Annotated in this window: 54 protein-coding genes and 4 tRNA genes (1 of these 58 only partly in view); 21 read left to right on the forward strand and 37 right to left on the reverse strand. The window is 66.6% G+C overall.

Annotation, left to right across the window (positions count from 1 at the left end; all coding sequences use genetic code 11):
• The 14 genes from AAGA11_00005 to AAGA11_00070 all read right to left on the reverse strand — a co-directional run.
• Positions 1 to 104, reverse strand: a 104-nt coding sequence (locus AAGA11_00005) for a GTP-binding protein (protein MEM9601218.1), incomplete at its 3' end; no start/stop codon positions are given.
• A gap of 64 nt (positions 105 to 168) precedes the next feature.
• Positions 169 to 245 (reverse strand) — tRNA-Thr (locus AAGA11_00010).
• Between the two features lie 49 nt (positions 246 to 294).
• A tRNA-Gly gene (locus AAGA11_00015) sits at positions 295 to 368 on the reverse strand.
• A gap of 38 nt (positions 369 to 406) precedes the next feature.
• Positions 407 to 490 (reverse strand) — tRNA-Tyr (locus tag AAGA11_00020).
• Positions 491 to 572: 82 nt separating this feature from the next.
• On the reverse strand, positions 573 to 2,276 hold the full coding sequence (locus tag AAGA11_00025) for an MraY family glycosyltransferase (protein MEM9601219.1): 1,704 nt from the start codon (positions 2,274 to 2,276) through the stop codon (positions 573 to 575).
• Positions 2,277 to 2,315: 39 nt separating this feature from the next.
• The gene (locus AAGA11_00030; protein ID MEM9601220.1) at positions 2,316 to 3,596 is read right to left on the reverse strand and encodes an NAD(P)-dependent oxidoreductase; all 1,281 of its coding nucleotides are present in this window, start codon (positions 3,594 to 3,596) and stop codon (positions 2,316 to 2,318) included.
• 16 nt (positions 3,597 to 3,612) lie between these two features.
• A complete protein-coding gene (rfbC, locus tag AAGA11_00035; protein ID MEM9601221.1) occupies positions 3,613 to 4,146 on the reverse strand; it encodes a dTDP-4-dehydrorhamnose 3,5-epimerase in 534 nt (177 codons plus the stop codon).
• 4 nt (positions 4,147 to 4,150) lie between these two features.
• A complete protein-coding gene (locus AAGA11_00040; protein MEM9601222.1) occupies positions 4,151 to 5,488 on the reverse strand; it encodes a UDP-glucose/GDP-mannose dehydrogenase family protein in 1,338 nt (445 codons plus the stop codon).
• A complete protein-coding gene (locus AAGA11_00045) occupies positions 5,488 to 6,612 on the reverse strand; it encodes an NAD-dependent epimerase/dehydratase family protein (GenBank protein ID MEM9601223.1) in 1,125 nt (374 codons plus the stop codon). The genes AAGA11_00040 and AAGA11_00045 overlap by 1 nt, the downstream gene beginning before the upstream one ends.
• Before the next feature lie 3 nt (positions 6,613 to 6,615).
• Positions 6,616 to 7,392: a glucose-1-phosphate cytidylyltransferase gene (gene rfbF / locus AAGA11_00050; GenBank protein ID MEM9601224.1), complete on the reverse strand. Its 777-nt coding sequence runs from the start codon at positions 7,390 to 7,392 to the stop codon at positions 6,616 to 6,618.
• Positions 7,393 to 7,532: 140 nt separating this feature from the next.
• Positions 7,533 to 8,786 (reverse strand): hypothetical protein, encoded by a 1,254-nt coding sequence (locus AAGA11_00055; GenBank protein ID MEM9601225.1) that lies wholly within the window; start codon positions 8,784 to 8,786, stop codon positions 7,533 to 7,535.
• A gap of 103 nt (positions 8,787 to 8,889) precedes the next feature.
• Complete coding sequence (locus AAGA11_00060; protein MEM9601226.1) at positions 8,890 to 9,459, reverse strand: polysaccharide biosynthesis/export family protein; 570 nt, start codon at positions 9,457 to 9,459, stop codon at positions 8,890 to 8,892.
• 214 nt (positions 9,460 to 9,673) lie between these two features.
• The gene (locus tag AAGA11_00065) at positions 9,674 to 9,934 is read right to left on the reverse strand and encodes a hypothetical protein (GenBank protein MEM9601227.1); all 261 of its coding nucleotides are present in this window, start codon (positions 9,932 to 9,934) and stop codon (positions 9,674 to 9,676) included.
• Positions 9,935 to 10,062: 128 nt separating this feature from the next.
• Positions 10,063 to 12,177, reverse strand: coding sequence for an Ig-like domain-containing protein (locus tag AAGA11_00070; protein MEM9601228.1), 2,115 nt, complete (start codon positions 12,175 to 12,177; stop codon positions 10,063 to 10,065).
• 434 nt (positions 12,178 to 12,611) lie between these two features.
• Between AAGA11_00070 and AAGA11_00075 the strand changes: the two genes are divergently transcribed.
• The 4 genes from AAGA11_00075 (at position 12,612) to AAGA11_00090 (ending at position 17,209) form a co-directional block, all read left to right on the forward strand.
• Entirely contained in the window at positions 12,612 to 13,568 is a 957-nt protein-coding gene (locus AAGA11_00075) for a glycine betaine ABC transporter substrate-binding protein (protein MEM9601229.1), read from the forward strand.
• 93 nt (positions 13,569 to 13,661) lie between these two features.
• Positions 13,662 to 14,711: a betaine/proline/choline family ABC transporter ATP-binding protein gene (locus AAGA11_00080; protein ID MEM9601230.1), complete on the forward strand. Its 1,050-nt coding sequence runs from the start codon at positions 13,662 to 13,664 to the stop codon at positions 14,709 to 14,711.
• The gene (locus tag AAGA11_00085) at positions 14,708 to 16,285 is read left to right on the forward strand and encodes an ABC transporter permease subunit (GenBank protein ID MEM9601231.1); all 1,578 of its coding nucleotides are present in this window, start codon (positions 14,708 to 14,710) and stop codon (positions 16,283 to 16,285) included. Before AAGA11_00080 ends, AAGA11_00085 begins: the two co-directional genes overlap by 4 nt.
• A 48-nt stretch (positions 16,286 to 16,333) precedes the next feature.
• Entirely contained in the window at positions 16,334 to 17,209 is an 876-nt protein-coding gene (locus tag AAGA11_00090) for an arginine deiminase family protein (protein ID MEM9601232.1), read from the forward strand.
• 18 nt (positions 17,210 to 17,227) lie between these two features.
• Here AAGA11_00090 and AAGA11_00095 read toward each other — a convergent pair whose 3' ends face one another.
• The 6 genes from AAGA11_00095 to AAGA11_00120 form a co-directional block, all read right to left on the reverse strand.
• Positions 17,228 to 17,668, reverse strand: coding sequence for a DMT family transporter (locus tag AAGA11_00095; protein MEM9601233.1), 441 nt, complete (start codon positions 17,666 to 17,668; stop codon positions 17,228 to 17,230).
• 167 nt (positions 17,669 to 17,835) lie between these two features.
• Positions 17,836 to 18,225, reverse strand: coding sequence for a DUF3391 domain-containing protein (locus AAGA11_00100; protein MEM9601234.1), 390 nt, complete (start codon positions 18,223 to 18,225; stop codon positions 17,836 to 17,838).
• 293 nt (positions 18,226 to 18,518) lie between these two features.
• A tRNA-Thr gene (locus tag AAGA11_00105) sits at positions 18,519 to 18,594 on the reverse strand.
• A 59-nt stretch (positions 18,595 to 18,653) separates the two neighbouring features.
• Entirely contained in the window at positions 18,654 to 19,412 is a 759-nt protein-coding gene (locus AAGA11_00110) for a type III pantothenate kinase (protein ID MEM9601235.1), read from the reverse strand.
• Entirely contained in the window at positions 19,409 to 20,188 is a 780-nt protein-coding gene (locus AAGA11_00115; GenBank protein MEM9601236.1) for a biotin--[acetyl-CoA-carboxylase] ligase, read from the reverse strand. Before AAGA11_00115 ends, AAGA11_00110 begins: the two co-directional genes overlap by 4 nt.
• Positions 20,181 to 21,914, reverse strand: coding sequence for a PDZ domain-containing protein (locus AAGA11_00120; GenBank protein MEM9601237.1), 1,734 nt, complete (start codon positions 21,912 to 21,914; stop codon positions 20,181 to 20,183). The genes AAGA11_00115 and AAGA11_00120 overlap by 8 nt, the downstream gene beginning before the upstream one ends.
• Positions 21,915 to 22,078: 164 nt before the next feature.
• Between AAGA11_00120 and AAGA11_00125 the strand changes: the two genes are divergently transcribed.
• Positions 22,079 to 22,750, forward strand: coding sequence for a lytic transglycosylase domain-containing protein (locus AAGA11_00125; GenBank protein ID MEM9601238.1), 672 nt, complete (start codon positions 22,079 to 22,081; stop codon positions 22,748 to 22,750).
• 163 nt (positions 22,751 to 22,913) lie between these two features.
• Positions 22,914 to 24,572 carry a glutamine--tRNA ligase/YqeY domain fusion protein gene (locus tag AAGA11_00130; protein ID MEM9601239.1) on the forward strand — a complete coding sequence of 553 codons (1,659 nt, stop codon included), beginning with the start codon at positions 22,914 to 22,916 and terminating at the stop codon, positions 24,570 to 24,572.
• 238 nt (positions 24,573 to 24,810) lie between these two features.
• Here the strand turns inward: AAGA11_00130 and AAGA11_00135 are convergent, their stop codons facing one another.
• Complete coding sequence (locus AAGA11_00135) at positions 24,811 to 25,836, reverse strand: OmpA family protein (GenBank protein ID MEM9601240.1); 1,026 nt, start codon at positions 25,834 to 25,836, stop codon at positions 24,811 to 24,813.
• A 172-nt stretch (positions 25,837 to 26,008) separates the two neighbouring features.
• Here AAGA11_00135 and AAGA11_00140 point away from each other — a divergent pair, with 172 nt between their 5' ends.
• Together AAGA11_00140 and AAGA11_00145 are read left to right on the forward strand one after the other, a co-directional pair.
• Positions 26,009 to 26,356, forward strand: a complete 348-nt coding sequence (locus AAGA11_00140) for a hypothetical protein (protein ID MEM9601241.1) — start codon at positions 26,009 to 26,011, stop codon at positions 26,354 to 26,356.
• A 38-nt stretch (positions 26,357 to 26,394) separates the two neighbouring features.
• On the forward strand, positions 26,395 to 26,631 hold the full coding sequence (locus AAGA11_00145) for a BolA/IbaG family iron-sulfur metabolism protein (GenBank protein MEM9601242.1): 237 nt from the start codon (positions 26,395 to 26,397) through the stop codon (positions 26,629 to 26,631).
• A gap of 20 nt (positions 26,632 to 26,651) precedes the next feature.
• On the opposite strand, the gene AAGA11_00150 is transcribed toward AAGA11_00145, so the two are convergent.
• From AAGA11_00150 to AAGA11_00165, 4 genes are all read right to left on the reverse strand, one after another.
• On the reverse strand, positions 26,652 to 27,749 hold the full coding sequence (locus AAGA11_00150) for a VWA domain-containing protein (protein ID MEM9601243.1): 1,098 nt from the start codon (positions 27,747 to 27,749) through the stop codon (positions 26,652 to 26,654).
• 3 nt (positions 27,750 to 27,752) lie between these two features.
• Complete coding sequence (locus AAGA11_00155; GenBank protein ID MEM9601244.1) at positions 27,753 to 28,634, reverse strand: MoxR family ATPase; 882 nt, start codon at positions 28,632 to 28,634, stop codon at positions 27,753 to 27,755.
• Positions 28,631 to 29,920 (reverse strand): tyrosine--tRNA ligase, encoded by a 1,290-nt coding sequence (gene tyrS, locus AAGA11_00160; protein MEM9601245.1) that lies wholly within the window; start codon positions 29,918 to 29,920, stop codon positions 28,631 to 28,633. Before tyrS ends, AAGA11_00155 begins: the two co-directional genes overlap by 4 nt.
• A 76-nt stretch (positions 29,921 to 29,996) precedes the next feature.
• Positions 29,997 to 31,787, reverse strand: coding sequence for a GspE/PulE family protein (locus AAGA11_00165; GenBank protein ID MEM9601246.1), 1,791 nt, complete (start codon positions 31,785 to 31,787; stop codon positions 29,997 to 29,999).
• A gap of 136 nt (positions 31,788 to 31,923) precedes the next feature.
• Between AAGA11_00165 and wrbA the strand changes: the two genes are divergently transcribed.
• A complete protein-coding gene (gene wrbA / locus AAGA11_00170; protein ID MEM9601247.1) occupies positions 31,924 to 32,520 on the forward strand; it encodes an NAD(P)H:quinone oxidoreductase in 597 nt (198 codons plus the stop codon).
• The gene (locus tag AAGA11_00175) at positions 32,517 to 32,891 is read left to right on the forward strand and encodes a DUF2069 domain-containing protein (GenBank protein MEM9601248.1); all 375 of its coding nucleotides are present in this window, start codon (positions 32,517 to 32,519) and stop codon (positions 32,889 to 32,891) included. The genes wrbA and AAGA11_00175 overlap by 4 nt, the downstream gene beginning before the upstream one ends.
• Before the next feature lie 12 nt (positions 32,892 to 32,903).
• Here AAGA11_00175 and AAGA11_00180 read toward each other — a convergent pair whose 3' ends face one another.
• Positions 32,904 to 33,608, reverse strand: a complete 705-nt coding sequence (locus tag AAGA11_00180; protein ID MEM9601249.1) for a DnaA/Hda family protein — start codon at positions 33,606 to 33,608, stop codon at positions 32,904 to 32,906.
• 7 nt (positions 33,609 to 33,615) lie between these two features.
• Positions 33,616 to 34,674 carry a DUF2066 domain-containing protein gene (locus AAGA11_00185; GenBank protein MEM9601250.1) on the reverse strand — a complete coding sequence of 353 codons (1,059 nt, stop codon included), beginning with the start codon at positions 34,672 to 34,674 and terminating at the stop codon, positions 33,616 to 33,618.
• A gap of 88 nt (positions 34,675 to 34,762) precedes the next feature.
• Here AAGA11_00185 and purM point away from each other — a divergent pair, with 88 nt between their 5' ends.
• The 3 genes from purM (at position 34,763) to AAGA11_00200 (ending at position 37,208) form a co-directional block, all read left to right on the forward strand.
• On the forward strand, positions 34,763 to 35,803 hold the full coding sequence (gene purM / locus AAGA11_00190) for a phosphoribosylformylglycinamidine cyclo-ligase (protein ID MEM9601251.1): 1,041 nt from the start codon (positions 34,763 to 34,765) through the stop codon (positions 35,801 to 35,803).
• Entirely contained in the window at positions 35,796 to 36,440 is a 645-nt protein-coding gene (gene purN, locus AAGA11_00195; GenBank protein ID MEM9601252.1) for a phosphoribosylglycinamide formyltransferase, read from the forward strand. The genes purM and purN overlap by 8 nt, the downstream gene beginning before the upstream one ends.
• A 96-nt stretch (positions 36,441 to 36,536) precedes the next feature.
• Complete coding sequence (locus AAGA11_00200) at positions 36,537 to 37,208, forward strand: DUF3108 domain-containing protein (protein ID MEM9601253.1); 672 nt, start codon at positions 36,537 to 36,539, stop codon at positions 37,206 to 37,208.
• A 19-nt stretch (positions 37,209 to 37,227) separates the two neighbouring features.
• Here AAGA11_00200 and pmbA read toward each other — a convergent pair whose 3' ends face one another.
• Positions 37,228 to 38,577: a metalloprotease PmbA gene (pmbA, locus tag AAGA11_00205; GenBank protein ID MEM9601254.1), complete on the reverse strand. Its 1,350-nt coding sequence runs from the start codon at positions 38,575 to 38,577 to the stop codon at positions 37,228 to 37,230.
• Between the two features lie 47 nt (positions 38,578 to 38,624).
• On the opposite strand from pmbA, the gene AAGA11_00210 reads away from it, so the two are divergent.
• Complete coding sequence (locus AAGA11_00210) at positions 38,625 to 39,524, forward strand: hypothetical protein (protein ID MEM9601255.1); 900 nt, start codon at positions 38,625 to 38,627, stop codon at positions 39,522 to 39,524.
• A 10-nt stretch (positions 39,525 to 39,534) separates the two neighbouring features.
• Here AAGA11_00210 and tldD read toward each other — a convergent pair whose 3' ends face one another.
• From tldD to AAGA11_00250, 8 genes are read right to left on the reverse strand one after another with little or no spacing between them, the layout of a single operon-like run.
• Complete coding sequence (tldD, locus tag AAGA11_00215; protein ID MEM9601256.1) at positions 39,535 to 40,980, reverse strand: metalloprotease TldD; 1,446 nt, start codon at positions 40,978 to 40,980, stop codon at positions 39,535 to 39,537.
• Between the two features lie 37 nt (positions 40,981 to 41,017).
• Positions 41,018 to 44,959 (reverse strand): AsmA-like C-terminal region-containing protein, encoded by a 3,942-nt coding sequence (locus AAGA11_00220; protein MEM9601257.1) that lies wholly within the window; start codon positions 44,957 to 44,959, stop codon positions 41,018 to 41,020.
• Positions 44,931 to 46,412, reverse strand: coding sequence for a ribonuclease G (rng, locus tag AAGA11_00225; protein ID MEM9601258.1), 1,482 nt, complete (start codon positions 46,410 to 46,412; stop codon positions 44,931 to 44,933). The genes AAGA11_00220 and rng overlap by 29 nt, the downstream gene beginning before the upstream one ends.
• Positions 46,409 to 47,011, reverse strand: coding sequence for a nucleoside triphosphate pyrophosphatase (locus AAGA11_00230; GenBank protein MEM9601259.1), 603 nt, complete (start codon positions 47,009 to 47,011; stop codon positions 46,409 to 46,411). Before AAGA11_00230 ends, rng begins: the two co-directional genes overlap by 4 nt.
• 3 nt (positions 47,012 to 47,014) lie before the next feature.
• Positions 47,015 to 47,488 carry a 23S rRNA (pseudouridine(1915)-N(3))-methyltransferase RlmH gene (rlmH, locus tag AAGA11_00235; GenBank protein ID MEM9601260.1) on the reverse strand — a complete coding sequence of 158 codons (474 nt, stop codon included), beginning with the start codon at positions 47,486 to 47,488 and terminating at the stop codon, positions 47,015 to 47,017.
• Between the two features lie 6 nt (positions 47,489 to 47,494).
• Positions 47,495 to 47,866 (reverse strand): ribosome silencing factor, encoded by a 372-nt coding sequence (gene rsfS / locus AAGA11_00240; protein MEM9601261.1) that lies wholly within the window; start codon positions 47,864 to 47,866, stop codon positions 47,495 to 47,497.
• A 13-nt stretch (positions 47,867 to 47,879) separates the two neighbouring features.
• Complete coding sequence (gene nadD / locus AAGA11_00245) at positions 47,880 to 48,536, reverse strand: nicotinate-nucleotide adenylyltransferase (protein ID MEM9601262.1); 657 nt, start codon at positions 48,534 to 48,536, stop codon at positions 47,880 to 47,882.
• 15 nt (positions 48,537 to 48,551) lie between these two features.
• The gene (locus tag AAGA11_00250) at positions 48,552 to 49,838 is read right to left on the reverse strand and encodes a glutamate-5-semialdehyde dehydrogenase (GenBank protein ID MEM9601263.1); all 1,287 of its coding nucleotides are present in this window, start codon (positions 49,836 to 49,838) and stop codon (positions 48,552 to 48,554) included.
• 117 nt (positions 49,839 to 49,955) lie between these two features.
• Here AAGA11_00250 and AAGA11_00255 point away from each other — a divergent pair, with 117 nt between their 5' ends.
• Complete coding sequence (locus AAGA11_00255) at positions 49,956 to 50,957, forward strand: Ldh family oxidoreductase (protein ID MEM9601264.1); 1,002 nt, start codon at positions 49,956 to 49,958, stop codon at positions 50,955 to 50,957.
• Positions 50,958 to 50,969: 12 nt separating this feature from the next.
• On the opposite strand, the gene holA is transcribed toward AAGA11_00255, so the two are convergent.
• Positions 50,970 to 52,043 (reverse strand): DNA polymerase III subunit delta, encoded by a 1,074-nt coding sequence (holA, locus tag AAGA11_00260; GenBank protein MEM9601265.1) that lies wholly within the window; start codon positions 52,041 to 52,043, stop codon positions 50,970 to 50,972.
• Positions 52,044 to 52,062: 19 nt separating this feature from the next.
• Here holA and AAGA11_00265 point away from each other — a divergent pair, with 19 nt between their 5' ends.
• From AAGA11_00265 to AAGA11_00290, 6 genes are all read left to right on the forward strand, one after another.
• Positions 52,063 to 52,578 carry a hypothetical protein gene (locus tag AAGA11_00265; protein MEM9601266.1) on the forward strand — a complete coding sequence of 172 codons (516 nt, stop codon included), beginning with the start codon at positions 52,063 to 52,065 and terminating at the stop codon, positions 52,576 to 52,578.
• A 37-nt stretch (positions 52,579 to 52,615) separates the two neighbouring features.
• Complete coding sequence (locus AAGA11_00270) at positions 52,616 to 53,662, forward strand: quinone-dependent dihydroorotate dehydrogenase (protein MEM9601267.1); 1,047 nt, start codon at positions 52,616 to 52,618, stop codon at positions 53,660 to 53,662.
• Positions 53,652 to 54,602, forward strand: coding sequence for an acetyltransferase (locus AAGA11_00275; protein MEM9601268.1), 951 nt, complete (start codon positions 53,652 to 53,654; stop codon positions 54,600 to 54,602). Before AAGA11_00270 ends, AAGA11_00275 begins: the two co-directional genes overlap by 11 nt.
• Positions 54,603 to 54,612: 10 nt before the next feature.
• Positions 54,613 to 55,149: an adenine phosphoribosyltransferase gene (locus AAGA11_00280; GenBank protein ID MEM9601269.1), complete on the forward strand. Its 537-nt coding sequence runs from the start codon at positions 54,613 to 54,615 to the stop codon at positions 55,147 to 55,149.
• 62 nt (positions 55,150 to 55,211) lie between these two features.
• Complete coding sequence (locus AAGA11_00285) at positions 55,212 to 56,153, forward strand: ABC transporter ATP-binding protein (protein ID MEM9601270.1); 942 nt, start codon at positions 55,212 to 55,214, stop codon at positions 56,151 to 56,153.
• Positions 56,150 to 56,811, forward strand: the 5' portion of a protein-coding gene (locus tag AAGA11_00290; GenBank protein MEM9601271.1) for an ABC transporter permease. The gene runs 73 nt beyond the window's last position; the window shows 662 of its 735 coding nt (coding positions 1-662); it begins with the start codon at positions 56,150 to 56,152; the stop codon falls past the right edge of the window. The genes AAGA11_00285 and AAGA11_00290 overlap by 4 nt, the downstream gene beginning before the upstream one ends.

Below are 56,811 nucleotides of genomic sequence, written 5' to 3' on the forward strand. Positions count from 1 at the left end.
ACCACCGTCAACGCCGCCGTCAGCGTCGTCTTGCCGTGGTCAACGTGGCCTATCGTGCCCACGTTTACGTGCGGCTTCGTGCGTTCGAATTTTTCCTTTGACATCAGGAGAAACTCCCAGAGTTCTGTTTCAAGTTGAAGACGACCGCCAAGCTGGCGGAACAAAATTTGGAGCCCATAACCGGAATTGAACCGGTGACCTCGTCCTTACCAAGGACGCGCTCTACCGAACTGAGCTATATGGGCACGCGTTCGCTTGCTGCTGCCCTCGCTGCCGACGCCGAGAACCGAAAACTGGAGCGGGTGATGGGAATCGAACCCACATCATCAGCTTGGAAGGCTGAGGTTCTACCGTTGAACTACACCCGCCCTGCCTCGCGTCCCAGCCATCAGCCGGTGAGGAGCAATGGTGGAGGGGGGAGGATTCGAACCTCCGAAGCTTTCGCAGCAGATTTACAGTCTGCCCCCTTTGGCCGCTCGGGAACCCCTCCGAATGCAAGCCGACGATTTTGGATCAGGGCTGACGCTTTGTCAATCGAATCGCCACACCCACAGTCGTAGGCGTGCGATCAATCAGCTCAGCAGGCGGTCGAGCATCGGCATGAGGTACACGTCCAGGCGCACGAGGTCCAGCCCGCGCCAGGCGATGATCAGGAGCGCGAGGCCCGATGCCTTGCCCAACCAGTCCGATCGCTGCTTGCGTTCGACCATCAGCAGCTCGATGCCGTAGAGCATGACCACCAGCGCGACGATGAAAATCGGCACACTGAACTGGCCGATCGGCAGGAAGTCGGCGAAGAAGATGCTGCAGAGCACGACGAACAACAGCAGGTAGTCCAGGCTGGTGACCCGGAATTCCTCCTTGCGGCGCCGCGGGGAGAAGCGGATGGCGATGGCGACGGCCAGCGCGACAGCGACGTAGTAGCCCATCTCGAACACCGGCGCCCAGTCCCGCTGCCAACCGCTGCGGTCCCAGGCACACAGGTAGACCACGAAAACGGTGACCGTGTACACGGCGAGTCGGCGCGGGGTTGCCCCGAGGCTGCGGCGCATGAACGACTGCAAGGTCACAGGCACCAACAGAAACAGCGCGACCAACCCGTAGTCGCGGTCGACATCATCGATCAGGAGCGAGACGGCGACCAGGTAAATCGGAATCAGGAACTCCAGCACCCGCCGCGGGAACACCACGAGCAGCGTCTTTCTGAGGGTCCTGTCGATGTCTCCGGACATGTCGATGAGTTGTCCGAACTGCCAGCCGGTGTCGCGCGCGTGCCAGTTCTTGCGCTCGGCCGAGGTCAGCAGCATCAGAAACACGCCGCAGATGCCGGCGTAGGCGGCGAGGATGACGAGGTCGTGCGCGTTGCGCAGCAGCAGGCCGGAGAGCACCATCGCCGCGTGCAGCACGTAGATGATCGTGACCGTCTCCTTGTGCACGAAGCCACGGTCGAGCAGGCGGTGGTGGATGTGGTGCTTGGACGCCTTGAAGATCGGCTGCTTGTTGCGCAGCCGCACGTACAGGACAAGAAAGAAGTCGAACACCGGCAGGCCAAGCAACGGCAGCATGGCGGCCGGGCTGAGGTCGGTGTCGGCGTACTGGGTCAGCCAGATCGCCAGAAAGCCGACGACAAACCCGAGGAACTGTGCCCCGCTGTCGCCCATGAAGACACGCGCCGGGTGCGTGTTGTACCGCAGGAAGCCCAACACCCCGCCGATCGCCGCCATCGCGACAATCAAGAGGACCGCCGCGTCTGCGAGGTACGCGAGCAGCGCGATGCCCGCCAGTGTCAGCAGCGATTCCCCGCCGGCCAGGCCATCGAGCCCGTCGGATTGGTTGGTTGCGTTGATCATCGCGACAAGGCAAACGATCGTGATGCCCATCGATATCGCCGCTGGCGGCATCCAATCAGAAAAAATGGGGTATTGCGTAATGAAGAAGTCGCCGAACACCACCAGCGGTATGGCGGCGAGGAACTGGCCGATGAACTTCGCTTTCGGCCCCATCTCGTAGCGGTCGTCGAGCGCCCCGAACAACAAGAGCACCAGACTGCCGTAGATGAAGATGCCGAGCAGCGGCGTCATCGTCGTCATTGCAAACAGCGGGATGAGTGTGCCGAACACGATGCCCCAGCCGCCGACCCGCGGAATCGGTTCTTCGTGGACCCGACGGCCACTCGGGTGATCGACCATGCCGAGCCGCTCGGCGTGGCTCATCATGAAGGGCACGAGCACCAGAGAGATGATCGTCGCAGCGGCGATGACGTAGAGATACTGCATTGATCAGTGGGCGGTTGTGTCAGTTGTCAACATGGTCACTCAGTCGAACGCGCCGATCTGCTCCTGTCGCAGGCGATCCACCGCGCGCCCCTCGGGCACGGTCACGTCGGCATAGGTGATGACCGTGTCCTTGGCGATGTCGCGCGTCAGCACACAGCCCTCGCTCAAACTCATGGGTAACGCGTTCAGCTCCACGCTGGTGGCGTAGTTGTCGATGCTGCCGAAGCAGTGGAACCCGCCGATGCCGTCGAGGGTGTCGCCAGCGCGCAGGTCCGTTTTGGCCACGGTCAGCACGTCGGCGACCGGCCCGGCCAAGGGTGTTGCCGCGGCATCTTCGAACAACACGGCACGCGCAACAGTTAAGGGCGTCTCAAGATGGGGCAAGTGGTACGGCACATAGAACGTATAAAGTGGACCGTCTCCCATTTTGAGGTAGCTCGCGTACTGTTGCAGGATCGGGTTCTCGTTGTAACCCAGCACGAAAACGCCCGGTCCCGGCTCCGCGCCCAGGATGTAGTCCACCAACCCACCCTGTCGCAGCTCGTCGAGATCGAACAGGCCCGGCGCCTCGGTGACGTGGCTGCACGTCGGCCCGTACATGCCGCGCGTGCCCACGCGGAAACCCGTCGCATTGGCGACGACCGCCATCTCCATGGAGATTTTCGTGCCGTCGGCAAAGGACGTGATCATCTTCGGCTTCTGCTTGACGCGGTCGGCGAAGGCCTTCTGCGTGGCCGGTGTGCGGTAGTTGTCCTGCAGCCCCTTGATGTTGCCGCACATCAGCGGGTCGTAGCCGATGCTCTTGACCCAGCGGTGAAGGTTCATCACCACACCCGGCTGGTCACCATCGCAGTTGGTGATGGTCACGCCCTGGCGATCGGCGTACTGCTTGAGCACCGGCCCGACCACAGCGTCCAGCTCGGCGTTGAGCAACACCACGTGCTTGCCGTACTCGATCGCCCTGAGCGTGACCTGTGCGCCGAATTCGACTTCCCCGGTCGACTCGACGATGCAATCGATGTTGCCGGCCTCACAGATCAGCATCGGGTCGTCGGTGATCACCGGTCGACCGGCGTCGATGCACGCCTCGACCTCCGCCACCGACGTGGCCTGTTCGGGTGCATCGATTCCGGCCTGCTCGTAGGCTGTCGCCGCGGTCGCCAGGGTCCGGTTGTACACGGCACTGGCCACCATGCCGGTGATGGACTGCACGATCGTGATCACCAGGCCGCGGCCCATGTAACCGGCGCCGATGACGCCCACACGGATTGGCCTCCCCTCGGCTTCGCGTTTGGCCAGTGCGGTATCAACGATAATCATGCAAGCGTGTTCCTGTTCAGGACGTGTAGTCGGCCCACTGTCGATCCTTGTCCGATAACACAAGGCCCTCGGTGACCGGCCAGTCGATCGCGAACGCCGGGTCGTCCCAACGGAATCCGCGCTCGGCAGCCGGCGCGTAGGCGGCACTGACCATGTAATGCATCTCGGTGAGGTCCTCGAGCGTGAGGTAGCCGTGCGCGAAGCCCTTGGGCACGTAGAGCATGTTGCCCGCCTCGGCACTCAGGGTGACCCCGACCCACTCACCCCGGGTGGTTGACTCGGGCCGCAGATCGACCGCCACATCAAAGGCGCTCCCGCGCGTGCAGCGCACCAGCTTGTCCTCGGCATCGTTGCCCACCTGCAGGTGCAGACCGCGCAAGGTGCCTCGGTCGCGTGACGCAGCCGCGTTCGCCTGCACGAAATCCGTGCTGAGCCCGTGGGCGGCAAATTCGTCAACACAAAAGACGCGCGCGAAGAAGCCGCGGTCGTCGCCGCGGCGCTCCTGCTCGATCTCGAAACAGCCCGCCAGCCGCGTCTCGGTGAACTTCATGGTGTCAGAGCCCTATGCCTTCGTACCGTGGCACGTCATCCTTGTCGAGCATCCGCCGACCGTCGATCACGACCGGACTCGGTTCCAGCGTGTGCACGATCTCCGGCAAGGCCTCGAACTCGTCCCATCGCGTCATCAGCAACACCGCCTCGGCGTCCGCCACGGCGGCCGCCATGCTGTCTGCGTAGTTGATGTCGATATCGGCGAAGGTATGGCGCGCCTCGTCGGCCGCGATCGGATCGTAGGCGTGGATTACCGCGCCCTCGGCCGCCAGGGCCCGAATCACGGGAATCGACGGCGATTCACGCATGTCGTCGGTGCCGGGCTTGAAAGCCAAGCCCAATACAGCAATGTGAACACCCTTGCGGTTGGCAATGTGCCCGTCGAGCATCTCGAGCATCTTCTGCGGCTGAGCCGCGTTGACCGCGATCACGGCGTCGAGCAGTGACATGGTCTGACCGTGCCGCTGGCCATGCGCAATCAGTGCCTTGACGTCCTTCGGAAAGCAGCTGCCACCAAACCCGCAGCCCGCCTCGAGGTAGGTGTTCGAGCTCGGAAAGATCCGCGACCCGTCCGCCAGGATCGGCGAGAAGCGTTTGTCGAGATGCACACCGCGCATCACATCCATCGCGTCGATGTCGCCGATGCCGGCACACAGGTTGCCGATTTCGTTCGAGAAGGAAATCAGGGTTGCCAAAAGCGAATTCGCTGCGTACTTGATCATCTCGGCGGTCTTGGGGTTCGTTCGCACGATCTCCACGCCTTCGAAAGGCGCGTAAACAGACGCAAGCATGTCCCTCGCTTTGTCGTCATTGCCGCCGACAACGATGCGGTCAGGGTTCATGAAGTCCGAAATCGCATCGCCTTCGCGCAGGAACTCCGGATTCATGCCGACGCCGAAATGCACGCCGGCTTTCTTGTTCGACTCCCGCTCGAGAATCGGCAGGACCACGTCGTCCGTCGTGCCAGGCACCACCGTGCTCTTGACCACGACCATGTGGTAGTCGCTGCGCTCGCGCAGCGCCACGCCGATCTCTCGCGCCACCTGGCGGATGAAGCTGACGTCGATTGCGCTGCCGTCAAAGGGCGTGCCGACCGCAATCAGCGAGAGGTCGCTCTCGATCACGGCCGCCTTGAGATCGGTCGAGGCTCGCAACCGGGTGCCCAGTGTTTGCTCGAGCAGTTCGGCCAGACCGACTTCGTAAATGGGCGGCTCGCCGCGGTTGATCTTGTCGACTTTGGTTTCGTCGACGTCGACACAGACGACGTCGTGTCCCTTGGCCGCCAGGCACACACCGGACACCAGTCCGACGTAGCCGGTTCCGGCAACGGCAATCTTCATCAGGCGTCCTCCGCCTCGCGGTTTTCGCTGTACCACACCAGCGCGCGACGCAGGCCATCGTCGATGCCGATACCGGGTTCGTAGCGAAGGTGCTCGCGCGCCTTGTCGATGATCGGGCAGCGACGGTTGGGGTTGTCGGTCAGGTAGTCGGCGTCGTCACTCTGCCCGAGCTTCAGCGCACCCTGATACCCCCAGAGCGCCTGCGCCTGGTCGATCACGCGCTCGGCGAGCTCGCGCATCGAGATTTCGGGGGTGTCGATGCCGATGTTGTACGACTCGCCGTTCTGGCCGACGAGCAGGATCTTGTAGTAGCCCACAATCGCATCGGCGATGTAGCAGAAGGTTCGCGTGGGCGCGCCATCGGACAGCATCACGATGTCCTCGCCGTTCAGCACGTTGCGCGCAAAGTCGGGCAACACGCGGCGGTCGGAAATCTTCAGGCCCGGCCCGTAGTTGTTGAACGGGCGCGCGATTCGCACCGGCACGCCGTGCTGTTCAGCAAAGTTTACGCAGAGTGTTTCGCCGTAGCGCTTCGATTCGTCGTAGCAGGCGCGCGGCCCGGTACACGAGACATTGCCCCGGTAGATCTCGGGCGTCGGAATGTTGTCCGCGGTCGGGTCACCGTAGATTTCGCTGGTCGAGTAGTAGAGGAAGCCCTGCAAGGCCCTGCCCGCATCTGCCCGCTCGCGGGCGTAGTCGAGGAGGTGGCGCAAGCCATTCACGTTGGCGTCCATCGTCTCGATGGGGTACTTGCGGTAGTAGATCGGTGAGGCAATGCTCGCCGCGTGGATGATCCAGTCCACGTCGCCGAGGTTCGCTGGCAGCGGCTCGACCACGTCGTATTTCTGCACCGTGAGGTGTGGATCCGATTCCAGCGCCGTCAGCCAGGCCGGCACGCCGCGGATGAAGTTGTCGTACACCAGTACGTCGACCGGCGCGGCGGCGCGGGTGGCATTCCAGTGCAACGCCGCCTGGACCAGGTAGTAGCCGAGGAACCCGGCCCCGCCGGTGATCAGCAGCCGCGTGCCGTCGAGTTTCGGGAACTCGGCCGCCAGTTGCTCGCAGATGTAGTTCAGGTCGGCGTCGATCACGTCCTGCGCGGTGTTCAGCGTCTCGTCAGTCATCGTTCAGCTCCACACTTTCCAGGGTGCCGAGCCGCTGGCCCAGAGGTCTTCGAGTTGCATCTTGTCACGCAGCGTGTCCATGGGTTGCCAGAAACCGTCGTGTCGAAAGGCCGAGAGCTGACCCTCCTGCGCAAGGCGCTCCATGGGCTCGCGCTCCCAGGTGGTGTGATCCCCTTCGATGTAGTCGATGACACCGGGCTCGAGCACGAAGTACCCGCCGTTGATGTAGGCACTGCCACCGCTCGGTTTCTCGCGAAAGCTGCCGACCACCGTCTCGCCGTCACCCAGGCTGAACGCGCCGAACCGACCGGGTGGTTGCACAGCGGTCATCGACGCCTGGGTGCCCTGTTCCCGGTGGAACGCCAACAGGGCGGTGATGTCGATGTCGCCCACGCCGTCACCGTAGGTGAAACAGAAGGTCTCGTCGCCGATGTAGTCCTTCACGCGGCGCAGCCGTCCACCGGTCAGTGACCCCTCACCCGTGTCGACACAGCTCACCTGCCACGGCTCGGCGTTGCTGTGGTGCACCGACATGGTGTTCTCCTTGAGGTTGAAGGTCATGTCCGAGTGGTAGAGGAAGTAGTTGGAGAAGTACTCCTTGATCACATTCCCCTTGTAGCCGCAGCAGATGATGAACTCGTGAACGCCGTGCGCCGAGTAGGTCTTCATGATGTGCCAGAGAATCGGCATGCCACCCACTTCCACCATGGGCTTGGGCCGAATCGCGGTCTCCTCTGACAGCCTGGTCCCCAACCCACCGGCCAGTATCACGGCCTTCATGCATCACTCCTTTTTCGGAACGCCGCGCCACCAACTGGCACACCAGCTGGCAGCGGATTCTCATCGCGTTTGTCCAATCCCCGTTGAAGCAAGGCATACGCCAAGCCCCCTGACGGGTGGTCTACCGCGGTTTGCGACCGCTATTCGCCGCCTTGCAGCGGCTGCCGGTAGGTCACGCCGAGGAAGATCGCCTGGCTGATGCCGGGGTTGGCGATGTTGTCACGCTTCTCCCGACGGTACTGCAGCCCCGCGTCGAGTACCCACCAGCGCTTGAAACGCCAATTGACTGACGGCTCGAGCTTGAGGAAGCGCCGGTCGGCGTTGTCGTTGTCACGCAGCGCGCGGTTCTGAAACAGCTTGTTTCGCCATGTCAGGGTCACGAGCTCGGAGTACTGGTGCACCACGTTGAAGATCAATTCGTCCGCCAACACCACGTCGCCGGAGCCACTGGGGAAGAGGTTCCGCCCCAGACGCCCGGTGTAGCGGGTGCGCCCCGTGGTGCGGCTGGTGCTCACCTGCGCCAGGAACCCGTCTTCCGAGCCGTCTTCGGCCGTCGATTTGAAATCGGTGTTCTGGTACGCCCCGCGAAAGCTGATGTCGGCGGTCTCGGAAAACCGGTGCTTGAAGCCGGCACCGAGGATCTGCGATTGGAAGCCGAACTCGGCGTCGTCCGAGTCGTAGTCCTGGACCTCGATGTCGGTCGACCAGCTGTTGATCGGGTCGAGGTCGCGCTCGTACTCGCCGCGCAAACGCGTGCTGACGAAGTCCACGAGACTGGTCGAGACGGTGAAGCTGCCCTGCTGGAAGGTGACGTTGTCGTGCTCCACAGCGCTGATGTCACCTGCGAGGCGCATGCGCGAGACCGGGCTCAGGCGGTAGAGGAACTGCGGGCTCACAGCGACGCGCTGGCGTCGCACGTCCTGGCGGCTCAGCCCGTTCTCGACGTCTTCGGGCAACACCAGGCTGCCCGCGTCCAGACTCGGCTCCTGAAGCAGCGAATCGGTCAGAAACGACACGCCGAAACGGAACTCCGACCGCGGCTGGATCCGCTGGGTGTCGTAGCGCAACGTGGCGTCGACGCGGTTTTCGAGCTCGTCGAGGTTGTCGTCGAAGGCGTAGGCGTTCAGCCGAATCGAAGCCGCCGAACGTGCTGCCGGTGAGCGGTTGATGGCCGAGAGACCGAGCAACGCGCGCACCGTGGTGACCTCGAGCTGGTCCTGCTCCTCGTTGTTCAGTCGGAAGTTGTCGTCAAACGACAGCTCCGCGCCGTACGTCGCCTCCATACGCCAGACCTCAGCCGACGCTGTCGGGGCGATCAGACCCGAGACCAGACACACCGCTGCGGCGGCAAGCGACCCGTTGAACGCGCGCGAGCGCGCCGTGAAAATTGCCATACCAAGGCTCCGTGAAATCCACCCTCTGACCCGAATTCTAGAGCGCGGACAAAAAAAAACCGCCCTGCTCGGCCGAGAGGGCGGCTGCGCAGGCCAGGGCGTATCAGGGTACGACGACCACGTCGCCACTGTGTAACACAATGTTCTGATCGAGCCCGCGCCCGCGCTTCACATCGCTGAAGTCGAATCGGTAGACCGTCTGCTCCTGGGTCAGCGGGTTGCGCCGCTGGATCTGGATGCGGCTTTCAACTGCGTAGGGGGTCATTCCGCCGGCGAGGGTCAGCGCCTGCATGACATCCACGTAACGTCCGAGCGTGAACTGACCGGGGTTCTGCACCTGGCCGATCACGAACACGGTGTAGCCGGATACCGTCGTGACCGACACCGTCACCACCGCCTCCGGGATGTAGCGTTCGACGCGGCGACGGATTTCCTCCTGGACCTGCTTGGGCGTCTTCCCCGCGACCGTCAGGTCGCCGGCGAGCGGGAAGGAAATGCCGCCGTCCGGGCGCACCAGCACTTCTTTGTCGAGGTCTTCCTCCTTCCAAACCGAGATCTGCAGGACGTCCTCGGGACCGATGCGGTACGCCGGGTTGTTGTCTGTCGCGCCCTCTGCACGGAGCGACACCGGCGCCAGCCAGACGGCGATGCCGATCAGGAGGGGAAGGAACACGCGAAAAGATTTGTAAACCATTGACTCTCTTAGCCTTTATCCATTGTCCGGCCCGTTGGTGGTCCACGTCGGAGGGTGGACAACCCCGCCCTGGCACCCGCGGGCTTCGCCGCCGTTTGCCGAGCTGCCTAGATCATAGACCCTCGGGGCACACTCGACGCCGATCAGCGCTTACGTGCTGCTGCGTAGTCAGACCGCCGACCCCGGCTGAAATTCACTTTGCCCGGTCGGACTCGGCCGGGCGCACGGGCCGCCGCATGATCGCCACAGCCGCGAGCGCCGCCACAATGACCACGATCAGCATGCTGAACCCGAGGCCGGGTGACGACGCGTCCGCCGCTACCGCGCCGTGCGCGCCATCGACCTGCACCAGCGCCTCGGTGGCGGGCACCTCGACATCGCGCAGCTCGGCCACCCGAGCGACCTGAGCGGGCGAGTCAGGCGTCTCGGAACGGTGTAGTCGTTCTGTTTCCACATCCATACTCCAGCCGACGACCCACGAACTGTCTTTTCACGGGCTGTGTGAACCGTTATCGGCGATCAGCGCGTCGCGCTGAACCGTCGCCGAAGCCGACCCGGTCTGATCCGGCGCCTCGCGGCCGGTCAGTCGCCGGCGTCGTCACCGCCGCCACCATCACCACCATCACCATCACCACCGTCGCCGTCGCCGCCGTCACCGTCATTGACTGGCGCCGTGACCGTGACCGTGACCAGCCCCGTCGCGGTGGCCTGCCCGTCGGAGACCACGAAGCTCAACTCGCGCACGCCGGGCGCACCCGGCGTGTAGACAATGTCACTGCCGTCGCTCGAGAGGCTACCGGCCGGGTCCTCCGACCCGACCGCGAAGGCGACGCTGTCGAGCGTCAGGGTGTCGCCCACGTCGGCATCGCTCGCCGATCCCTCGAGCACCACATCAAAACGCAACTCGGTGCCGACCACCGCAGACGCCACCCCGAGGTCATTGGCCACCGGCGGCGTGTTGGGCAGGGTGACCTCCACGGTCACCGTGCTGGACGCGGCGGCGTCCCCGTCGCTGACGGTGTAGTCGATCACGTGCATCCCCGCCACACCGGGGGTGTAGACGAGCTGCGTACCACCGGGCAAGTCGACGGTACCCGTGGTGTCCAGGCTGCTCGGTACCAGCGCAGCACTTGTGAGCGTCACCGCGTCACCGTCCGGATCGGAGACCGCACCGGCTGATGCAAGATCGATGTCCAGGGCCGAACCGAGCACGACGGTCGCGGTCAGCGGCGCGGCCGCAGGCGGCGCGTTGGGCGCGGCAACACTGACATCCAGCGTGGCCCGGCCGGTGAGGTCGCCGTCGCCGGCGAGAATCCGCACGTCGGTCTGACCGGGCCCATCAGCCGTGATGTCGACCTGCACGTTGCCGGGCAGGCCCGCTGCCGTCGTCAGGGTGACCGTCGCGGATGCCACCCCGGCGGTGGTTGAGCGCGTGTCGAGCACCAAATCCGCCAACGGCGTTTCGACGTCGGACACGTTGACGTACACCGTTGTGTTGTCACCCGGCGCGGCGAAATCGACCTCACTGCTGCCCACCAGATCGACACTGGGCCGGTCGTTGACCGAATCGACCGTCACCACGACGGTACCCGCCACGGTGGCACCTGCGATATCGCGCACCACATAGCTGAACCGGTCTTCTCCGAAAAAGTGCGTGTCGGGGGTGTAGCGTACGAAGCCGGTCTCGAAAAACAGCGTGCCATTGCTCGGGGCTTCGGCCTGCCCGACCGTGTGCATCTCGAGCGCGTCTCCGTCGGCGTCGCTCGCAAGATCCGATACCGGCAACTGCAGTGCCGTGTCTTCCGGTGTATTCGGCTCGGGGTTGAGCGCAACCGGTGCCTGGTTGCTGCCCTGCTGAACAATGTTCAACGAGACTGTGGTGACCCCACTCGTGTTGATGCCGTCGTTCAGTCGGTAACTGAAAGTGTCCTGCATGCCGGCCACAGCTACAGCCACCGGGTCATAGCGAAAGCCGCCGTCGTCAGCGAGGACGAAGTTGCCGTTGTGCAACACCGGCGCCGAAACGAGCTCGGCGACAAGGCAGCCGTTGGCGGCGAGCCCTGCCTCGAGAATGTCGAAGTCGTCCTGGTCGTTCTGCATGACACCGTCACGCACGGCCGCGGTGCAGTCGTCGTTGAACACGGTGCCTGACACCACACGCTCGGTACGATACTCGACATTGAAGGTATCGGCCTGCGCTACCGGTGCGTCACTGATCGAGCGCAGGCACAGGGTGAAGTCCTCGGTCGCCGATGCCGCGTCGGTGTCGGACAGGGTAAGGCGGTACCGGTACGCGGTCGGTTTTTGCAATGCCGGCACCGTCACGCTGTAGTTCATGCTACCGGCCGCCGACTCGGTGAAGCCGACGGCGCAGTCCGTGACGCCCGCGGCACAGGCACCCTCGATGTCTTCGGCGTAGTCTGTCGGCCCAAACGCCGCCATCTCGGAAAACGCGCTCGCGCAGCTCTCGGCGAGCGCGGCTCCGGTTTCCAGCACGGCGAAATCGACAAACACCAGATTGCCGTCACTGTCAGCGCTCGACAAATCGATTGAGAACGTGGCCCGCTCGTCGATGACACGCGACTCGAGCAACACCCGTGGCGCCGAATTGGTCTGTCGCCCGGTGGAATCCACCCAGCCGCAGCCCGCAACCAGCGCAGCCAGCACACCCACCACAACCCTTTGCACACCGCCCATCGAGCTGACCTCTGATACAGACACACTCCGCAGCACGGGTGTGCCAAAACACCCCGTCAACCACGGTTTCTCATGCGGTTATCGGTCGTTCGGTGAAAAAGTGTTGCCTGCAGTAGCGATTCGGTCGATTCCCCTTCGCTCGGCACGCCGACCCTGAACGCGGCCAACGGTCTCGGGCCAGTGTTGCAGCGCACCCAACGCCACATTGCAAGGTGGTCAGGCGCGCCACGCATCGGCGCTGCAGTGCACAAAAAACGGGCAGCGCACAACGGCACTGCACCGCAGATGGGCAGGCCTTGCGCCGTTGCGCGCTGCGGTCTCCCGCCCGCTGGTATTTCACGCACTGAATCAGTAGGGTGGTGTGAGGCGCGGGCGTCCAGACAGGGCCTCCTCTCTCACCCACGCGCCAGTAAAACCACCTAGGAGATATTGGAATGCGATCGAAGACCCTTCTTGCGATCAGTTGCGCGACAGCCATGTCGGGTTTCACCACGGTAGCGAATGCGGCAGACGTCGTCATTGGCGTGCCCAACTGGCCGTCGGTGCTCGCCACCGCCCACGTGCTCAAGGTTGCCATGGAAAACAACCTCGGACTCGAAGTCGAGTTGCAGAACGGCACCAACCCGGTCGTGTTCGAAGCCATGGATTCAGGCTCCATGCACGTGCACCCGGAAGTGTGGTTGCCGAACCAGACCAACCTGAACAACACCTACGTTCAGGAAAAGAAAACCGTGCTGATGAACCCGAACGGGGTTGCAGGCGATCAGGCCATGTGCGTAACCAAGGGCACCGCCGAGCGCACCGGCATCGAAAACCTCAGCGACCTCAGCGACCCGGAGATGGCGAAGAACTTCGACACCGACGGCGACGGCATGGGAGAGATCTGGATCGGCGCTGCCGGCTGGGCCTCGACCAACGTCGAGAAGATCCGCGCAAAGTCCTACGGCTACGACGCGACCATGACGCTGAAGGAAATGGACGAGACCCTCGCGCTGGCCGAAGTGGATGCCGCCGTTGCACAGGACGAAAACATCGTCTTCTTCTGCTACACACCGCACCACATGTTCGCGCTCCACGAGTTGCAAATCTTGAAGGAGCCGGCCTACGAGGATTCGAAATGGACGGTCGTTCAGCCGACCGATGACCCCGAGTGGCTTGAGAAATCGGACGCGGCCGTCGCCTGGAACACCGCGTACCTGCACATCCACTACGCTGCTTCGCTCGAGAGTGATCAGCCGGAAGCCGCGGCCATGCTGGCCAACGTCTCGTTGGACACCGACGTGGTGTCGAGCATGACCTACGCGCTGGTGGTCGAAAAGCAGGACCCGGCCGAGTTCGCAGCCAAGTGGGTTGAGGACAACGCTGAGCTCGTCGACAGCTGGCTGCAGTAACGCCCTCGACGCATTGACGTCACTCGGACACCGGCCGCCGTCTCGCGGTCGGTGTCCCCTCCCCCCTTCCCGCAAGCCAACGGTGGTTTCGTTATGAGCGATGACGTCATCGTTCTCGAGAACGTCTGGAAGATTTTCGGCGAACGCGCCGACGAGGCGCTCAAGGCAATCGAATCGCGCGGCCTCGGCAAGCCCGAGGTGCTCGAGGAATTCGCGTGTGTGGTCGGCATTGCCGATTGCTCCTTTTCTGTCAAACGTGGCGAGATCTTCTGCGTCATGGGCTTGTCCGGGTCCGGCAAGTCCACCATGGTGCGGCACCTCAACCGCTTGATCGAACCGACGGCGGGCAAGATCACCATGCTCGGCAAGGACGTGCTTGCAATGGGCTCGAGCGAGTTGCGCGAGTTGCGCGCGAAGCACATCGGGATGGTGTTTCAACACATGGCACTGCTCCCGCACCGCACCGTCCGCGACAACGTCGCCTTTCCGCTGCAAGTGCGCGGCGAGCCAAAGTCTCGCCGTTGGCAAGTGTCGCAAGACTGCTTGAACCGCGTGAACCTCGACGGCTATGAGGACCGTTTCCCGAGCGAACTGTCGGGTGGCATGCAGCAGCGTGTGGGCCTGGCGAGGGCACTCGCCTCCGACCCCGAAGTGCTGCTGATGGACGAGCCTTTTTCGGCACTCGATCCACTCATCCGACGGCAATTGCAGGACCAGTTCATGGCGTTGTCTGCGGAGATGAACAAGACCACCGTGTTCATCACGCACGACCTCGACGAGGCGATCCGCATCGGCAACCGCATTGCGATCATGAAAGACGGCCGCATCGTGCAGATCGGCACGCCGGAGGAAATCGTCACCCAGCCCGCTGACCAGTACGTCAAGGACTTCGTCGAGGGTATCTCCAGGCTCAAGCTGGTGTTCGCGCACACGATCATGGAGCCGATCGCGGACTTCACACCCGGTCCGACCGACAACCTGTCGGAGAGCCCGAGGGCGCACCACGGTACCGACCTCGATCACCTCATCGACATTTCCATCACCACCGAGCAACCGATCATCATCGTCGACGACGACGACGCGGATGTCGGCGTGATTACGCGCGCGACACTGCTCAGGGGCATTCAGGGAGGCAAGGCATGAGCACCGACACGGGTCTGGAAGCCGGACCACGCTCGCTTGACGCGTCGGTCGACGAATTCGTCCAGGAGAACGTGCCCTACTACACCGCGGCTTTCGCCAAAATACAAGGCGCAACCGGGCTGGTGTTCTCCTGGAATCTCCACGCGGCCTTGCTCGGCCCGATCTGGGCCGCATTTCGCGGTATCTGGGGCTTTTTCTGGACCTTTCTCGTGCTCGAGCTGTTTGCCCTGGTGCAGATGGGCCGCGGCCTCTGGGGCGAGCTCGGGTCGGATCAACTGGCGCGGGTCGAAAAACTCACCGCCAACATTGCCAAGCGCGAACAACAGGCCGCCGAGTTGCTTGCGGCGGGCGACGCGGCCGGAGCAGCCGCCAAACAGAAAATCGCCGACAACCTGAAGCGCGTGGCCGAGGGCGCCATCGAGAAAGCCGAACTTGCCAGCGCCGAAGCCACCTCGATCTTTCTGACCGGCCTCGCGCTGATCGTCGTCGTCAAGTTGCTAGAGGGCTTCTACGCCAACATCGCCTACGAGAAGCAATACCTGACCTGGCGCGCCAAACCCGACAGCGTGCAGAAGGGCACCAGCCGCAACAGCCTCTGGTTCGGCGGCCTGATGCTGCTGGCAATCTGGCCGCTGACCCTCTTTCGCTTCACGGTCTCGGACGCCGACGGCAAACTAGCCGCGCTCACCGGCGGCTTTCTCGGTGAGAAAATTCCCCTGACCGAATTCCCGGTTGGCCGCGAGTACCTCGCCGCCCTCGCCAAAAAGGGCGACGCCGGCTTCGACTGGCTGGCCTTGCATTTCAGCGACGTGTTCGATGGCATCACCGCGGGCATCCGCGCGGTGCTCGACGGGCTGGAGATCATCCTCATCGAAACCCCCTGGCCGGTCGTGATGATCGTGATCGTGGTGATGGCCTTTCGCCTCGCCGGGCCACGCGTTGCGATTTTCACAGCCGCCTCGCTCGCCTACCTTGCGTTCATGGGGCTCTGGGAGATCTCGATGATCACGGTTGCCCTCATTGGTGCCGGTGCTGCGTTGTGTATCGTGATCGGTATTCCGCTCGGAATCTGGTTCGGCAAATCGCGCCGCGCCTATGCCCTCGCCGAGCCGGTGCTGGATTTCATGCAGACCATGCCGGCCTTTGTCTACCTGATCCCGATCATCGCGTTCTTCGGCACCGGCAAACCACCCGGGGTGCTCGCCACCCTGATCTTCGCGATGCCGCCGGTCATCCGCTTGACCGCGCTCGGCATGCGTGGGGTACCCGAGACCACCAAGGAAGCCGCCGTCGCGTTCGGGTGCTCGAAGTGGCAACTGCTGCGCAACGTCGAACTGCCGCTGGCGCTGCCCTCGATCATGACCGGCGTGAACCAGACCATCCTCATGTCGTTGAGCATGGTCGTGATTGCCTCCCTGATTGGTGCCGAGGGCCTCGGCGCGTTGATCCTCGAGGCGCTACAGTACGCAGCCAAGGGCCAGGGCCTGCTTGGCGGCCTTGCCATCCTGTTGTGCGCCATGGTCATCGACCGCATCGCACAGGGCATGTACCGCCGCAAGGTCGGTGGCCACTGAGCACGCCGACCACCGTGACACGATCGCATCGGATCTGATAGCGCAGCCATGACGCAGAAATGGGGAATCAACAACGACTACGCGCCGCTGCGCGACGTGTTGCTGGGCGTGCCGGAGTACTACCAGTGGGTCGAGGCCGGCCCGTTGATCGCACGCACCCTGCAGAACGCGCACAAGACCGGCGTGCGCTTCGACCTGCAACGGGCGATGGCGCAACACGCCGAGATGGTGCGCATCTACGAAGACAACGGCGTGCGCTGCCACTTTCTCGACAGTGACCCGGTGCTGCACCGCAACTTCTTTGCGCGGGACAGTTCGGCGATGACGCCCTGGGGCGCCCTGATCTGCCACATGCAGCTGAAGGTGCGCCGCGCCGACTACGTCACCGCGATTCGGTTCTACCAGCAGAACAACATTCCGATCTGGCAGTACGCCACCGCAGGCCACTTCGAGGGCGGCGACTTCGTCATCCTCGAACCCGGCAAGGTCCTGATCGGCTACTGCGGCGAGCGCTCCGAGCAAGCGGGCTCCGAACAGGTCGCCGACTTCGTCCGCCAAGAGGGTTGGGAGGCCGTGACGGCTCCGATCAGCCGCGAGTTCGTGCACATGGACGGTATGGTGGTGCCGCTCGCGGAAAAGCTGCTGGTCGCCTGCGTCGACGCGATGGAGCCCTGGCTGGTCCAGCAGCTGCGCGACTGGGGCTTCGATTTTGTCGAGGTGCCCTACGTCGAGGCGAAGAACCTTGGCGTGAACCTCGTCGCGCTCGGCAACCACACGGTGCTGTCGATGGCGGGCGCCACGCAACTCAACGCCAAGATGCGCGCACTGGGCTTCACGGTGCACGAACCCGACATGTCGATGTTCACGCTGGGCGGCGGCGGCGTGCACTGCCTGGCGCAGGCCCTCTGCCGCGACGACGCCTGAGCCGACCGACTCAGACGGCTAACCCAATCGCACCATCCAGGCGCCGAGGAGTGCCAGGCCCGCCCCGAGCACCTTGACCGGGCTGATCGACCGCACAGCGAGCCCGAACGCGCCGAGGTGGTCGAGTGCCAACGAGCCGATCAGTTGACCGGCGATCAGGCAGACGAAAAACACCGACACGCCCGTGACCGGCGCAATCGCCGCGCCGCCCGCGACGATCAGCACGCCGATCAGGCCGCCGAGCACGACCCACCAGGGCAGGGCCGTCACAGCCGCAAAGGGCGCGCGCCCGCCGAGCACCGGCAACAACACCAGCGCCGACAGCAACGTGATCGCGATCGAGAGGCACGCAGCCGCCACGGGCGACCCCAGAATCTTGGCAGCGGCACCGTTGATCGCGGGTTGTGCAGAGAAGGCGGCGCCGATGGCGATCGCCGCAATCATGTAGAGGAGGCTCATGCGTGAGGGGTTCGCGCGTTTCGGGGAGCGCCATCCTACCGTGTCGCACCGCGCCAACCGAGCACAGTGCGCGTCAAAGAGTCGGAATCCAATGGGGGTGCTGGCGAACCGACCCGAGAAATTAGACCCCGCGGTTGGCCGCCGTGATGCTGCGCGACCCGACCCGGCTACGCGGCGGACCGGCGTGCGGCGCGCGGTGCCGTCACCGCAGGCGGATCGACCTGCACGGGCTCCCATTCGATGAGTGGCACATCGTCCGAGCAACTCCAGTCATAGGTCGATTTCTCGGTCGACCACATCCGGGTGACATGCCGTTTGAACTGGTGCTGGCCATCCGACGGCTGCTCGCGCTCGACGTAGACAAACCGACACCGCGCACGCAGGGCGTCGATGTCCCCGGCGTGCCGAATTCGAAAGGGCCGGCGCGGCAAGCCCCCCTCGCCCCAGCGCCGGTCGAGCGCCACCACCCGCATGCCCGCCGTGAGGCCGATGATCGGCATCCAGTCGGCCTCGGACCCGTCAGCGTTCAGCGTTGCGGCGCACAGTCGACCTTGCATGTGGCTTTGCCCCCGTGTGTGTGGCACACAGCATTGCGTTTCAGCGCCGACGCGTGTGTGACACACACACCATCTCGGGCGCTGGCCGGCAGCACGGCACGCAAGACACGCCGAAAATGCGACGGCCGTCGCGTCTCAAATGCCGAGATGCGCTGCCAAACGTCAGGGCAGCCCGCCAAACCGGGCCCGCTGCGCCCGCCAGAGGAGGCCGTTGCCGGCGGGGCGCCTGCGGTCATCTACAGGGTGGGCTAACAAAAAAGGCCCGGCCACAGCAGGCCAAGCCTTGTTTTGAATGGTGCCGGCACGAGGAGTCGAACCCCGGACCTACTGATTACAAGTCAGTTGCTCTACCAGCTGAGCTATACCGGCACACCAACGGCCTTGACCGTATCCGTTCTAGTGTACGACACCGCCCGGTCTGCCGCAATTCACGCGCCGGCCGCCGACCAGGTGGCCAGCATGCCGTCCATGACGAGTGTCGGCACGTGTGTCGCGTCGCGTTGCATGAGGGCAGCGACGCCCTCGGCGCTGCCGCCGGTGAGGTAACGCGCGACGGGGCGGCCGAGGGTGGCCTCCGCCTCGGCAATCATGCGGTCGACGGCGCCGGCCACGGCGAACCGCGCACCGGCGGCGATCGCGTCCAGGGTGTTGTCGGCAAAGGCGCGGTCCGCCTGGTGGTCAGACGCGGGCAACGCTGCGGTGCCCGCGGCGAGTGCGCGGCGCTGGGTCTCGACACCGGCGAAAATGCAGCCGCCGCGGTGCAGGCCGTCGGCGTCCACGAGATCGGCCGTGCCCGCGGTACCGAGGTCGACCACAACCGCCGCGCCCCGCTCCCGGCACCAGGCACCGAGCAGCGCAAACCACCGGTCGAGGCCAAGCTGGCTGCGCTCGCGGTACCCGCAGCGCAGGCCGTGCAGGTCGCGCGGGTTCCCGAGCGTCACCGGCGCCGCACGCCCGAGCTCGGCCAACGCATCGCACAACAGTCCGAGCGGCGTACTCCCACCCACGTTCGAAACCAACACCGGCGCGTTCGGCAGCGCCTCGAGGGCGGACAGGAGCGCCGCGCGCGGCCCGAGCTCACCGGTTGCCGCAGCGCGCCAGGCGACCGCGTCGACCAGGTGGGTGACCCCGTCGGCGTGGTGACCAAGCTTGATGCGCGTGTTGCCGATGTCGACCAGCACACTCACCGCGCGCGCACCGACACTTCGCCCGCACTCACGGCCCGTTCGCCGTCGCCGCTGTCGACGCGCAGCGTGCCATCCGCGTTGACTCCCCTTGCCGTGCCGTGCCACCGAGCTTCGCCTTGTAGCACGGTCACCGGCAACCCGGCCAGCACATCGCGCGCGCGCCAGTCGTCCCGGAAGCCCGGAAAGCCGCGCCGCTCGAAGCGGTCGCGGCAGGCGCGCAGCGCGGTCCAGATCCGGTAGGCGATTTCGTCGATCGGCGGCACCACAGTCGGCACCGTCTCACGCACCGAGGTGGTCGGTTGGCCGGTGTCGCTCTCGACCGGCTCGACGTTGAGGCCGATGCCGACCACGACGCGCTGCGATCCGGTTGCGGGGTTCGCGTGCGCGCTCAGCTCCAGCAGGATACCGGCGATTTTCCGCCCGTCGACCTGCACGTCGTTGGGCCACTTGAGCCCGATCGGTGACACGCCAAGGTCTTCGAGGACCCCGGCGAGTGCGGTTGCCGCCGCGAGGCTGAAGGGCCCGATCGCGGCGGGTTCGCCGCGCACCGTCAGCGAGGCGGAACCGTGGAAATTGCCAACAGGCGACAGCCAGTCCTTACCGCGCCGGCCACGGCCCGCGGTTTGCCGCAGCGCGAGGCAGAACGCGTCGCCGACCGCGGACTCGGCGCGATCGAGCAACCACTGGTTGGTCGACCCGACCTCGGCCAGCACCGTCACCGCGCAGTCCGGCAGCCCGGCGCGGAGCGTCGCCTGCAGGGCCGCGGCGTCAGACACGGCCGTACAACCACTGGTCACGGCAAGCCTCGAAGCCCGGCTTGCTCTCGAGCACGCAGACCGAGCGCGCCGGCGCTGCCGGCTGGACGCTGAGCCGGATCAGCTCGTCGCCGCGAAAGACATCGAGGTCAACGGCCTCCCCCACCGTCGCTGTGCACCTGAGCGCGGTCTCGTCTTCGGCGCGGAACCGCACCCCCTGCCAGGCGACCAGCTCGTCACCCGGCGTCAGGCCGCCGCGTTGCGCCGGACTGTCTTCGTGCACCACGGCCACGTCCGTTGTCCCCGGCCTGAAGGTGCAGCCCAACCACGCCGGCGCGCGCTCGGCCGGTTGCCATTTCATCGAGACGCCCTGCGCGGCGAGGTAGATGTCGAGCGGCACGTCGTCACAACCGCGCACGGCCTGATCGAAGAACGCACCCATGTCCTCGTTGACCAGCTCGCTGACCAGCGTCTCGAACCCGTCTTCGGCGACGGTCTCGCCGAGTTGGTGCCGTTGCCAGAAGGCCCGCATCACGGCGTCGAGGCTCAGGGCACCGTCGCTGCGCTGCCGCAGGCTGAGGTCGAGCGCCAGTGCGACCAGGGCGCCTTTGGCGTAGTAACTGACAATCGCGTTGGCCGCGTTTTCGTCCTGCTTGTAGAAGCGGGTCCAGGCGTCGAAACTCGCGTCCGAGAGACTCTGCCGCAACCGTCCGACACCCCGCTGCACGCGCGAGACCGTGGTCGCAAGGCGCGACAGGTACTCCGCCGGCCCGATCAGGCCGGCGCGCAACAGCGCCAGCTCGTCGTAGTAGGAGGTGATGCCCTCGAACACCCACAAGGTACGGGTGTACGCCTCGCGGTCGAGAGGCGCGCCGGCCAACGCCGCGGGTCGGATGCGTTTGACCAACCAGGCGTGGAAATACTCGTGGCTGGCGAGGCTCAGAAAATCGGCGTAGTCGCTGCGCGCCGCGCCACGTACGAGGTGGCGGCGCGGCACCGCGAGCACGGTGCAGTCGCGGTGCTCGAGTCCACCCAGGCGGTCACCGCCGAGGCGCACGAGAAACCGGTAGTGCGGCATCGGTGGAGGCTCGCCGAAACAGCGCACGTGTGTCTCGCAGATGGCCGCCAGATCCGCGGCCAGACGCGCGGGATCGCAGTCACACCGGCCCGCGATCACCAGGCTGTGTGGCACACCAAACACGTCGAAGTCGACCTGTCGCACCTCGCCCGCCATCAGTGGGTGGTCGATCAGGCTGGCGTAGGCATCAGCCCGGAAGGCCCGATCCGGCGCGCCGTCCGCGGATGCAACGGGCAGGCTGGTCTCGAGCGACCAACCGGGCCGAAGCGCCTCCGCCGCCACGCTCACCCGGTGCTCGGCGGCCGCTGCCTCGTGACAGCGCAGGAACACGCACACGCCCTGGCAGAACCAGCCGCGCGTGTCGAGGTAGGCCCCGCGCACAGAGGGGTCGAGCGCATACACCGCGTAGTGCACTGACACTGCCCCCTTTGCCGGGGAGAGCTGCCAGCGGCTCTTGCTGCATTTGCGCAGCGTGGCCGGGTGACCGTCGACCGTGGCCTCGATGTGCACGATGTGGCGCGCGTAGTCGCGGATCATGTAGCTGCCCGGCACCCAGTCCGGCAGGCTGAAGGTCAACGTGTCGTGCGTGCTGTCGAGCGACAGGCAGACATCGAACAGGTGGCGTTCCGGGTGCGGGGTCGAGAGGCGGTAGTGGACGGGGGCGGACATGGGTCTGGTTCGATCGGGGCAGTGCGGTGCGCCGCGACACATCACCCGGCACACACCGCTTTAGTTGTAGCACGCCGACCCGACACGCGACGGCCCAACCCGAACACCGCGGGTTAGCACAAAGCTTGCTTCGGGCTACCCAGGTTCTCTCGGTCTCTCCGTCCATGGTGCGCGCTGTCAGTCAGCTGTTCCTCTCCTTTGCCCTGCTGGGCCTCGCGACCACGGTGGTTGCGTCACCCACCTACCTCTACCGGCAGGCCGACGGCACCGTGCTGCACACGGACCGGCCGCCGCACCGCACGCAGCAGGCCGATCTCACCTTGCTCAAGGTGATCCGGCCGGCCAGCCCGGTGCGCGCGCAACGCACGCAGGTCGCACAACCGCGGGTCAACTACGCCCAGTGCACCGGTGTGCGCAGCAAGACCATGCGAGAGCGCGCCAGCGCCTACGAGGCGACCATCGAAGCCCTGGCCGAGCGCTTCAAAGTGAGCAAACACCTGGTCATGGCTGTGGTGGCGGCGGAATCCTGTTTCGACCAGTACGCTGTCTCGCGTGCCGGCGCCGCCGGTCTCATGCAGTTGATGCCCGCCACCGCGCGCTCACTCGGTGTGATCGACCCGTTCAACACCGAGCAGAACCTCCGCGCCGGCATCCAGTACCTGAGCCAGCTCGCCGAGGAGTTCGATTACAACCACAAGCTGGTGCTCGCGGCCTACAACGCCGGACCCGGCAACGTGCGGAAATACAAGGGCATCCCGCCCTTCGCCGAGACGCGAACCTACGTGACACGGGTGATGGCGAACTACCTCAGCTACCTGCAAATGCCGGCCGAGTAGGCTCGACAGTCCACGGCGTCCAACGCTCGAGCCTCCCGGCAACCGACCACCTGGCCGACGACACTGAGGCGCGTTGCCACAGCCCTCCGCGCAAGCGCGCACCGAAGCACTGCTCGCCGTATACTTCCTCGCTTGACCGCCACACGACCCACCGCAGGCCACCATGAGCGACCCAGACGTCACGCCGACCAACCACTTCATTCGGCAGAAAGTGCGCGATGACCTCTCGGCAGGGCGCGTGCCCAACGTGGTGCGCACACGTTTCCCGCCCGAACCGAACGGCTATCTGCACATCGGGCACGCGAAATCGATCTGCCTGAACTTCGGCATTGCCGGCGAGTTCGGGGGTGAGTGCAACCTGCGCTACGACGACACCAACCCGGAGAAGGAAAACACCGAATTCGTCGAGGCGATTGCCGCCGATGTCGCCTGGCTCGGCTTCGAGTGGGCCAGGACCTGCTTCGCATCGGACTACTTCGAAGAGCTCTACGGCTTTGCCCTCACCCTGATCGACAAGGGTCTGGCCTACGTCGACGACCAGGACGGCGAGACCATTCGCGCGACGCGCGGCACCTTGACCGAACCCGGACAGAACAGTCCCTGGCGCGACCGCACACCGGCGGAAAACCGCAGTCTGTTCGAAGCCATGCGCGCCGGCGCCTTCGCCGACGGTGAGAAAGTGCTGCGCGCGAAGATCGACATGGCGGCGCCCAACATCAACCTGCGCGACCCGCTGCTCTACCGGATCCGGCGGGTGCACCACCACCGCACCGGTGACGGCTGGTGCCTGTACCCGCTCTACGACTTCACACACGGCCTCTCGGACGCGCTCGAGGGCGTGACACACTCCCTGTGCACGCTGGAGTTTGCCGACCACCGCCCGCTCTACGACTGGCTGATCGAGCACGCCGACGCGCCGAGCACCCCCGAGCAGACCGAGTTCGCCCGCCTGCAGCTCGAACACACCGTGGTCAGCAAACGCAAGCTGGCGGCGTTGGTGGACCAGGGCAGGGTCAGTGGCTGGGACGACCCGCGCATGCCGACCTTGCGCGGCCTGCGGCGACGGGGCTACCCGCCGGAGGCCATTCGCACCTTTTGCGAACGGATCGGTGTCACCCGCAACGACGCGTGGATCGATTTCGAGCAGTTCGAAGTGTGTGCACGCGACCACCTGAACGTGCACGCAGAGCGGCGCATGGCAGTGCTCGAGCCGCTGAAAGTCAGCCTGACAAACCTGCCGCCCGAGGGGCCTGACCGCATCGAATTGCCCAACCACCCGCAGGACCCGTCGCGCGGTGTACGCCACGCGGCGATCGGCCACACCCTGTGGATCGAACAGGACGATTTCAGCGACGACCCACCGCCCAAGTGGAAGCGTCTGATGCCCGGCGGCGAAGTGCGGCTGCGCGGTGCGTGGGTGATCCGCTGCGACGAGGTCATCCGCAACGACTCCGGTGCGGTCATCGAGCTGAAATGCAGCCTCGACCCCGACACACTCGGCAAGAAACCCGAGGGGCGCAAAGTGAAGGGTGTCATCCACTGGGTCGACGCCGCGACCGCCCTGGACGCCGAGGTGCGGGTGTACGACCGGCTCTTCACGGTGCCGAACCCCGCGGCCGAAGACGACATGATGGCGGTGTTGAACCCGACGTCGCTGACGGTACACGCGGGTGCGAAGCTTGAAGCCGACCTCGCGGACGCGGCCCACGAGTCGGTCTACCAGTTCGAACGGCTCGGGTATTTCAGTGTCGACCCCGACAGCGACGGCGGGCGCCGCGTGTTCAACCGCACGGTGGCCTTGCGCGACACCTGGTCTTCCTAGGAATCCACGCCATGGCTGCGCCTTGAACGCAGCCACACGGTGGCAGGTGGCGCCTTGATGCTGTCGTCACGAGTCGAAGAATCAAGCGAAAACGGCGCCGGCGTGGAACGATTTGCGAGACCCGCAGCGCAGTGTACGTTTTGGTACACGAGCAGCGGAAGCGCAGCAATGCGTGCGACGCCCGACGTACGACGCCCACGTTGTTTGCAGCCGATTATCCGGCTTGTGACGACAGCTTCTAGCGCAGTGACACGATCCGGAACTGCACACGCCGGTTGAGCGCGGTGCCGCCGTTGCTCGCCACCGGTCGGCTGTCCGCGTAGCCCGCGAGTTGCAGGCGGGCGCGGTCTACACCGCGTTGCGCGAGCCCGGTGGCCACCCGCCGTGCGCGCTCGGCCGACAGGCCCAGTGCCGAACCGCCCCACTCCGCGCCGTCGCTGTGGCCCTGCAACTCGACAACCATCGTCGGGTAGGCCGCGAGCAGTCGCGCCAGCCGGTCGATCTGGGCCACTGCCGCGTCGGTCAGGAAGGTCGAATCGGGGTTGAAGAGGATGTCGGGCAGTTGCCCCGTGCCCGCGCTGGCGGCGCGTGTCGGCTCAGCTGGTGTGGGCGCGGTCGCGTCCTCGGTCACCGCCGGGTTTGTTGGCGTCGCCGTCACCGGCGCGAGCACCGGTTGCACCGACGGCGCGGTCCGTTCGCAGTGCGTGATGTCGCCCAGGTGCATGACCAGCGATACCGTGGTCAGTTGCGTGTCGCTGTCGAAGTAGTCGTAGTCGGCGCGCAGCGCCACCTCGTCGCCCAGTTGCATGCTCGCACTCAGTCCGCCGATCAGTGCGGCCGAGGCGTCTTGTCGGGCGGCCACACCCTCGTAGCGCGACCGCACGTGGCCCACACCGAGGGACGCCGAGAGGTCGTAGGCCCGTGTCGCGTCGCACACGCTGCCGAGGAGTTGTTTGCGACCGACTACGCCTGTCACACGTCGCTCCAGTACACCGTCGGGGTCCAGATACAAATCGCCGAAGTGCGCCAGCAACACCTCGACTGACAGTGGCTCGGCCGTGTGGCCAACCACCAGTTTCCACGGCAGATCGTCATTGGACCGGATGAAGCCATCGCTGCCACGCACGACCGTGGGTGGCGTGGTGTCCGAATCCACGTTGGCGTCGCCCGTCCCCACGCCGAGATACCACTGGGCCTGGGCCGTCGGTGGTGCAATCAGCCCCACGAGGGCTGCCGCAATCACAGATCGGGAAAGGTGGTTCATGTCACTGTCCTGTGAAACGAATTGAACATGCGACGACCCAGGGTTGTTGACCGCGCACGGCGCGGTCCGGTCACACACGGATTTGCCGGACCGCGAATGGTCAACCGTTTACCGACTCTGACGCAAGCGGCTACACTGACGCCCCCATTGTATTCCCCATGGAGCTCCGTGCATGCGTAACAGCATGGGTACACTTTTCCTCTCGCTGTCGATTGTGGTGCTGTCCGCGTGCACGCAGGAGACGCAGAACAAGCTCGGGCGGGCCATGCAGAACTGGACCGGCACCAACGGCGTCCTGGAAATCTACAGCGGCGGCGTACTGGTGAGGCGCTTCATGCGCATCGACAAGATGACCACCGGCACCGGCACTGACACCGGCGTGCCGCGCGCCTACCGCTTCGGCTACGGCCACCTCGACGCCAACCTCAACGGCGTGATCGACGGTGACGAAAACACCAAGGTGTACTTCGAGGTCTCGGATTACTCGACCCAGTACGTCTTCTACGAAAACCCCAACTGATCACACGGCGCCGCGCCGCGTGATGCCAGGGACACTGCATGCAATTTGAAGCGATGAATCAGGCGCTCACTGACGCCTTCCCGAACGACACCGCACGCCTGGAGGGCGACGGCTACAAGTTCGAAGCCACGGTCATCAGTGCGCAGTTCGTCGGCAAACGCACCCTGGCCCGCCACAAGCTGGTCTACGCGGCGCTGGAAGCCTTTATCAAATCCGGCGAGCTGCACGCCTTGACCATTGTCGCAAAGACCCCCGAGGAAGCTGGCGACGCCTGACCCGCATAGCGCCCCCCACGTCACCCGAGCTCGGCCGCAATCGCCTCGAGGGCAGCGAGCGACTGCGCCGGCAGGAGTTTGTCGATGTGTGGCCGGGCTTGCACGATGCAGGGATCGAGCGCCGGGCCGTTTTCGCGCTCGAGCAGGGGGTGCAACCACAACACCCGTTTGACCTGGCGCCTCAGTGCGGCCATCTGCTCAGCAAGGTGCGACGGCGGTGCCGTGTCAAAGCCATCGCTGAGAATCAGCACTGTCGAGCGCCGCTTGAGTGCGGTGCGTGCGTGGCAGCGCAGGAAGGTGTCAATCGCATGGGCGATGCGGGTGCCTCCCCGCCAGACCGGCGCGTCCTGCAACGCCCGATCGAGTCGACCGTGCGAGCGCGCAACGTCCCCGAGCGGCATGAGTTCGGTGTCGAAGCCGTACACTTCGCACTGCTCGAACGCCCCCGCCAGCCCCTTTGCAAAGCGCAGGAAGAAATGGGCGTAGGCCGACATCGACTGCGAGACGTCGACGAACACGACCAGGTGTGGCAACTGCCGACGACGACCCGTGGTCGCGAGCCGTACCGGTTCACCGCCCGTAGCGTGCGCGCGCCGCAGGGTGCGTGGAAAGTGCAGTCGGCCGTGCGCGCTCGGCCGGCGTCGCCGTGCCAGCCGCCGCCGGATCCGACGCGTGAGTTGGTCGATCCAGCGCTCGATATCCGCCATCTCCCGGGGGTCGAAGACCGCAGCGAAGTCGAGGTGTTGTGGCACGCCATCCGACTCCGACGCGCCAGCCTGCGCCGCGGCGTCGTCGAGTGGGCGTGCGGTCGACTGCGTGGGGGCGACATCCGGCGCAGCCACACCTTGCAACTCCGGATCTGCGCCGTCGAGATGCACGCGCTCGCGCTCGAACCAGCGGTCAAAGAAGGCGTCGAAGCGGCGCCATTCCTCCCGTGTGCCACAGACCACGCTGCGCATCTGCGCCCGAAACCGGGCGCGGTGCACAGCCGCCCCCCGATGGGCGACCGAGACGGCGGTCACCGCATCGCCGACCCCGCCGCTGAAACCCGCCGTGCGGGCCGCTGCCAGGAAAGCCAGGACGCGAGCTTCGATGCGCCAGGCGTCGATGTCAGCCACGGGTCACGTCGAGGCGGACGCGTCGAGCAACTCGGCGAGGCGCTGGTCGGTCAACACCGATTGATCGGCCCGCGTCTTGAGCAAGCAGACGAAGCTCTGCCGCACCCGGTCACGATCGCCTTCAAGTGACACCACACCGAGCCCGAGCAACGCCGCACACCAGTCCACTGTCTCGGCGACACCCGGCACCTTGACGAGGTCGTCGCCGCGCAGGGACTGGACCAGCGCAACAGCCTGTTTGGCAAGGTTGTCACCGATGGATGGCAGCCGAGCCTTGACGATGTCGAGCTCGAGTGCCGCGTCGGGGTAGTCGATGAAGTAGTACAGGCACCGACGGCGCAGCGCGTCGGACAGCTCACGCGTGCCGTTCGAGGTCAGGATGACCCGCGGATGGGAGTGCGCGCGCAGCGTGCCGAGCTCGGGCACGGTGACCTGGAAGTCTGACAGCAACTCGAGCAGAAAGGCCTCGAATTCCTCGTCCGCGCGGTCGATCTCGTCGATCAACAACACGCAAGGCTCACGCTGGCGAATGGCACGCAACAGCGGTCGCTCGAGCAGGTAGGCTTCACTGAACAGCCCGCTCTCGTTAGCCTCGAGCGCTGCCGCTTCGCTCTGCTGGCGCGCCGCGAGCAACTGGCGCGGGTAGTTCCAGTCGTAGAGTGCGGCGCTCGCATCGAGCCCCTCGAAGCACTGCAAGCGTACCAATTCGGTGTCCATCGACTGCGCCAGCGCCTGCGCAAGGCCGGTCTTGCCAACCCCGGCCTCGCCTTCGAGCAACACCGGCTTGTTCAGCGCCTGGGCGAGCTCGATGCACGCAGAGAGCTCTGCATCCGCGATGTAGCCGACGTGCGCGAGCGCCGCCTGCGTCTTGTCGAAACCGGTCATGACCAACGCAGCGCGTGCCAGTTCTTCTTGCCGCGGCGGATCAGAACCGTCCGGCCGTGCAAGAGATGCTCTGCCGACAGAATGCACTCGGCGTCGACCTTGTCGCCGTTCACGGCAACCGCGCCATTGTGCAGGAACTCACGCGCCTGCCGCCGCGAGCTGGCCAGCGAGGTCTGCGGCAGCAGCTCGACCAGCGCCGCCGCCTCGCCGCCGAGGTCGCTCAGCGCATGGTCGCTGTGCGGCACGTCTGCGAACACGTCGTCCAGCATGGCACTGTCCAGTGCGCGAAGGTCCCCCCCGAACAGCGCCTGGTTGGCGTTCTCCACCGCAGCCAGCTGCGCCTCGCCGTGCAGCATGCGGGTCATCTCGCTGGCGAGCCGACGCTGCGCGGTGCGCAGGTGCGGCGCAACAGCGTGCTCCGCTTCGACCGCGTCAACCGTGTCACGGTCCAGGAAGGTGAACCAGCGCAGAAACTTGATCACGTCGGCGTCGACGACGTTGAACCAGTACTGGTAGAAGGCGTAAGGCGACGTGCGGTCGGCCGACAACCACACCGCGTTGCCGGCGGACTTGCCGACCTTGGTTCCGTCACTGAGGGTGAGCAGCTTGTTGGTCACACCAAAGGCTGCGCCGTCGTCGCCCTCGCCGCGATGGCGACGGATGAGGTCCATACCGCCGACAATGTTGCCGTACTGATCCGACCCTGCGAGTTGCACTGTGCAGCCGTGGGTGCGGTTGAGGTGCAGGAAGTCGTAGGCCTGCAACAACATGTAGCTGAACTCGGTGTAGCTGATGCCTTGTTCCCGGTTGTTCAGGCGTTCGGCGACCGAGTCTTTCTTGATCATCGCGTTGACCGAGAAGTGCTTGCCGACGTCGCGCAGCATCTCGATGTAGCCGAGCTGTCCCAACCAATCGTGGTTGTTGACGATGACCGCGGCATGGGGGTTGGCCGGGTCGAAGTCCAGCAAGCGCTCCAGCACGAGGCGCTGCCGGGCGATGTTGCTCTCGATGGTGGCCTCGTCGAGCAGCTGTCGCTCGCTGTCGCGCCCGGAGGGGTCACCGATGCGGCCGGTACCGCCACCCATGACGACAATCGGCCTGTGCCCGGCGCGCTGCCAGGTCATCAGCAGCTTGATCGCGATGAAGTTGCCCACCGTCAGGCTGTCGGCCGTCGGGTCAAAACCGCAGTAGGCCACACGGCCCGGAGTCTCGAGGTGGGTTTCCACCCCCGGGCCGGCAGTCTGGTGCATCATGTCGCGCCAGGTCAGTTCGTCTAGAAAGTTCATGGGTCCGGTGCCTTGGGCAAACTCCCCGCATGCTACTGAGCCGTTCTGGCTCGGGCAACCGTCTGCGCGATCGGATTCAGAAGGCGGACGGCGCCACCTTCAACACTTCCTCGACCGTCGTCAGGCCCTCGGCCACCTTGGCCGCACCGCCAACCCGCATCGGTCGCATGCCGTTGGCGTAGGCGCGCTTGCGCAGTGTGTCGACATCCGCGCCGTCGCGCACCAGGGCACGCAGCGCGTCATCGAGCACGAGCATCTCATGGATACCGACGCGCCCGGTGAACCCGGTGTTTCGGCACTCGAGGCAACCGGCGGGCCGGTGCGCCCGGGTTGGCAGCTTGGCTTTCCAGGGGTCGAGGAGCCCCGTCCACACGTCGGGCTCGACCGACGACGGCGTCTTGCAGTGCGGGCACAACGTGCGCACGAGGCGCTGTGCCATGACGCCTACCAGCGTCGCGTTGATCAGGTAGTGCGGGATGCCGAATTCCGCCAGGCGAACCACCGCGGACGGCGCGTCGTTGGTGTGCAGTGTCGAGAGCACCAGGTGCCCGGTGAGCGCGGCCTGCACCGCCATCATCGCCGTCTCGGCGTCGCGGATTTCGCCCACCATGATCACGTCGGGGTCCTGCCTGAGCAGCGTCCGCACGCCGGCGGCGAAGTCCACGCCAATGCTGGGTTGCACCTGCATCTGGTTGAACGCCGGCTCCACCAGCTCGATCGGGTCCTCCACGGTACAGACGTTGACGTCCGGCGTGGCGAGCAGCTTCAAGCTGGTGTACAGGGTGCTGGTCTTGCCGCTGCCGGTCGGCCCGGTAACCAGGACGATGCCGTGCGGTCGCTCGAGCATGGACCGCCAGGCGGCACTCTCCTCGCGCGACATGCCAAGCGCCGAGAGGTCGCGCGAGACCACCTCGGGGTTGAACACCCGCATGACCAGTTTCTCGCCGAACACCGTCGGCATGGTCGACAGGCGCAGCTCGATCTCTTTCTCGGCGGCGTCGCGGGTCTTGATTCGGCCGTCTTGCGGTTTGCGCTTCTCGGACACGTCCATGCGACCGAGGATCTTCAAGCGGCTTGTCACCGCGAGTCCGACCGTGTCGGGCATGTCGTAGACCGAGTGCAGCACGCCGTCGATCCGAAACCGCACGCTCAGGTTGTCGCGCCGAGGCTCCATGTGGATGTCGCTGGCGCGCTGGTCAAAGGCGTACTGCAACAGCCAGTCGACAATGCTGACGACGTGCCGGTCGTTGGCGTCCAGGTTGCCCTTGCGGCCGAGCTCCATCAGTTGCTCGAGGTTGTGGACACTCGGCGCGGCATCGCGTTTTTCCTGGCGCGCGCCCTTGACCGATTTGGCCAGGCTGTAAAACTCCAGGGCGAAGCGTTTGAGCTCGCTCGGCGCGAGCAACACCCGCTCGATGTCGCGTTGCAGCAGCCGGGCGAGTTCCTCGACCCAGCCGGTTTCAAAGGGCTCGGAGGTCGCGAAGGTCACGCGCGCGTTGGTCACCGCCACCGCGAGGATGCCGTGCCGCTCGGCGTAGCTGTAGGACACCATTTCGGTCACGGCGGCCACGTCGACCTTCAGCGGGTCGACGGTGTGTACCGGCAAGCCGCAGTAGTCCGAGAGCCAGCGCAGCAGCGCTGCGGTGTCGAGCACGGTGCCGTCCCCGGGCTGCTCGAAGCGCTGTGCCGCGACGAAGTCCACCGGGTGCTGGCGGCTGTTTGCCCGGATCGGCGCGAGCTTGATCAAGGTGTTGCGCTGTTCGCTGTTGATCAGCCCGTCGGCGGCGAGTGCCTCGGTGAGCTGCTCCAGGCGCAGCGGCCCGGGCGGAAAACGCGCTGGCGCGGTCGGGCTCGTTGAGTTCTCCATCGGGGGTCCGGCGGGCTGCGCTAGGGTCGAGTTTCGAGTGTAGTGCCTACAGGGCGAGGCGGGACTGGCCGGTGTCGCGCGTGCGCGAGCGCCGTTGGCCCGCTGCGATACACTGGCGTTTTGACCGGGTCGAACCATGGCCGCCATTCTGGTGTTGTACTACAGCCGCGCGGGCAGCACGGCAAGACTCGCCTCACACGTTGCGCGCGGGGTCGAGTCGGTGCCGGGCTGCGAGGCCTGGCTGCGCACGGTGCCGCAGGTGTCAGCCGAGACCGCCGCCGTCGCCGATGCCGTGCCGGCAACCGGGTCGCCCTACGTCACGGCGGACGAGCTCGCACGTTGTGACGGCCTGGCCTGCGGCAGCCCGGCCTACTTCGGCAACATGGCCGCGAGCATGAAGCACTTCTGGGACAGCCACGTCGACGCCTGGCTCGGCAACGCGCTCGCCGGCAAACCCGGCGCGGTGTTCACCGCAAGCGGTTCGCAGCACGGCGGCCACGAGGCCGCGCAGTTGTCGATGATCGTGCCGTTGATGCACCACGGCATGCTGATCGTCGGGTTACCGTACAGCGAGACCGCGTTGAACCACACGACCGGGGGCGGCACGCCCTACGGCGCGAGCCACGTCAGTGGCGCCGACGGCACACGCGCCGTGGACGAAACCGAACTGGCGCTGGCCCGCGCCCTCGGCGCCCGGCTCGCACACACTGCCGTGCGGCTGGTGCGGCCATGACCGGCCTCGCCGCCGCCCGCTGGCTCGCACTCGGCTCCCAGTTGTTTGCCCTCGCACTGATCGCGAACTGGTTCACCTGGTTGTCGCCACCCGAATCGGTTCCGCGCGCGCTGCTGTTGCTGCTGCTCGGTCTGCCGCTGCTGCTGCCGTTGCGCGGTGTGCTCAACGCCCACCCGAAGAGCCACATCGGGCTCAGCTTTGCCGGCATCTGGCTGTTCCTCGCCGGCATCGACATGGTGGCCAACGTGCCCGCCTGGCGGCTCTACGCCGCCCTCCTGACCGTCAGCGCCGTTGGCATCATTGTCGGCAGCTACTTCTACATGCGCCTGGCGCCGCGACCGACGCCACCGACAGACGCGCCCGCAGACTGAGTCACCGGCCGCTCACGCCGTAACCCGCGCCACCATCGGGATCGACACACGGCGCTTTTCCGCGAGCGACTGCCTGTGCAAGGCCTCGGCCAACGCCTCGAGGTACGCCGCGTCCCGCGGACACCGGCGGGCGACGTACTCGACCACGTCGTCCGGAATCTGCAGACCGTAGCGGTCGGCGTGTGCGCGAAAATGCAGACGCAGCGCCTCGTCGCTCAGCGGGTCTATTCGCAGCACCGGCCCCCACATCAGACGTGACTGCAGGTCGGCCAGCACGAAGGAGACCGCCGCCGGCGGCCGGGCCGCGGACACCACCAGCTGCGCACCGCGCGTGCGCAGGGTTTCAAAGGCATCGAGCAGGTTGCGCTCGCCCTCCAGGTCGCCGGCGACCCCGTCCACGTCGTCCACACAGAGGAGCGACACGCCGTCCAATGCGACACCCCGCACCACCTCATCGGTGCCGATACAGCGCGCCGACCGCCCGTGGGCGCGGGCGCAGTGGACGCTGCTCAGCAAGAGGTGCGATTTGCCTGCGCCCGCCGTGCCCCAGAGGAACACGACGGTTTCACGCGCCGCCGATGACGCCGCCTCCGCGTAGCCTAGCGCATGGGCACGCAGCAGGGGCACGACCGGGTCGGTGGCCGCCGTCCAGTAGTTCTCGAAGCGTGGCGGCCGCTCGACCTGCAGGTCGAGCGGCAACTGCGGGGTGCCGGTCACAGGGGTCTCAGCGCACGAGCAGGTAGCTGAGGTCCGCGGCGCGTTGGCCGGCGACCGCCTCCGACTGCGAGGGCAGGATCACCTGGAGCTGTGGGATGGTTGCCAGCGTCTGCGCCACACTCGGCACATCGCCGGCCTCGCGCAAGACGAACAACAACTGGCCGCCGGACACCGCCGCAATCCGGACCTGACCGGTGCGAAACCGCTCGCGCAGCTCGATCAAAACCCAAGCGTAGTCGGTCGCGCGCACGGCGCCGCCGATCGCCAGCGTGACGTCGCCGGCGCTCGACCCGAAACCGCCCGCCGCTTGTGCCGCCGCGGCCAGGGCCGCCGCCCGACCCTGGTAGGCGGTCAGGCCGATCTGCAGCATGTCGCTGAGCGAGCCCGCGCTGGACCAGCGTTCACTTGCGCCAAGCAGCGTCCAGTCACCCCGCCACTGGTCACCATCAGCGGTCATGCGCAGCACCACCACCTGGCTTGCCGGGTAGGATTGCGACGCCGGCAGCAGCCGCGACTCGTCGGCGTTGCGGATATCCCGCGTGGAGAGACCGGCCTGTTGCAAGGCGTCGTCACGCGGGTACAACAGGGGTTGTCCGATGGCGTTCGCGATTTGATCGAGGGTGTCGGGCAACACCCCCTGGGCGCCTTCGGTGAGCACCAGGTCTTCGGTGTCCTGCGCCACCACCAACCAGAGCAGCGCGGCCTCGACCCCGGGCACGTCGGTCGGCTCGCCGACCAGCGACGACACCCGCGCACGAATCGCGGTTTCGTCGAACTGCAAGCGCAACACTATCTGGCCCGCGTCGTCGGTCAGGTAGCCGTAACGCTGCACGAAATCGTTGGCCTCGCCGGCGATTTCGCGGCGCTCGCTCGCCGTCATCGGGTGATCCGACGGGTAGAGCTCGCCGAGCACGTTGAACAGCGCCCGAATCGCCCCGGCAGCACGCTCCGAATCGCCGCGACTCGGGACGGTGATCCGCGATTCCAGGCTGGCCGCGTGGGCCAGCGGCGCTGCCGTGCCCGCAACCACCGAGGCGAAAACCAGTAAGAAGCCGAGTGAGCGCATCGTTGAGCACCAAGCAGGGGATCGGGGGCCGAGACCGTGGACGCACAGTGTAGAATAGCCGGTTGACCTGCTCCAAACGGGAACGCCCATGAACGACACGCGGCGCAACGCATTGAGTTACCGCGACGCCGGTGTGGACATCGACGCCGGCAACACACTGGTAGAGCGAATAAAACCGGCGGTGCGTCGCACGCACCGCGACGGCGTGCTCGGCGGGCTCGGCGGCTTCGGTGGTTTGTTCGAGTTGCCCACCGGCTACACCCGCCCGGTGCTGGTCTCCGGTGCCGACGGCGTCGGCACCAAGCTCAAACTTGCGATTGACGCCGGCGACCACAGCGGTATCGGCACCGACCTCGTGGCCATGTGCGTCAACGACGTTCTGGTCACCGGCGCCGAACCGCTCTACTTCCTGGACTACTACGCCACCGGCGCGCTCGACGTCGACACCGCGACCACGGTGATCGAGGGCATCGCGCACGGCTGCGAACTGGCGGGGTGTGCCTTGCTCGGCGGCGAGACTGCCGAGATGCCAGGCTTGTATCAAGAGGGCGACTACGACCTGGCCGGCTTCTGTGTGGGTGTGGTGGAGCACGACGCGATCGTCAACACGGCGCGCGTCGCACCGGGTGATCGCATCGTTGCGCTGCCCTCCTCCGGCCCGCACAGCAACGGCTTCTCCCTGATTCGCAAGGTGCTCGAACAGAGCGGCGACACGCTGAACACCCAACTCGACGGCGAGACACTGCGCGACCTGCTGCTCGCGCCCACGCGCATCTACGTGCGCAGCGTGCTGGCCGCGCTCAAGGCGCACCCGGTGCACGCCATGGCCCACATCACCGGCGGCGGTTTGACGGAGAACATCCCGCGGGTCTTGCCCGAGGGCACAGCGGCGCGCATCGATCTCGGCCGTTGGCGGCAACCGAGCGTGTTCGACTGGCTGTCCGAGCGTGGCGGTATCGAGGACACCGAGATGCGACGCACCTTCAACTGCGGCATCGGCTTCACCCTGATCGTGCCCGAGGCGGCGGTCGACGGGCTGTGCGCCACGCTCGAGGACCACGGTGAGGCGCCGTTCGTGGTCGGCGACATCGACGCCCGTGGCGATGGCGAGCCGATCCGCTTTGTCTGAGCCCGCACGCCGGCTCGCGGTGCTCATCTCCGGCCGGGGATCGAACATGCTGCGCGTGCTCGACGCGATCGAAGCCGGCCAGCTGCCCGCCCTGCCGGTGTTGGTGCTGGCGGACACGCCCGAGGCGGCCGGGTTGGCGCTGGCCGCGCAACGCGGGGTCGGGACTGCGGTCTGTGCCCCACGCGATCACGCGGACCGCGACACCTGGGCGCGCGCCCTGACGACGCAACTCGAGGCCGTCGGCGCCGAGCTGGTCGCCCTCGCCGGGTTCATGCGCGTGCTGCCGGCGGCCTTTTGCGACCGCTGGCACGGCCGCCTGCTGAACATCCACCCCTCCCTGTTGCCGCGGCACAAGGGCCTCGACACCCACCAGCGCGCACTCGATGCCGGTGACCGCGAGGCTGGCTGCTCGGTGCACTTCGTGACCGCCGAACTCGACGGGGGTCCGCTGATAGCGCAGTCGCGTGTGGCCATCCGGGCCGGCGAAACCGCGGATTCCCTCGCCGAGCGGGTGCTCAAGCGCGAGCATGTCCTCTATCCTCAGGTGCTGACCTGGTGCGCCACGGGCCAAGTCACCCTCCGGCATGGCCACGTGCATCGGGGCGACACGAAACTGGCAGCACCGCTCGAGGTCTGAGAGAGACCGACACACCCCGCGCACGCAGGCCAACCGATGCCGCCACGCCCAATCCCTTGGAGATGCTCGCTTGTCGCGGCACTCCTGTGCCTGTTTATGGCACCGGCATGGGCGGCGCGCGACGCCCTCGCCCCATTCGAGGCGACATACCGCGTCTACTACAAAGGCAGCAAGGCCGGCGAGGCAAGCCTGTCACTCGCGCAACGCGATGGCCACTGGCAGGTGCAACTGAAGACCCGCGCAACGGGACTGTTCCGGTTGTTCTCCCGCTACATCAACAGCCAGGAGATCAGCCGATTCCTGGCGGCCGAAGACGGTGCCATCCTGCCCCACCACTACCGCTACGAACGGCCGGGACAAAAGGAAGGGCGACGCCTGCTGCGCATCGAATTTGTCGACGAGGCACTGGACGTGGTGCGCGATGTCGGTGAACCCATGCGCTACGAGACGCCCGATTCCGGTGCCTGGGATCGACTCTCGATGCTGTTCAACGTGACCCGACTGGTCGGCGAACGCAGCGAGGGCGACGTGTTGCTCAACGTGGTCAGCCGCCACGGACCCTCCCAGCGGCGGCTCGAACTGCTGGGCCGGGAGACCGTGTCGACGCCGGCAGGCAACTTCAACACCCTCCGCCTGCGCTACCACTCCGGCAAACGCACCGTGCAGTACTGGATTGCAACCGCCGATGGCAACATCCCGATTCGCATGATGTACGGCGAGGACGGCGAAGACGGTGGCGTGCTCGAGCTGCAGTCGCTGCAGCGCTAGGCGCGCCGACCGCGACGGTTCAGTCCGCGCTGGCGACCGTCAGTTCACCGATCAGCATCGAGCCGTTGCGCAGGTTCGCCGTCAGACAGCTGTCATCGCCCACTGCCACGACGTTGGCGAACACGTCGCGCAGGTTGCCTGCCACAGTCACGCCCTCCACCGGGTGCGCGATCTCGCCGTTCTCGACCCAGAAACCGGCGGCGCCACGCGAATAATCGCCGGTCACCGGGTTGCCGCCATTGCCCATCATCTCGGTGACCAGCAGGCCACGGCCCAGGGTCTTCAGGAGCGCGTCGAAGGACTGGGTCTCGCAGTCGAGTGTGAGGTTGCAGACACCGCCCGCGTTGCCGGTGGTTTGCAAACCGAGTTTGCGCGCGCTGTAGCTCGAAAGCACCCAACCGGTCAGCACGCCCCGGTCGATCAACTTGCGCGCCTGCCGTGCGACACCCTCGCTGTCCACCGCCGAGCTGCTCAGCGCGCGCGGGATGAACGGGTCTTCGGATACGCTCAGGAACGCCGGGAACACCGGCTCGCCCAGGGACTCGAGCAGAAAACTCGCCTTGCGGTAGAGTGCACCGCCACTGATTGCCCCGATGAACGACTGCATCAGGCCGCGCGCCATCGACGGTGCGAACAGCACCGGGTACCGACCGGTCTTGATCGCCCGCGGCCCGAGCCGCGCGACGGTGCGCCTGGCCGCCTCGCGCCCCACCGCTTCGGCGTCCTGCATATCCTCCGCGGCGCGCGCGGCGGTGTACCAATACTCCCGTTGCATGGCGTCCTTCTCGCCTGCAACCAGCGAACAACTCACGCTGTGGCGGGTGCCGGCCGTGTGGTGTACAAAGCCGTGGCTGTTCGCATAAACACTCTCTCCGGCGTAGCTCGCCACGGTGGCGCCGTTGGAGTTGCTGATGCGGGCTTCGGCGCCACGGCCGGCCGCTTCGCACGCGAGCGCAAGATCGATCGCCTGATCCACATCCAATTGCCAGGGGTGGTACAGATCGAGCGACGGCAACGCGGTCGCCATCAGCTCGACGTCGGCCAGGCCCGCCGCCGGGTCCTCGGAGCCGTGGCGCGCGAACGCGCAGGCTTGTGCGACCACGGCGTCGACCGCATCGCGCGAAAAATCGGCCGTCGACGCCGAGCCCTTGCGCTGGCCAACGTACACCGTCACATCAAGACTGCGGTCGCGCTGCTGCTCGAGCGTTTCCACTTCGCCCAGTCGTACCCCCACGTCGCGACCGACACCACGGGACACATCGACGTCCGCGCTGGTGGCGCCGTTTCGCCGGGCACTGTCGAGAACCTGCTCGGCCACCGCGGTTAGCGCGACGGGACTGTCGTGTTGCAAAATGTCAATCGTTGTCATGGTGATTCCGTGTGTGCGGGCGAGAACCGACCGCCCCGATTGCGTCGATGCTCAGACTGATCCTGTGTGGCCTTGTGCTTTGCTGCCTCGGTGCGCTCACCGCGTGTGCCCGCACGCCGAGCGTTGCCGCGTTGCGCGATGCGCGCCTGGTCGAAGCCAGCGGCCTCGCCGCCACCCTCGCCGGGCCCAGAGGGTACTGGGCGCTGAACGACGGCGGCAACCGCGCGGCCCTGTTCCGCTTGAGCGAGGACGGCGCGACGCTGGCCAGGTTGCCCGTGGTTGGCGCACGAAACCGTGACTGGGAAGACCTTGCCAGTTTTCGCTGGCGCGACAGCAACTGGTTGTTGATCGCCGACACCGGCGACAACCGGGCGCGACGGCAACGGGTCGCGCTGCACCTCGTCGCCGAGCCGGCGCCGGAAGCGCGCCGCGCGAGGGTGACCGCGACCGTGTCCGTGCGCTACCCCGACGGCCCCCGCGACGCCGAGGCCGTGGCGGTCGACCCGCTCCGCGGGGAGATCCTGGTGCTGTCCAAACGCGACCGACCCGGCCGACTCTACCGCCTGCCGCTGAGCGCCTTCGACACGCCCACGGCCGTGCACCGTCTCGAGCACGTTGGCGTGGTTGCACCCGACGGCCCACCGAGTGCACTGGCGCTGCTGCGTCAACCCGAACTGCTCGCCGTGGGCAGCCACGTGACCGCCCTCGACATCAGCGCCGACGGGCGCCACGCCGTGGTGTTGGGCTACCGTCGCGCGCGCACCGTCACGCGGCGTGACGGCGAGACCTGGCTCACCGCGCTCTCGCGGCTTGACGCGTTGCCCGATCACCGACTCGCGCAGGCCGAAGCCGTGGCCTTCTCGCGCGACGCCACACACATTGTGATCACCAGCGAAGGCGCGCATGCGCCGCTGCTGCGGCAGGACTGGCCAACTCCGACACCCTGATCCCCGGCGATCACGCGGTTGCCGTGCCGCCCACGGTCAGGCCGTCGACACGCAGCGTCGGCTGGCCGACGCAGACCGGCACGGACTGCCCCTGCTTGCCGCAGGTGCCGACGCCGCGGTCGAGCGCGAGGTCGTTGCCGACCATGCCGATGCGTGTCATCACGTCCGGCCCGTTGCCGACCAGGGTCGCGCCCTTGACCGGCGCGCCCAGCTTGCCGTTCTCGACCAGGTAGGCCTCCGAGGCCGAAAACACGAATTTGCCCGAGGTGATGTCGACCTGACCGCCGCCGAAGTTCACGGCGTAGAGGCCCTTTTTCACCGAAGCGAGAATCGCTTGCGGATCGTGCTCGCCCGCACGCATGTAGGTGTTGGTCATGCGGGGCATGACCGTGTGCGCGTAGCTTTGCCGTCGGCCATTGCCGGTCGGTTCGACCCCGTTGAGCCGCGCGTTGTGTTTGTCCTGCATGAAGCCGACGAGGACACCGTCCTCGATCAACGTGTTGCACTGACTCGGCACGCCCTCGTCGTCGATGTTGAGCGACCCCCGGTGGCCGTCGAGGGTGCCGTCGTCGACCACGGTGACGCCGCGCGAGGCGACCTGCTCGCCGACCCGTCCGGAGAACACCGATGTGCCCTTGCGGCTGAAATCGCCCTCGAGTCCGTGACCGACAGCCTCGTGCAACAACACACCCGGCCAGCCGTTGCCGAGCACCACGACCATTTCGCCGGCCGGGGCGTCGACAGCGTCGAGATTGACCAGCGCCTGCCGCACCGCCTCGCGTGCGAGGTGTTCCGGCTCGTTGTCAGCGGCCAGCTGCGCCATGTCGAAGCGCCCGCCAGACCCGGCGTTGGCGGTCTCGCGACGTCCGTTGCTCTCGACGTACACGGTCACGTTCAACCGCACCATCGGCCGGAGATCGGCGGCGAGCGTGCCGTCGCTGGCGGCAACCAACACGACTTCGTGGCTTGCAGCCACACTTGCAATCACCTGCGTCACGCGCGGGTCCTGTTCGCGCGCCGCGGCGTCTGCACGGCGCAACAACTCCAGTTTGGCCGGCTCATCGAGGGAACCGATCGGGTTGCCCGAGCCGTACAAATCGCGCGGTACCGGCTTGTGCCAGGCCTGCACTGCGGCCGCTTCACCACCGCGTGCGATCGCGCGCGCACTGGTGGCGGCTTCGTGGAGTGCCGGCAGCAGAATCTCGTCGGAGTAGGCGAAGCCGGTTTTCTCACCGCTGACCGCGCGCACGCCGACGCCCTGGTCGATTGAGAACCCCCCCTCTTTCACCAGGCCGTCCTCGAGCACCCAGGATTCGTTCTGCTTGGCCTGGAAGTACAGGTCCGCGGAATCCACGCCACGCGTCATGATCTGGCCAAGTGCGCTGTGCAAGTCCGATTCGGTGAGCCCCGAAGGCGACAGCAGTCGCTCGGTTGCGAGGTCGAAAGTGTCAGCCATTCCCTTACCCTTTTGCTGTTGTCGTGGCGTGGACTGCTCAGCGGTCCACGTTTGCGCCGCTGGTGGCCGCGGCAGAGTTCTCGAGCAGGATCTGCGTCAACTCGGGCGCGTCGAAATCCCCGGTGAGACTGTAATCACGGCGGCCGAACTGGTTTACGTCAACCCCCATGCCCCGCAATACCTTGTCGGCGAGAAACACGCTGGCCGCTGTCAACGGGCCTCCCACGAAGGCGCCGATCAACGGCAGGCTGCCGCCGACATTGGGCAGCACGACAATACGCTGATCGTAGGACCGGTTGACGAAGTCGATCGGCCCGACCACGCTCACCACCCCGACCGGGCCTTCGAGCAACAGCGCCTTGGCAGTGGCCTTGCCGTCTCCGAGTTCGAACTCGCCGCGCACCACCTCGTACCCCAACCCGTCTCCGAGGTCGGAGAAATCGAGCGCGAGCCGCTGCGGCAGGGTCTGCAACGCCAGCAGCCCGAACACGCGCCCGGCACCTGGGTCGAGGCCGTTGACACGCCCGTCCTTGAGGTCGAAGCGCATCGTCCCGGCCAACGACGCAAGGTCGGGGGCCCAGATGGTGTCATCCCAGGTACCTGACACACTGAGTTGCCCTTGCCCACCTGACAGCGTCCCGACACTGCCCATGTCGGACACCGCGAGGCCCACGTCGTTCGAATGCGCAAACAACTCCAGGTGGCTGATGTCCTCGCCCGCATCGCTCTGCACCCAGCGGCCGGCCCCCTGCGCGGTGTAGAGCGGCGAGCGCGCCACCAGTTCCGTGAGTTCGAGGCCGTTTGCTGTCGGTTGGGTTGCGATGTCGACATCCGTGAACCGCAGGTTGTCCACACGCAACTCCCGCACACCGATGCGCGTGGCCGGGTAGTCGCGCGGGTGACTCGGTGGCGACTCGCTGATTTCGAACTCGCCGTCCATCAGCGGCGTGACATCCACACGCGTCAGGTCCGCCTGCAAGTTGGGGCGCGCACCACCGGTATAGCGGAAACGGCCGTCCACCACGTCGCCGGCGATCTGGCCTTCGACCGCGTCGGCGACTTCGGCCAACTGCAAGGTGACCTCACCGATCGGCACACCCAACCAGGCTCCGGCATCCACGCGGGCGTAGACGTCGATGCTGACCTCGTCCTCGCCCTCGCCTGAGAGGCAGCAGCGGTCGAGAGCGGTGTACCAGCGTTCGAGGTCGGCCCGGGGCCAGTCGACACGCGCCCGCACACCGCGCTCCGGCAAGGCCGGTGCCGGCGACCCCGCGCCGATCGCCATGGCCTCCAGCGCGCCACGACGCATCGAGAAGGCCACCGTGGCGTCCTCCCCGTAGGTCACTTGCCACTGGTCGGTCGCGGCCGAGCCGATGCTGGCTTCAACGCGCAAGGTCCGGCCCACGGCTGCGTCCTTCGCCACCGGTTCGGGCGCGGTCACCTGCACACCGCGCAGGTCACTGACCGCGTTGAACGCCACCTGCGTGGGGCCACCGGACACCGTCGGTGTGACGTCCACAACGACGTCCCAGCGGCTGAGGCCGTCCACCCACTCGGCAATCGGGACACCGCGGTCACTCAGCCAGAGTCCGAGGTCGACATCGGTCAGCGCCTCGGCTCGCACTGCGCGCTGGTCGTCCGAGGTGGTCACGGCGACCTGGATCGGGTTGCCGAGGAAGGTGCCCTCGAGCTCGTGCCCGAGCAGACCCCGCTGGTTGAACGGCACGCGCGCCGACACCCCGTCGAAGACGAGGTCGGGCCCGGTCAATTCGAATCGCGCGTCGCGAAACAGTGCCACACCCTCGATCGTCGCTGGCATGTTCGGCCGCAGGCCGAAATCGGGTGCAATCTGCAAGGTCACCGGCCCGGCGATCTCGAGATCACGAAAATGCCGACCCACTGCGCTCGCAAGTGGGCCCTGACGCAACCAGTCGACCAGCGTTTCGCTGTCGCCAGACCACGCCGAGTCGATGCGCATGCGCGCGGCGCGCACGTCGGGAATCCGCGCGTCGACGTTGCGCGCTGCACCGCCCAGGATCTGCGCCTCGCCGTTGAACCTGACACCGATGCCGTCGAGCCGAAACGCGCCGTTCATGGCCGTCAGCACCGGCCAGAGCGTGTTGTACTCCATGGCCAGGTCTTCGACGTCGAGTTGGACATCGAGTCGCCCTTCGCTGGCGCGAAACGGGTAGTCGGCCGTGTTGCCGAGCAACAGGAAATCGCCGCGCGGCACGCGCCCGCCCTGGAGGCTGCGCTCCAGCCACGCCTGCAACCGCTCGGGCATTGCCCCCTGGGGGTAGTAGGTGCTCAGGTACCGCCCGTCGAGGTCGCGGATGGAGCCGCGAACGTCGAGGTCAACGCCGCGGTCGCTGGCGGACCGCGCCGCCGACACCTGGGCAAGCATCTGAAAATGCGGCGTGTCGACAAGCACGTCATCGGTGCTGATCCACCGGCCGGTCGACGACAGCTCGCCGTCGAACTGACCGGCAACCCGATCGAGCAGCAACGGCGTGCGGAACAGTGCGGGCGCATCGAGCACGCTGCCCTCGCCCTCCACCCGGGCACTGAAGCGGCCGTCACTGACACGGACAGCGGCGTCGACGTTCTCGATCCCGGGCAAGGCCCCGAACCGGGTGTTTCGCCACCCGGTGACCACACCCTCGAACTGCAAGCCCGCTGGCAGCACAACGGGTGTGTCGACCACAACCGGGTCTGCCTGCGCAAGCGTGTCCTCCGCATGGGTTGGAGTGGCGGACGGCAATGGCAGAGCCACTTTCCACAGCGCCAACTCGCCACTGGGCAAACTGCCCTCGAGCCAGTTGGCGACGCCGGCCAGGGCCGGCAGGTGGCGCCAGGGCAGTACCAGATCCCGCACTTCCTCGATGCGCAGCAGCTGGCCGGTGCCCACCAGCACATCACGCTGTCGGTCAAGGGTGGTCAAACCTGGCCGCCAAGCCACACCGTCCCGCGCCAACACGGTGTCGTCCAGCCAGGTGCGCCAGCCCGCTTCGGTGCGATTCCAGCCACCGGTAGCGCTGAAGAAGTCGAGGTACCAGCGCGTCTGCTGTGCACCGTCTTCGAGTGCCACCCGGTCTCCGGAGAGCTGGTACTGCAGGTCGGCGAAACGCCCGTCTTCGATGCGACTCCAGAGTTGCACATCACGGACCTCGCCCACCGGTACGATATCGCGTGCGTTGAGCAGCGACGACAAGGTGCGCAACTCCACCCGGTCAAGACTCGCGTAGGTCCGACCCTGGAAGCCGTTCTCGGCATCCCCCGACACATTGGCCACGGCCCGGATATGGCCACCCACGTCTTCGGGCAGGTCGGCCTCGACCGAGACGCGCAGCTGCCCGTCTCGGTTGTTGGCAACAATGGCGATGTTGTCGACGTCGTAGGTCTGCTCCGACACCGCGTCACGCCACCGCAGCGAGGCTTCGCTGATGTTGATCCAGCCAAACCGGGCGAGCGCCGCAAGCGTGCTCTGCAGGCCGGTGCCGGAAGACTGGCCGCGGTCGAGCGCCACGGACCAGTCGCCGTTCCCGTCGCGGCCGATCTCGATCGCCAGGCCTTTGAGCGTGACCTCGTCGACGATCAACTTGCGGTACTGGACCAACTGGCGCAGGTCCAGACTGGCTTCGACCCGGTCGAGGGTCAGCGGCGCCTCCACCCCCGGCAGGTCCACCCGCAGACCGTCCAGGTGCAAGCTCGGCCCCCAGTGGCTCCAATTCAGCCGCGCGCTGTCGGCGCCGAGTTCGACACCCATGTTGTCGCCGATGCGCTGGACCAGGCTGTGCTGGTTGCGGTCGACCACACTGGGCAACCACCAGCGCGCCGCGCTGAGCAGCACGGCGACCAGACAAATCGAAAAGAACACGAACCAGAGGAACGCAGACCGGCTCGCCTGCGCTGCGCGCTTGACCCCCCGGCCGACCGCGCCGCGTCGGCGCTCAGAAGAGGACAACGTCGTACTGCTCACGGGTGTAGATCGGCTCGCCCTGCAGCCGAATCGGGACACCGACGAAGGCTTCGAGCTCCGCCAGCACGTCGGACTGTTCGTTCTGGAACTGCTCGACCACGTCCTGCGAGGCGAGCACCGCAAGCGAGCGCACGTCGAACTGGCGTACCTGCCGGATGATCTCGCGGGAGATCTCGTAGCACAGGGTCAGCGTCGATTTGACCTTGCCCCGACCGTTGCAATTGGTACACGGTTCGAGCAGTACGCCTTCCAGGCTCTCGCGCGTGCGCTTGCGCGTCATCTCGACCAGGCCGAGTTGCGACACACTGCAGACCTGACACTTGGCGTGGTCGCGGTCGAGCGCCTTCTCCAGTGCGCGCATCACCTGGCGTTTGTGCTCGTCTTCCATCATGTCGATGAAGTCGATGATGATGATGCCGCCGAGGTTGCGCAGCTTGAGCTGCCGGGCGATCGCCTGCGCCGCCTCGAGGTTCGTTTTGAAGATGGTCTCCTCGAGGTTGTGGTGGCCGACGAACCCCCCGGTGTTGACGTCGATGGTGGTCATCGATTCGGTCTGGTCGAGGATCAGGTAGCCGCCGGATTTCAACGGCACCTTGCGCTCGAGCGCGCGTTGGATCTCGTCTTCGACGTTGAACAGATCGAAGATCGGCCGCTCGCCGGTGTAGTGCTCGAGCCGCAGCTCCGGCCGGTGCAGAAACTCGTCGGCAAAGGCCACGGCGCGTTGCAGGTTCTCGCGCGAATCGACACGAATGCGCTCGACACTGTCCCCGTGCAGGTCGCGCAACATGCGCAGCACGAGCGGCAGGTCCTCGTGAATGACGGCCACGCCCGCGGCGCGTTCCGCGCGGCGGCATATCGCCCGCCAAAGGCGGACCAGGAAATCGCGGTCCTGGAGGATCAACTCGCGGCTTTCGCCCTCGGCGGCGGTGCGCACGATGAAGCCGTCGCTGATCGCCCGTTCCGCGTCGACCGCGTCCACGCTGGCTTCGCACACGATCGTGCGCAACCGATCGCGCTCGGCTTCGTCCTCGATTTTGCTGGACACGCCGAGCGTGTCCTCGCGTGGCATGTAGACCAGCAGACGCGAGGGCAAGGTCAGGTGCGTCGTCAGTCGCGCGCCCTTGGTGCCGATCGGGTCCTTGACCACCTGCACCAGCAGGAGCTGGCCCTCGTGCAGGTGTTCCTGTATGGCCCGCGGTCGCGCGTCGACACCGTCATCAGCGGGGTCGAGCGCGATATCAGAGACGTGCAGAAAGGCGGCGCGGTCCAGGCCGATATCAACGAAGGCCGCCTCCATGCCGGGCAGCACGCGCGCCACCTTGCCCTGGTAGATGTTGCCCACGCGCCCTCGACGGCTGGCCCGCTCGACCTGCAACTCGGTGAGCACCCCGTTCTCGATCGTCGCCACCCGCGTTTCCTCGGGGGAGGCGTTGACCAGCAGCTCTTCGCTCATGCGTTCTCATCACCTGTCAGGGGCGGCACCGTCACACCGTGCGCGGCCAGCATCGTCATCAGTTCCACGATCGGCAGGCCGACCACAGTCGCGTAGTTGCCCTCGATCCGCTCCACAAAAACCGCACCAATCCCCTGAATTGCATAGCCACCAGCCTTGCCGAGCGGTTCGCTGGTGGCCCAGTAGGCCTCACGCTCGGCGCGCGTGGTCGCGCGCATCCAGACCCGTGTCTCGGCCAGCTTGCACGCGAACGCCCCGTCCACCGGCCCGACCGCAACGGCGCTGAACACGCTGTGCTCGCGCCCGCTCAGCCGGTGCAGCATGCGCTGCGCCTGCTCGCCGTCCTGCGGCTGGCCAAGCACCTCGCCGTCAATGGCCACGACCGTGTCCGCCGCCATGAGTATGGCAGGCTGACCCGTCAGCCGGGCGTCCACCGCACGCACCTTGCTCAAGGCCATTCGACGCGCGTAGCGACCCGGGGTTTCATGCTGCAACGGGGTCTCGTCGATTTCGGGCGACACGCTTTCCACCGCCACGCCGACCTGGGCGAGCAGCGCGAGCCGCCGAGGCGAGCTGCTGGCCAGCACCAGGCGTGTCACTGTTCACGCCCCACGGTGGTAAGGGTGGCCGCGCAGCACCGACACCGCGCGGTAGAGCTGCTCGGCCACGATCACGCGCACGAGCGGGTGCGGCAGGGTCATCGCCGAGAGTGACCAACGGGCATCACAGGCGGCTTCAAAGGTCGGGTCGAGGCCCTCGGGGCCGCCGATGAAAAGCGCGAGCGCGCGACCGTCCCGGCCCCAGTCGGCGAGGCACGCAGACAGCGCCTCGGTGCTCAGGGTCCGGCCGGCCACGGCCAGTGCAACGCGACGGGCGTTTGCCGGCGCGGCCCGATCGAGCCGCTGCGCCTCTTCGCGCAGCACGCGCACCGTCTCGGGGTTCCGCCCGCGCTTGGACGCGGCAACCTCGTGCAGCGACAGCGGATGGTCACCCCGCAACCGCTGGGCGTAGTCGTTGTAGCCTTCGGTCACCCACGACGGCATGCGCTGGCCGACCGCGACCAGGTGCAGCTGCACGTCCCCCTACTCGCCTGCAGACGTCTGGGTTCGACCGCCAGCACCGACGCTCCAGAGCTTCTCGAGCGCGTACACGTCGCGGGATTGCGCCTGCATGACGTGCACCAGTACGTCACCGAGGTCGACCAGCACCCACTCGGCCGCGTCCAGCCCTTCGACGCCGCGCGCGCGCAGCCCGAGCGTCTCGATGCGCTCGATCACGCGTTCGGCGAGTGCCTGGGCATGGCGCCGAGAGGTGCCGGTCGCCACCACCATGTAATCGGCAACGGAGGTCTTGTCGCGCACGTCCAGCGTCTGGATATCCAGGGCTTTCATCTCGTCGAGCGTGTCGACCACCGCCGTCGCGACGGCATCCGGCGCAGGCAGGCCTTTCGTCATGGGTTCAGTCATATCACTCCTGGTATTCCGTTCGGTTCAGCAAAAATTCTCGCACGCTGTCCGGCACGAGGTATTTCGGGTCGTGCCCCGCCGCGAGCAACGCGCGCAGCGCGGTCGACGAGACATCCAGCGCCGTCGTGTCGACGGACACAATGCCCCCGCAGGGTCGCCCGCGCGCGGCCTCGGCCGTCAGGCCGTGCTCGGCCAGCAGCGCCGCCGCAAAGGCATTGAGCGCGTAGCCCGGTCGGCGCATCAGCGCCAGGTGCGCCAGCCCCAGCAGTTCGGACCAGCGGTGCCAGCGGTCCAGGCCATTGAGGCTGTCGACCCCGAGCAGAAAATAGAGCTCGGCGTCGGGGTGTTCGCCACGCAGCGCACCGAGCGTGTCCACGGTGTAGGACGGCACGTCGCGGCGCATCTCCCGGTCGTCGAGCACGAAGGCCGCCACGGCATCGACGGCCAGCGTGACCATGTCGGCCCGCAGTGCGCTCGAGCGCTCCGGTTGCGGTCGATGCGGGGTCAGGTGGCAGGGCACAAACCGCACCTCGTCGAGCGCGAGCGCGTGGCAGACGTCGAGCGCCGGTCGAAGGTGACCGACGTGGATCGGGTCGAAGGTGCCTCCGAGCACACCGATCCGTCTCCCGCCAGCCACACCGGCCGGTCGCTGATTCACGCGGCCCGCACCGCGTCAGGCACCGCGTGTCTGGCCGTCGCCGTAGACCACGAATTTCTGCGTGGTCAGGCCCTCGACACCCACCGGACCGCGCGCGTGCAACTTGCCGGTGCTGATGCCGATCTCGGCGCCCAGCCCGTATTCGAAGCCGTCGGCGAAACAGGTCGGCGCATTGACCATCACCGACGCGGAGTCGACCTCGCGCACGAAGCGGTCGATCCGCCGCTGGTTGTTGGAGACGATGGCATCGGTGTGCTGTGAGCCGTACTGCGCAATGTGGTCCATGGCCGCGTCCATGTCATCGACCACGCGCACGGCCAGGATCGGTGCCAGGTATTCCTCGGCCCAGTCGCCTTCGGTCGCCGCCTCCATCGCGCGGATGATCTCGCAGCTGCGCGGGCAACCGCGCAACACGACGCCCTTGGCAGCGAGTGCACCTGCAATGCCGGGCAAGACGGCCGACGCGACCGCCTTGTGCACCAGCAGCGTTTCCATCGCGCCGCAGATGCCGTACCGGTAGGTTTTGGCATCCAGCGCCACGCGTTCGGCCATGTCGAGGTCGGCGTCGGCGTCGATGTAGACGTGGCAGACGCCATCGAGGTGTTTGAGCACCGGGATGCGGGTCTCGCGCGCCACGCGCTCGATCAAGCCCTTGCCACCGCGGGGAATGATCACGTCGACCAGGGTGTCCTGGGCCAGCAACGCACCGACCGCAGCCCGGTCGGTGGTCTCGACCAGCTGCACGGCCGTGACCGGCAAGCCAGCCTGATCCAACCCGCCCTGCACCAGTTCGGCAATCGCCGTGTTCGAGTGTCTGGCCTCCGAGCCCCCGCGCAGGATGGTGGCATTACCGGCCTTGAGGCACAGCGCAGCCGCGTCCGCCGTGACGTTCGGCCGCGATTCGTAGATGATGCCGATGACCCCGAGCGGAACGCGCATCTGCCCAACACGCAACCCCGACGGCTGTTCACGCACGGCCGAGATCTCGCCAATCGGGTCGTCGAGTGCCGCGACCTGGCGCACGCCGGCGGCCATGCCGGCGATGCGGGCCGGCGTCAGCGTGAGCCGGTCGACCAGCGCGTCGGCGAGCTGGCGCGCGCGCGCGGCGTCGAGGTCGCGCGCGTTGGCCGCGACCAGACCGGGCTCGCTCGCCTCGATGGCATCGGCGATGGCCAGGAGCGCGGCCTTGCGGCGTTGCCCGCCGGCCCTCGCGACGGCTTTGGCGGCGGCGCGCGCGGCGACAGCCTGCGCGTGCACGGCGGCGGTGATATCGTGGTCGAGTGCCACTGCAGTCTCAGACATGGTCCACACGGTTGCGCTCGAATGCGCGTTTGAGATAGCCGCCCATTATGCCCCCGGCTGCGGCCCGACCCCAAGGCCGGCCGCGCCCACACCCGCCCAGGAGTGCGCCCGAATCCCATGCCCAGATTGACGCTCGACGAGATTGAGACCCTGTGTTTCGACGCCCTGCGCCGCGTCGGCGCGAGCGAAACGCAAGCGTCGGCCGCCGCCCTCGAACTGCGCGACGCCGAAGCCGAAGGCATCCGCAATGTCGGGCTCGGCTACATACACCTGTATCTCAAGCACCTCGCCTGCGGCAAGGTCAGGGGCGACGCCGTGCCCCGCACCGTACGCACCAGCGCGAGCACGACGGTGGTCGACGCCGGCCACGGGTTCTGCCACACCGCCTACCTGCACGGCGAGGCGCGTCTGATCGACTGCGCCCGTCGCGAGGGCGTCGGCGTGATGGCGATCAACCGCTCCTACTCGGCCGGCGTGTTGGGCTGGTTTGTCCGCCGACTCGCGCAGCAGGGCCTGGTTGCGCTGATGTACGCCAACAGCTCCAAGGCGGTCGCAGCCCACGGCGGCAAGGTGCCCTTCTTCGGCACCAACCCGCTTGCGTTCAGCGCACCGCGCGCGGGCGAAGAACCGGTGGTCGTTGACATGGCAACCGCGTCCACCGCCCGGGTCAACATCGTGCGCGCCGCGCGAGAAGGAGAGCCCATCGAGCCGGGCCACGCGATCGACGAGCACGGCGAGCCAACCACCGACGCAGCCGCCGCGCTGCGCGGGGCCCAGCTGCCGCTCGCCGGCCCCAAGGGCTTCGGCCTCGGTCTGATGGTTGACATCCTCGGGGGCGTTCTGACCGGCGGTAACGCGTCTTTCGATGCCGCGATGTTCTCCAACAACGAGGGCGGCCCGCCGAATGTCGGGCAGGTCATCATCGCACTGGACCCCGCGTTTTTCGCCGACGGGTTCACGCAGCGTCTCGACAACATGCTCTCGGCGATGACCGAAGGCAACGACGTCAGGGTGCCGGGTGAGCGGCGAGGTCACCTGCGCCGCGAACACACGGCGAACGGCATCGAGGTGCCCGAGGCGTTGCTGCAGCAAATCGCCGAGCTCAGCACCGCGTCCTGAACGTCGGCGTGCTCAGCCGTGGGCGTCTGCGCGCAGTGAGGGCGCTCGACCGGCCACCGCGAGCGAGAGGTCGAGCAAGGCATCCCACGCGTCCGAGCGCGCCCGCTTGACCCGCAGGTCCAGCGCCGCGCAGCGGTGGAGGTAGTGCTGCCACTGTGACGCGGAATGGCGGTGCACGGCCGCCTGCACCTCGCGTTGGCGAAAGGGCGCGACGCCGACCCGCTGCATTGCCTGGGCCTGCCCGCGGCCGTTGGCCAGCTCCGTGGCGAGGATGGACACGTCCCGCACATCGCGCGTCAACGCCCAGGCAACCGGCACCGGGTCCACGCCCTCGGCCCGCAGGCCGGTCAGGGTGCGGGCCGCGCGCGCCGCGTCGCCGGCCAGCACGGCGGCAGAAAAATCGAAGACGCTGAACCGCGCGCTGTCGGCGACCGCCCGCATGACCGCCCGGGCATCGACCGGCTCATCGCCCACCAGCAGCGCGAGTTTCTGGATTTCCTGGTCGGCCGCGAGCAGATTGCCCTCGGTGCGCTCGGCGATCAGCTGGGCCGCCGCGGCGTCGGCGTTGACCCCGTGTCGACGCAGTCGGCGTGTCACCCAGGCGACCAGCTCGTGCGCGCGCGGCGGCCAGACAGCGACGCACACGCCCGCCTTGTCCAATGCCTTGAACCAGGCGCTCTTCTGGCTGGCCGCGTCCACCTTGCCCGACACGATCAGCAGAATGGTTTCCTCCGGCGGCCGACCGAGGTACGCCCGCAGCGCGTCGCCACCGGCCTTGCCGGGCTTGCCGCTCGGCAGGCGCAACTCGATGATCCGCCGCTCGGCGAACAACGACTGGCTGTCTGCGGCGGAGGCGAGCGCCTGCCAATCGAAACGCGCGTCGACCTCGAGCAGCTCGCGCGTGGTGTACCCCGCCTCGACCGCACGCGCGCGGACCGACTCGGCTGCCTCGCCGCGCTGCAACAGCTCGTCGCCGCTGATGCAGTAGACCAAATCGAGGCCGCGTGCGAGAACCTTGGGCAAATTGTCGATCGAACACCGCATATGCACCATCACACCCGGCGCCACTTGCACCGGGGAAGTCACCGACGGAGAATCCTACAGCATGAATTTGCCGCGTACAGTCCTGCTTTTGACCGCCGCGATGGCACTGACCGGCCCGGTGTGGGGCGACGGTGAGACTGCCTGCCGAAAACAGGTGTTTGGCGACTACTGCCTTGGCGGAGACACCTCGGCGTTGCGCCTCGACCCCGTGCCCGAGGTCGACAACACCTTCACCGACAGCGCGGGCCCGGGGCACACCCGGCTCGAGGTGGTCGACGACACCCTGGTCGCCGTCGAACGTCGCGTGGAGCCCGGTGGCTGGCGGGAGTTCGACCGGTGGCTCAAGCGCCTGGAGCGCGTCTACCGCAGCGGGGAGGACAACAGCACCTTCCCGCGCTACGCCGCGTCGCGCAGCTCCAAACTCAACGCGATCCGCTCGGGCCGCGGGTCCGCGCGGGTCGACTGGCCACAGGGCGGGTGGACACTCTCGTTGATCTGGCGTGAACCGGACGCCATCCACCTGCGCTACGCCGTGTCCGACGCCGACCAGGATCGGTTGTCACTGGACGAGTTGTAGCCAGCCCACTCCCCCGTCACCCAGGGACCTGCAGCCAATGACCTACCGCCTGGTGCGGCCGGCGCTCTTCGCGCTCGACGCAGAACGCAGCCACGACCTCGCGTTTCGCGCGCTCGCGCTGCCGGGGGTCGTACCGGCCTTGCGCGCGACGCTCGGCGCGGCCATCGACGACCCTGTGGACTGCTGCGGGCTGCGCTTCGCAAACCGTGTGGGCCTGGCCGCGGGGCTGGACAAGGACGGTCGCGCCGTCGACGCCTTCGGCGCGATGGGTTTCGGGTTCCTCGAAGTCGGCACGGTCACGCCCCGTGCCCAGCCGGGCAACCCCAAACCCCGCCTCTTTCGCCTGCCCGCGCGTTCGGCGCTGATCAACCGCTTCGGATTCAACAACGCCGGCGTGGACGCCCTGTGCCGACGCGTGTCCACACGCCGTTGGCAGGGCGTGCTCGGTGTCAACATCGGCAAGAACGCCGACACGCCGACGGCCTCGGCGGTGGACGACTACGTCGCGTGCCTGAGAACAGCGGCGTCCGTCGCGGATTACATCACGATCAACGTGTCGTCACCGAACACCAGGAACCTGCGCGACCTGCAGGCGGCCGAGGCACTTGACACACTGCTTCAGGCGATCAGCGAGGTGCGCGCCGCCGCCGCCGAGGCGCGCGGCCGGGCGTTGCCGCTGCTGCTCAAGGTGGCGCCGGACCTCGACGACGCCGAACGCGCCGACATCGCCAGTGCCGTCGCGCGCCACGGCGTTGACGGTGTCATCGCCAGCAACACCACGACCGACCGCAGCGCCGTGGCCGGCCTCTCGCACGCGGACGAAGCGGGCGGGTTGTCCGGCGAACCCTTGCGCAAGCGCACCGCCGGCATCGTCGCACACTGGCGGCGCCTGCTCGGGCCGGACACCGGGTTGATCGCCGCCGGCGGCATCGCCGGCGCGGACGACGCCCACCGCGCGATCAGCGCCGGCGCCGACCTGGTGCAGCTCTATACTGGGTTGATCTACGAGGGTCCGGGCGTGGTCAGACGCATCGCGGCGACGCTCAGAGACGGGGCCACGAACGGGGACAGCAATGCATTTTGACGTGTTCAATGGCGACGCGGATGGCCTCTGCGCGCTGCACCAGTTGCGCCTGGCCGACCCCGTGGAGAGCACACTCGTCACCGGGGTCAAGCGGGACATCGCGCTGGTTCAACGCGTGCCACTGGACGCCTCGAGCGCCACGGTGCTCGACGTGTCGTTCGAGAAGAACGTCGACGCGGTGCGCGCCCTGTTGGAGGCGGGTGTGCCGGTGCGGTATTTCGACCACCACTTCCCCGGCGATATCCCGGCGCACCCCGCGCTCGACTGCCACATCGACACCCGACCCACGGTCTGCACCGGCCTGATTGTCAACGCGGTGCTCGGCGGTGCGCACCTGCCCTGGGCCGTGACGGCCGCCTTCGGCGACAACCTCATCGAGGCTGCGCGCACCGCCGCGGCGCCGCTCGGGCTCGACGAGACGGCGCTCACGGCCCTCTGCGAGCTGGGCACCCTGCTGAACTACAACGGCTACGGCGCCGGCCTCGACGACCTGTTGTTCGACCCGGCGATCCTGTACCGCGACCTGAGCGCACACCGCGAACCCGGCACCTTCATCGCCGAAGACCCGGCTTTTCAGTCCCTGCGTGAGGGCCACGCCAGCGATGTCGACAAGGCTCAGGCGCTCACGCCGCGCATCGAAGACGACACGGTGTCGGTGACGGTGCTGCCCAACGCCCGCTGGGCGCGGCGCATAAGCGGGGTTCACGCGAACCAGCTGGCCAACGCGCACCCGGAACGCGCACACGCGCTGCTGACGGAGAAAGACGGGGGCTACCTGGTCAGCGTGCGCGCCCCGCTCACCCGGCGAACCGGCGCCGACGCGGTGTGCCGCCAGTTCGACACGGGTGGTGGGCGGGCCGCGGCCGCCGGCATCAACACCTTGCCCGAAGCCGATGTGGACCGCTTTGTCGCCACGCTGCGCGACACCTACGCCCGATAAGGATCTCTGCATGACACAGTATTTTCACGACATGCTGGCACCGGCCATCCGCACCGTGCCGGACTGGCCAATCGACGGCGTGCAGTTTCGCGACATCACGCCGGTGTTGCAGGACCCTACGCGCTACCGTGTGCTGATCGACACCTTCGTGCACCGCTACATCGGCGAGCAGATTGACGTGGTCGCCGGCATCGACGCGCGCGGGTTCATTCTCGGCGCGCCTGTCGCCTACGCCCTCAACACCGCGTTCACCCCCATTCGCAAGGCTGGCAAGCTGCCGGCGGACACGCTCTCGGAGTCCTACTCATTGGAGTACGGCGAGGCGACACTGGAGCTCAACCGCGACGCGTTCGCGCCCGGCAGCCGCGTGTTGCTGGTCGACGACCTGATCGCCACCGGCGGCACACTCGGCGCCGCGATCACGCTGATACACGCGTTGCAAGGCGAGTTGGTGGAAATCGCGGCACTCGCTAAAATAGACGCCCTCGGCGGCGCCCAGCGGCTGGAAGAACAGGGCTTGCGTTACTTTACCCTGCTGGATTTTTGACACCCTCCACCCAGGCCCGCACCACGCACCTCCTCTGACCCACGCTGCTGCGCCACTGCGACATGATCGACGTCTCTTCGCTCTGCAAACGATTTGGCCGGTTCCGAGCGGTGGATAACATCAGCTTCACGGTCGAACCCGGCCAGGTGCTCGGCTTTCTCGGCCCGAACGGCGCCGGCAAGTCGACGACCATGAAGCTGATCACAGGCTATGACAAGCCGACATCCGGTCGCATCACGGTAAACGGTCGGGACGTCCAGCGTCATAGAAAGCGGATGCAAGCCGACCTCGGCTACCTGCCCGAAGGCGCGCCGGCGTACGGTGACATGACGGTGGAGCACTACCTCGATTTCATTGCCCGCGCGCGTGGCCTGGCCTCGCGTGACCGCCAGGGCAAACTGCGCGCCGTGACCGCGCAGCTTGAACTCGACGGCGTGCGCACGCAGCGCATCGACACCCTGTCCAAGGGGTTCAAACGGCGCGTGGGCATCGCCCAGGCGCTGGTTCACGACCCGAGTGTGCTGATTCTGGACGAGCCGACCGACGGCCTGGACCCGAACCAGAAACACCAGGTGCGAGACCTCATCCGTGGCGTCGCGGCCGACAAGACGGTGATTCTCTCGACCCACATCCTCGAGGAAGTCGAAGCGGTGTGCCACCGAGCGCTGATCATTGCCGAGGGCAAGGTGCTGGTCGATTCCACACCGGACGCGCTGCGCCGGCAATCGCGCTATTGCGGCGCCATCACTCTCGAGTTGCCCGATGCACGGCGCAGCGCCGCGGCGCTCGAGGCCTTGCCCGAGGCCGACAGCGTGGAATTCAGCCTCGACAACCCCAACCGCTTCACGGTGATTCCCAAGCCGAATACCAACCTGTACGTCGCGATCGATCAACAGCTCAAGGCCCGAGGCTGGATTCCCGCGGCCATGGGCGTGGACCCGGGCAGGCTGGACGACGTGTTTCGCAAGGTCACCAAACCGGACAGCGTCGAGGTGCAGTTGTGAGCGGCACGCGCACGGTGTTCGCGCGGGAGTTCGCCAGCTACTTCGCGAGCCCGCTGGCTCTGATCTTCATCTTCATCTTCCTTGTGCTGGCCGGGGTCTTCACGTTCTTCATTGGCGGCTTCTACGCGCGCGGCCAGGCGGACCTCGCAAGCTTCTTTGCGTTCCACCCCTGGCTTTACCTGTTTCTGGTACCGGCATTGTCCATGCGACTCTGGGCAGAGGAGCGCAAGTCCGGCACGATTGAGGTACTGCTGACCTTGCCGCTGTCGCTTGCGTCGGTGGTCACCGGCAAGTTCCTCGCCGCCTGGGCCTTCACCGGTCTGGCGTTGAGCCTGACCGCCCCGATCTGGATCAGCGTCAACTACCTCGGCGCACCGGACAACGGCGTCGTGCTCGCGGGCTACCTCGGAAGCTGGCTGATGGCCGGTGCCTTCATTGCCATCGGCAGTGTCCTCTCGGCACTCACGGACAACCAGATCATCGCGTTCATTGTCACTGCGGTGGTGTGCTTCGCGCTGGTTGCCGCCGGTTTCCCGCTGGTACTGGACGCTTTCCGGGCCTGGGCACCCACGCCGGTGCTCGACACGGTGGCGGGCTTGAGTGTGCTCACCCATTTCGACGCGATCAGCCGTGGCGTACTCGACCTTCGGGACATCGC

It is taken from the genome of Pseudomonadota bacterium (assembly GCA_039196715.1).
GTDB lineage: Bacteria > Pseudomonadota > Gammaproteobacteria > CALCKW01 > CALCKW01 > CALCKW01.

Coding starts and splice junctions, on each gene's coding strand:
- AAGA11_00025 (MEM9601219.1), bottom strand. CDS start 2,276: ATGCAGTATCTCTACGTCATCGCCGCTGCGACGATCATCTCTCTGGTG.
- AAGA11_00030 (MEM9601220.1), bottom strand. CDS start 3,596: ATGATTATCGTTGATACCGCACTGGCCAAACGCGAAGCCGAGGGGAGG.
- rfbC (MEM9601221.1), bottom strand. CDS start 4,146: ATGAAGTTCACCGAGACGCGGCTGGCGGGCTGTTTCGAGATCGAGCAG.
- AAGA11_00040 (MEM9601222.1), bottom strand. CDS start 5,488: ATGAAGATTGCCGTTGCCGGAACCGGCTACGTCGGACTGGTGTCCGGT.
- AAGA11_00045 (MEM9601223.1), bottom strand. CDS start 6,612: ATGACTGACGAGACGCTGAACACCGCGCAGGACGTGATCGACGCCGAC.
- rfbF (MEM9601224.1), bottom strand. CDS start 7,392: ATGAAGGCCGTGATACTGGCCGGTGGGTTGGGGACCAGGCTGTCAGAG.
- AAGA11_00055 (MEM9601225.1), bottom strand. CDS start 8,786: ATGGCAATTTTCACGGCGCGCTCGCGCGCGTTCAACGGGTCGCTTGCC.
- AAGA11_00070 (MEM9601228.1), bottom strand. CDS start 12,177: ATGGGCGGTGTGCAAAGGGTTGTGGTGGGTGTGCTGGCTGCGCTGGTT.
- AAGA11_00075 (MEM9601229.1), top strand. CDS start 12,612: ATGCGATCGAAGACCCTTCTTGCGATCAGTTGCGCGACAGCCATGTCG.
- AAGA11_00080 (MEM9601230.1), top strand. CDS start 13,662: ATGAGCGATGACGTCATCGTTCTCGAGAACGTCTGGAAGATTTTCGGC.
- AAGA11_00085 (MEM9601231.1), top strand. CDS start 14,708: ATGAGCACCGACACGGGTCTGGAAGCCGGACCACGCTCGCTTGACGCG.
- AAGA11_00090 (MEM9601232.1), top strand. CDS start 16,334: ATGACGCAGAAATGGGGAATCAACAACGACTACGCGCCGCTGCGCGAC.
- AAGA11_00095 (MEM9601233.1), bottom strand. CDS start 17,668: ATGAGCCTCCTCTACATGATTGCGGCGATCGCCATCGGCGCCGCCTTC.
- AAGA11_00100 (MEM9601234.1), bottom strand. CDS start 18,225: ATGCAAGGTCGACTGTGCGCCGCAACGCTGAACGCTGACGGGTCCGAG.
- AAGA11_00120 (MEM9601237.1), bottom strand. CDS start 21,914: ATGTCCGCCCCCGTCCACTACCGCCTCTCGACCCCGCACCCGGAACGC.
- AAGA11_00125 (MEM9601238.1), top strand. CDS start 22,079: ATGGTGCGCGCTGTCAGTCAGCTGTTCCTCTCCTTTGCCCTGCTGGGC.
- AAGA11_00130 (MEM9601239.1), top strand. CDS start 22,914: ATGAGCGACCCAGACGTCACGCCGACCAACCACTTCATTCGGCAGAAA.
- AAGA11_00135 (MEM9601240.1), bottom strand. CDS start 25,836: ATGAACCACCTTTCCCGATCTGTGATTGCGGCAGCCCTCGTGGGGCTG.
- AAGA11_00140 (MEM9601241.1), top strand. CDS start 26,009: ATGCGTAACAGCATGGGTACACTTTTCCTCTCGCTGTCGATTGTGGTG.
- AAGA11_00145 (MEM9601242.1), top strand. CDS start 26,395: ATGCAATTTGAAGCGATGAATCAGGCGCTCACTGACGCCTTCCCGAAC.
- AAGA11_00155 (MEM9601244.1), bottom strand. CDS start 28,634: ATGACCGGTTTCGACAAGACGCAGGCGGCGCTCGCGCACGTCGGCTAC.
- tyrS (MEM9601245.1), bottom strand. CDS start 29,920: ATGAACTTTCTAGACGAACTGACCTGGCGCGACATGATGCACCAGACT.
- AAGA11_00165 (MEM9601246.1), bottom strand. CDS start 31,787: ATGGAGAACTCAACGAGCCCGACCGCGCCAGCGCGTTTTCCGCCCGGG.
- wrbA (MEM9601247.1), top strand. CDS start 31,924: ATGGCCGCCATTCTGGTGTTGTACTACAGCCGCGCGGGCAGCACGGCA.
- AAGA11_00175 (MEM9601248.1), top strand. CDS start 32,517: ATGACCGGCCTCGCCGCCGCCCGCTGGCTCGCACTCGGCTCCCAGTTG.
- AAGA11_00185 (MEM9601250.1), bottom strand. CDS start 34,674: ATGCGCTCACTCGGCTTCTTACTGGTTTTCGCCTCGGTGGTTGCGGGC.
- purM (MEM9601251.1), top strand. CDS start 34,763: ATGAACGACACGCGGCGCAACGCATTGAGTTACCGCGACGCCGGTGTG.
- AAGA11_00200 (MEM9601253.1), top strand. CDS start 36,537: ATGGCACCGGCATGGGCGGCGCGCGACGCCCTCGCCCCATTCGAGGCG.
- pmbA (MEM9601254.1), bottom strand. CDS start 38,577: ATGACAACGATTGACATTTTGCAACACGACAGTCCCGTCGCGCTAACC.
- AAGA11_00210 (MEM9601255.1), top strand. CDS start 38,625: ATGCTCAGACTGATCCTGTGTGGCCTTGTGCTTTGCTGCCTCGGTGCG.
- tldD (MEM9601256.1), bottom strand. CDS start 40,980: ATGGCTGACACTTTCGACCTCGCAACCGAGCGACTGCTGTCGCCTTCG.
- rng (MEM9601258.1), bottom strand. CDS start 46,412: ATGAGCGAAGAGCTGCTGGTCAACGCCTCCCCCGAGGAAACGCGGGTG.
- rsfS (MEM9601261.1), bottom strand. CDS start 47,866: ATGACGAAAGGCCTGCCTGCGCCGGATGCCGTCGCGACGGCGGTGGTC.
- AAGA11_00250 (MEM9601263.1), bottom strand. CDS start 49,838: ATGTCTGAGACTGCAGTGGCACTCGACCACGATATCACCGCCGCCGTG.
- AAGA11_00255 (MEM9601264.1), top strand. CDS start 49,956: ATGCCCAGATTGACGCTCGACGAGATTGAGACCCTGTGTTTCGACGCC.
- AAGA11_00265 (MEM9601266.1), top strand. CDS start 52,063: ATGAATTTGCCGCGTACAGTCCTGCTTTTGACCGCCGCGATGGCACTG.
- AAGA11_00270 (MEM9601267.1), top strand. CDS start 52,616: ATGACCTACCGCCTGGTGCGGCCGGCGCTCTTCGCGCTCGACGCAGAA.
- AAGA11_00275 (MEM9601268.1), top strand. CDS start 53,652: ATGCATTTTGACGTGTTCAATGGCGACGCGGATGGCCTCTGCGCGCTG.
- AAGA11_00280 (MEM9601269.1), top strand. CDS start 54,613: ATGACACAGTATTTTCACGACATGCTGGCACCGGCCATCCGCACCGTG.
- AAGA11_00285 (MEM9601270.1), top strand. CDS start 55,212: ATGATCGACGTCTCTTCGCTCTGCAAACGATTTGGCCGGTTCCGAGCG.